Annotated in this window: 61 protein-coding genes and 1 tRNA gene (2 of these 62 cut by a window edge); 27 read left to right on the top strand and 35 right to left on the bottom strand. The window is 68.9% G+C overall.

The annotated features are described in order from the left end of the window. Both EPY72_RS05605 and EPY72_RS05600 read right to left on the bottom strand, forming a co-directional pair. Positions 1-23, bottom strand: the start of a protein-coding gene (locus EPY72_RS05605; RefSeq protein WP_134669649.1) for a ribosome biogenesis/translation initiation ATPase RLI. 1,792 nt of this gene lie to the left of the window's left edge; the window shows 23 of its 1,815 coding nt (coding positions 1-23); the start codon lies at positions 21-23; the stop codon falls past the left edge of the window. 1 nt (position 24) lies between these two features. Further along, positions 25-327 carry an EMC6-like membrane protein gene (locus EPY72_RS05600; RefSeq protein ID WP_134669647.1) on the bottom strand — a complete coding sequence of 101 codons (303 nt, stop codon included), beginning with the start codon at positions 325-327 and terminating at the stop codon, positions 25-27. Positions 328-850: 523 nt separating this feature from the next. Here EPY72_RS05600 and EPY72_RS05595 point away from each other — a divergent pair. After that, the gene (locus EPY72_RS05595) at positions 851-1,132 is read left to right on the top strand and encodes a MarR family transcriptional regulator (protein ID WP_134669700.1); all 282 of its coding nucleotides are present in this window, start codon (positions 851-853) and stop codon (positions 1,130-1,132) included. 68 nt (positions 1,133-1,200) lie between these two features. On the opposite strand, the gene EPY72_RS05590 is transcribed toward EPY72_RS05595, so the two are convergent. Continuing rightward, on the bottom strand, positions 1,201-1,977 hold the full coding sequence (locus EPY72_RS05590; protein ID WP_135805812.1) for a TrmB family transcriptional regulator: 777 nt from the start codon (positions 1,975-1,977) through the stop codon (positions 1,201-1,203). A 130-nt stretch (positions 1,978-2,107) separates the two neighbouring features. Between EPY72_RS05590 and EPY72_RS05585 the strand changes: the two genes are divergently transcribed. Beyond that, entirely contained in the window at positions 2,108-4,786 is a 2,679-nt protein-coding gene (locus EPY72_RS05585) for an efflux RND transporter permease subunit (protein WP_135805811.1), read from the top strand. Between the two features lie 54 nt (positions 4,787-4,840). Here the strand turns inward: EPY72_RS05585 and EPY72_RS05580 are convergent, their stop codons facing one another. Then, complete coding sequence (locus tag EPY72_RS05580) at positions 4,841-6,694, bottom strand: PINc/VapC family ATPase (RefSeq protein WP_135805810.1); 1,854 nt, start codon at positions 6,692-6,694, stop codon at positions 4,841-4,843. Positions 6,695-6,839: 145 nt separating this feature from the next. Between EPY72_RS05580 and EPY72_RS05575 the strand changes: the two genes are divergently transcribed. The 5 genes from EPY72_RS05575 to EPY72_RS05555 all read left to right on the top strand — a co-directional run bounded on the left by EPY72_RS05575 (position 6,840) and on the right by EPY72_RS05555 (position 11,320). Then, the gene (locus EPY72_RS05575) at positions 6,840-7,409 is read left to right on the top strand and encodes a hypothetical protein (protein ID WP_134669639.1); all 570 of its coding nucleotides are present in this window, start codon (positions 6,840-6,842) and stop codon (positions 7,407-7,409) included. Beyond that, complete coding sequence (locus EPY72_RS05570; RefSeq protein WP_134669637.1) at positions 7,406-8,035, top strand: DUF2238 domain-containing protein; 630 nt, start codon at positions 7,406-7,408, stop codon at positions 8,033-8,035. The genes EPY72_RS05575 and EPY72_RS05570 overlap by 4 nt, the downstream gene beginning before the upstream one ends. A 211-nt stretch (positions 8,036-8,246) precedes the next feature. After that, entirely contained in the window at positions 8,247-8,546 is a 300-nt protein-coding gene (locus EPY72_RS05565) for a hypothetical protein (protein WP_134669635.1), read from the top strand. A gap of 73 nt (positions 8,547-8,619) precedes the next feature. Beyond that, positions 8,620-9,699, top strand: coding sequence for a M20 family metallopeptidase (locus EPY72_RS05560; RefSeq protein ID WP_134669633.1), 1,080 nt, complete (start codon positions 8,620-8,622; stop codon positions 9,697-9,699). Positions 9,700-9,787: 88 nt separating this feature from the next. Then, on the top strand, positions 9,788-11,320 hold the full coding sequence (locus EPY72_RS05555) for a carboxypeptidase M32 (protein WP_134669631.1): 1,533 nt from the start codon (positions 9,788-9,790) through the stop codon (positions 11,318-11,320). Between the two features lie 24 nt (positions 11,321-11,344). Here the strand turns inward: EPY72_RS05555 and EPY72_RS05550 are convergent, their stop codons facing one another. Then, complete coding sequence (locus EPY72_RS05550; RefSeq protein WP_135805809.1) at positions 11,345-11,920, bottom strand: preprotein translocase subunit SecD family protein; 576 nt, start codon at positions 11,918-11,920, stop codon at positions 11,345-11,347. Positions 11,921-12,207: 287 nt separating this feature from the next. Between EPY72_RS05550 and EPY72_RS05545 the strand changes: the two genes are divergently transcribed. Continuing rightward, positions 12,208-12,387, top strand: a complete 180-nt coding sequence (locus EPY72_RS05545) for an HVO_0416 family zinc finger protein (protein ID WP_134669627.1) — start codon at positions 12,208-12,210, stop codon at positions 12,385-12,387. A gap of 7 nt (positions 12,388-12,394) precedes the next feature. Here EPY72_RS05545 and EPY72_RS05540 read toward each other — a convergent pair whose 3' ends face one another. Next, the gene (locus EPY72_RS05540) at positions 12,395-13,285 is read right to left on the bottom strand and encodes a DMT family transporter (RefSeq protein ID WP_134669625.1); all 891 of its coding nucleotides are present in this window, start codon (positions 13,283-13,285) and stop codon (positions 12,395-12,397) included. 127 nt (positions 13,286-13,412) lie between these two features. Between EPY72_RS05540 and EPY72_RS19250 the strand changes: the two genes are divergently transcribed. The 4 genes from EPY72_RS19250 (at position 13,413) to EPY72_RS05525 (ending at position 17,954) form a co-directional block, all read left to right on the top strand. After that, on the top strand, positions 13,413-13,574 hold the full coding sequence (locus tag EPY72_RS19250) for a DUF7563 family protein (RefSeq protein WP_167599405.1): 162 nt from the start codon (positions 13,413-13,415) through the stop codon (positions 13,572-13,574). Positions 13,575-13,696: 122 nt separating this feature from the next. Next, positions 13,697-15,532 carry a UvrD-helicase domain-containing protein gene (locus EPY72_RS05535; protein WP_135805808.1) on the top strand — a complete coding sequence of 612 codons (1,836 nt, stop codon included), beginning with the start codon at positions 13,697-13,699 and terminating at the stop codon, positions 15,530-15,532. Between the two features lie 311 nt (positions 15,533-15,843). After that, positions 15,844-17,298, top strand: coding sequence for an APC family permease (locus EPY72_RS05530; RefSeq protein ID WP_135805807.1), 1,455 nt, complete (start codon positions 15,844-15,846; stop codon positions 17,296-17,298). A 2-nt stretch (positions 17,299-17,300) separates the two neighbouring features. After that, positions 17,301-17,954: a potassium channel family protein gene (locus tag EPY72_RS05525; protein WP_134669619.1), complete on the top strand. Its 654-nt coding sequence runs from the start codon at positions 17,301-17,303 to the stop codon at positions 17,952-17,954. A 29-nt stretch (positions 17,955-17,983) separates the two neighbouring features. On the opposite strand, the gene EPY72_RS05520 is transcribed toward EPY72_RS05525, so the two are convergent. After that, a complete protein-coding gene (locus EPY72_RS05520; RefSeq protein ID WP_134669617.1) occupies positions 17,984-18,229 on the bottom strand; it encodes a DUF7533 family protein in 246 nt (81 codons plus the stop codon). A gap of 161 nt (positions 18,230-18,390) precedes the next feature. On the opposite strand from EPY72_RS05520, the gene EPY72_RS05515 reads away from it, so the two are divergent. Further along, positions 18,391-18,993 carry a riboflavin synthase gene (locus tag EPY72_RS05515; RefSeq protein ID WP_135805806.1) on the top strand — a complete coding sequence of 201 codons (603 nt, stop codon included), beginning with the start codon at positions 18,391-18,393 and terminating at the stop codon, positions 18,991-18,993. Between the two features lie 7 nt (positions 18,994-19,000). On the opposite strand, the gene EPY72_RS05510 is transcribed toward EPY72_RS05515, so the two are convergent. Then, complete coding sequence (locus EPY72_RS05510; protein WP_134669613.1) at positions 19,001-20,020, bottom strand: PrsW family intramembrane metalloprotease; 1,020 nt, start codon at positions 20,018-20,020, stop codon at positions 19,001-19,003. A 163-nt stretch (positions 20,021-20,183) separates the two neighbouring features. On the opposite strand from EPY72_RS05510, the gene EPY72_RS19245 reads away from it, so the two are divergent. From EPY72_RS19245 to EPY72_RS19240, 3 genes are all read left to right on the top strand, one after another. After that, positions 20,184-20,333 carry a hypothetical protein gene (locus EPY72_RS19245; RefSeq protein ID WP_167599404.1) on the top strand — a complete coding sequence of 50 codons (150 nt, stop codon included), beginning with the start codon at positions 20,184-20,186 and terminating at the stop codon, positions 20,331-20,333. 112 nt (positions 20,334-20,445) lie between these two features. After that, a complete protein-coding gene (locus EPY72_RS05505) occupies positions 20,446-21,855 on the top strand; it encodes a ribonuclease FAU-1 family protein (protein WP_135805805.1) in 1,410 nt (469 codons plus the stop codon). 173 nt (positions 21,856-22,028) lie between these two features. Next, on the top strand, positions 22,029-22,205 hold the full coding sequence (locus EPY72_RS19240; RefSeq protein ID WP_167599403.1) for a hypothetical protein: 177 nt from the start codon (positions 22,029-22,031) through the stop codon (positions 22,203-22,205). Between the two features lie 95 nt (positions 22,206-22,300). Here EPY72_RS19240 and EPY72_RS05500 read toward each other — a convergent pair whose 3' ends face one another. Further along, positions 22,301-22,663 (bottom strand): NifU family protein, encoded by a 363-nt coding sequence (locus EPY72_RS05500; protein ID WP_134669609.1) that lies wholly within the window; start codon positions 22,661-22,663, stop codon positions 22,301-22,303. A 106-nt stretch (positions 22,664-22,769) separates the two neighbouring features. Here EPY72_RS05500 and EPY72_RS05495 point away from each other — a divergent pair, with 106 nt between their 5' ends. Continuing rightward, positions 22,770-23,510, top strand: a complete 741-nt coding sequence (locus EPY72_RS05495) for a class I SAM-dependent methyltransferase (protein ID WP_135805804.1) — start codon at positions 22,770-22,772, stop codon at positions 23,508-23,510. A 21-nt stretch (positions 23,511-23,531) separates the two neighbouring features. Here the strand turns inward: EPY72_RS05495 and hisE are convergent, their stop codons facing one another. The 4 genes from hisE to EPY72_RS05475 form a co-directional block, all read right to left on the bottom strand. Continuing rightward, entirely contained in the window at positions 23,532-23,837 is a 306-nt protein-coding gene (gene hisE / locus EPY72_RS05490) for a phosphoribosyl-ATP diphosphatase (protein WP_134669605.1), read from the bottom strand. Then, on the bottom strand, positions 23,834-24,286 hold the full coding sequence (locus tag EPY72_RS05485; RefSeq protein ID WP_134669603.1) for a bifunctional nuclease family protein: 453 nt from the start codon (positions 24,284-24,286) through the stop codon (positions 23,834-23,836). The genes hisE and EPY72_RS05485 overlap by 4 nt, the downstream gene beginning before the upstream one ends. A 36-nt stretch (positions 24,287-24,322) precedes the next feature. Then, a complete protein-coding gene (gene pdxT / locus EPY72_RS05480; protein ID WP_135805803.1) occupies positions 24,323-24,937 on the bottom strand; it encodes a pyridoxal 5'-phosphate synthase glutaminase subunit PdxT in 615 nt (204 codons plus the stop codon). Between the two features lie 69 nt (positions 24,938-25,006). Then, complete coding sequence (locus EPY72_RS05475; RefSeq protein ID WP_134669599.1) at positions 25,007-25,171, bottom strand: preprotein translocase subunit Sec61beta; 165 nt, start codon at positions 25,169-25,171, stop codon at positions 25,007-25,009. Between the two features lie 110 nt (positions 25,172-25,281). Between EPY72_RS05475 and EPY72_RS05470 the strand changes: the two genes are divergently transcribed. After that, complete coding sequence (locus EPY72_RS05470; RefSeq protein WP_134669597.1) at positions 25,282-25,548, top strand: thioredoxin family protein; 267 nt, start codon at positions 25,282-25,284, stop codon at positions 25,546-25,548. Between the two features lie 66 nt (positions 25,549-25,614). Here the strand turns inward: EPY72_RS05470 and EPY72_RS05465 are convergent, their stop codons facing one another. Then, the gene (locus EPY72_RS05465; RefSeq protein WP_135805802.1) at positions 25,615-26,634 is read right to left on the bottom strand and encodes an AIR synthase family protein; all 1,020 of its coding nucleotides are present in this window, start codon (positions 26,632-26,634) and stop codon (positions 25,615-25,617) included. Positions 26,635-26,746: 112 nt separating this feature from the next. On the opposite strand from EPY72_RS05465, the gene EPY72_RS05460 reads away from it, so the two are divergent. The 3 genes from EPY72_RS05460 to nucS all read left to right on the top strand — a co-directional run bounded on the left by EPY72_RS05460 (position 26,747) and on the right by nucS (position 28,569). Continuing rightward, the gene (locus EPY72_RS05460; protein WP_134669593.1) at positions 26,747-27,121 is read left to right on the top strand and encodes a winged helix-turn-helix transcriptional regulator; all 375 of its coding nucleotides are present in this window, start codon (positions 26,747-26,749) and stop codon (positions 27,119-27,121) included. An 89-nt stretch (positions 27,122-27,210) separates the two neighbouring features. Further along, complete coding sequence (locus EPY72_RS05455; RefSeq protein WP_135805801.1) at positions 27,211-27,735, top strand: DUF6735 family protein; 525 nt, start codon at positions 27,211-27,213, stop codon at positions 27,733-27,735. 75 nt (positions 27,736-27,810) lie between these two features. Then, complete coding sequence (gene nucS / locus EPY72_RS05450; protein WP_135805800.1) at positions 27,811-28,569, top strand: endonuclease NucS; 759 nt, start codon at positions 27,811-27,813, stop codon at positions 28,567-28,569. A gap of 14 nt (positions 28,570-28,583) precedes the next feature. Here the strand turns inward: nucS and mutS are convergent, their stop codons facing one another. Beyond that, positions 28,584-31,175 (bottom strand): DNA mismatch repair protein MutS, encoded by a 2,592-nt coding sequence (mutS, locus tag EPY72_RS05445; RefSeq protein ID WP_135805799.1) that lies wholly within the window; start codon positions 31,173-31,175, stop codon positions 28,584-28,586. 146 nt (positions 31,176-31,321) lie between these two features. Here mutS and EPY72_RS05440 point away from each other — a divergent pair, with 146 nt between their 5' ends. Further along, positions 31,322-31,675, top strand: coding sequence for a thioredoxin family protein (locus tag EPY72_RS05440; protein ID WP_135805798.1), 354 nt, complete (start codon positions 31,322-31,324; stop codon positions 31,673-31,675). Positions 31,676-31,690: 15 nt separating this feature from the next. Here EPY72_RS05440 and EPY72_RS05435 read toward each other — a convergent pair whose 3' ends face one another. From EPY72_RS05435 to EPY72_RS05415, 5 genes are all read right to left on the bottom strand, one after another. Further along, on the bottom strand, positions 31,691-32,707 hold the full coding sequence (locus EPY72_RS05435) for an AbrB/MazE/SpoVT family DNA-binding domain-containing protein (protein WP_135805797.1): 1,017 nt from the start codon (positions 32,705-32,707) through the stop codon (positions 31,691-31,693). Between the two features lie 5 nt (positions 32,708-32,712). Then, the gene (gene pstB, locus EPY72_RS05430; RefSeq protein ID WP_134669582.1) at positions 32,713-33,624 is read right to left on the bottom strand and encodes a phosphate ABC transporter ATP-binding protein PstB; all 912 of its coding nucleotides are present in this window, start codon (positions 33,622-33,624) and stop codon (positions 32,713-32,715) included. Beyond that, entirely contained in the window at positions 33,621-35,246 is a 1,626-nt protein-coding gene (pstA, locus tag EPY72_RS05425) for a phosphate ABC transporter permease PstA (protein WP_135805796.1), read from the bottom strand. Before pstA ends, pstB begins: the two co-directional genes overlap by 4 nt. Next, the gene (gene pstC / locus EPY72_RS05420) at positions 35,246-36,379 is read right to left on the bottom strand and encodes a phosphate ABC transporter permease subunit PstC (RefSeq protein WP_135805795.1); all 1,134 of its coding nucleotides are present in this window, start codon (positions 36,377-36,379) and stop codon (positions 35,246-35,248) included. The genes pstA and pstC overlap by 1 nt, the downstream gene beginning before the upstream one ends. Before the next feature lie 68 nt (positions 36,380-36,447). After that, positions 36,448-37,641: a PstS family phosphate ABC transporter substrate-binding protein gene (locus EPY72_RS05415; protein ID WP_134669576.1), complete on the bottom strand. Its 1,194-nt coding sequence runs from the start codon at positions 37,639-37,641 to the stop codon at positions 36,448-36,450. 188 nt (positions 37,642-37,829) lie between these two features. Here EPY72_RS05415 and EPY72_RS05410 point away from each other — a divergent pair, with 188 nt between their 5' ends. Continuing rightward, positions 37,830-38,834 carry a halo transducer protein gene (locus EPY72_RS05410; protein WP_135805794.1) on the top strand — a complete coding sequence of 335 codons (1,005 nt, stop codon included), beginning with the start codon at positions 37,830-37,832 and terminating at the stop codon, positions 38,832-38,834. A gap of 53 nt (positions 38,835-38,887) precedes the next feature. On the opposite strand, the gene EPY72_RS05405 is transcribed toward EPY72_RS05410, so the two are convergent. The 3 genes from EPY72_RS05405 to EPY72_RS05395 all read right to left on the bottom strand — a co-directional run bounded on the left by EPY72_RS05405 (position 38,888) and on the right by EPY72_RS05395 (position 40,880). After that, the gene (locus EPY72_RS05405) at positions 38,888-39,475 is read right to left on the bottom strand and encodes a DUF6663 family protein (RefSeq protein ID WP_135805793.1); all 588 of its coding nucleotides are present in this window, start codon (positions 39,473-39,475) and stop codon (positions 38,888-38,890) included. Between the two features lie 72 nt (positions 39,476-39,547). Then, on the bottom strand, positions 39,548-39,886 hold the full coding sequence (locus tag EPY72_RS05400) for a CHY zinc finger protein (RefSeq protein WP_134669570.1): 339 nt from the start codon (positions 39,884-39,886) through the stop codon (positions 39,548-39,550). A 55-nt stretch (positions 39,887-39,941) separates the two neighbouring features. After that, positions 39,942-40,880 carry an aminopeptidase gene (locus EPY72_RS05395; RefSeq protein WP_134669568.1) on the bottom strand — a complete coding sequence of 313 codons (939 nt, stop codon included), beginning with the start codon at positions 40,878-40,880 and terminating at the stop codon, positions 39,942-39,944. Positions 40,881-41,000: 120 nt separating this feature from the next. Here EPY72_RS05395 and EPY72_RS05390 point away from each other — a divergent pair, with 120 nt between their 5' ends. Then, the gene (locus tag EPY72_RS05390; RefSeq protein ID WP_135805792.1) at positions 41,001-42,014 is read left to right on the top strand and encodes a type II glyceraldehyde-3-phosphate dehydrogenase; all 1,014 of its coding nucleotides are present in this window, start codon (positions 41,001-41,003) and stop codon (positions 42,012-42,014) included. Between the two features lie 63 nt (positions 42,015-42,077). Next, a complete protein-coding gene (locus EPY72_RS05385) occupies positions 42,078-42,470 on the top strand; it encodes an Hsp20/alpha crystallin family protein (protein WP_134669564.1) in 393 nt (130 codons plus the stop codon). A 12-nt stretch (positions 42,471-42,482) separates the two neighbouring features. On the opposite strand, the gene EPY72_RS05380 is transcribed toward EPY72_RS05385, so the two are convergent. Further along, positions 42,483-42,779 carry a DUF6432 family protein gene (locus EPY72_RS05380; protein WP_134669563.1) on the bottom strand — a complete coding sequence of 99 codons (297 nt, stop codon included), beginning with the start codon at positions 42,777-42,779 and terminating at the stop codon, positions 42,483-42,485. Between the two features lie 86 nt (positions 42,780-42,865). On the opposite strand from EPY72_RS05380, the gene EPY72_RS05375 reads away from it, so the two are divergent. Continuing rightward, the gene (locus EPY72_RS05375; protein ID WP_135805791.1) at positions 42,866-43,396 is read left to right on the top strand and encodes an RNA-binding protein; all 531 of its coding nucleotides are present in this window, start codon (positions 42,866-42,868) and stop codon (positions 43,394-43,396) included. Positions 43,397-43,421: 25 nt separating this feature from the next. Here EPY72_RS05375 and EPY72_RS05370 read toward each other — a convergent pair whose 3' ends face one another. Then, positions 43,422-44,135: a DUF1028 domain-containing protein gene (locus tag EPY72_RS05370; RefSeq protein ID WP_135805790.1), complete on the bottom strand. Its 714-nt coding sequence runs from the start codon at positions 44,133-44,135 to the stop codon at positions 43,422-43,424. Positions 44,136-44,282: 147 nt separating this feature from the next. On the opposite strand from EPY72_RS05370, the gene EPY72_RS05365 reads away from it, so the two are divergent. Beyond that, complete coding sequence (locus EPY72_RS05365) at positions 44,283-44,642, top strand: cell division protein SepF (protein ID WP_134669557.1); 360 nt, start codon at positions 44,283-44,285, stop codon at positions 44,640-44,642. A 78-nt stretch (positions 44,643-44,720) separates the two neighbouring features. Here EPY72_RS05365 and EPY72_RS05360 read toward each other — a convergent pair whose 3' ends face one another. The 10 genes from EPY72_RS05360 to EPY72_RS05315 form a co-directional block, all read right to left on the bottom strand. After that, positions 44,721-45,113 carry a DUF5611 family protein gene (locus EPY72_RS05360; RefSeq protein WP_134669555.1) on the bottom strand — a complete coding sequence of 131 codons (393 nt, stop codon included), beginning with the start codon at positions 45,111-45,113 and terminating at the stop codon, positions 44,721-44,723. 68 nt (positions 45,114-45,181) lie between these two features. Further along, the gene (locus EPY72_RS05355; RefSeq protein WP_135805789.1) at positions 45,182-46,033 is read right to left on the bottom strand and encodes a DUF7093 family protein; all 852 of its coding nucleotides are present in this window, start codon (positions 46,031-46,033) and stop codon (positions 45,182-45,184) included. A gap of 200 nt (positions 46,034-46,233) precedes the next feature. Further along, positions 46,234-47,790 carry a globin-coupled sensor protein gene (locus EPY72_RS05350; RefSeq protein WP_135805788.1) on the bottom strand — a complete coding sequence of 519 codons (1,557 nt, stop codon included), beginning with the start codon at positions 47,788-47,790 and terminating at the stop codon, positions 46,234-46,236. Between the two features lie 177 nt (positions 47,791-47,967). Continuing rightward, positions 47,968-48,039, bottom strand: a tRNA-Ala gene (locus EPY72_RS05345). 40 nt (positions 48,040-48,079) lie between these two features. Next, positions 48,080-48,697, bottom strand: coding sequence for a rhomboid family intramembrane serine protease (locus EPY72_RS05340; protein WP_134669549.1), 618 nt, complete (start codon positions 48,695-48,697; stop codon positions 48,080-48,082). Positions 48,698-48,919: 222 nt separating this feature from the next. Further along, a complete protein-coding gene (rpsJ, locus tag EPY72_RS05335) occupies positions 48,920-49,228 on the bottom strand; it encodes a 30S ribosomal protein S10 (protein ID WP_115864703.1) in 309 nt (102 codons plus the stop codon). A gap of 3 nt (positions 49,229-49,231) precedes the next feature. After that, positions 49,232-50,494, bottom strand: coding sequence for a translation elongation factor EF-1 subunit alpha (gene tuf, locus EPY72_RS05330; RefSeq protein ID WP_134669546.1), 1,263 nt, complete (start codon positions 50,492-50,494; stop codon positions 49,232-49,234). A gap of 180 nt (positions 50,495-50,674) precedes the next feature. Then, positions 50,675-51,616, bottom strand: a complete 942-nt coding sequence (locus EPY72_RS05325; RefSeq protein WP_135805786.1) for a homoserine dehydrogenase — start codon at positions 51,614-51,616, stop codon at positions 50,675-50,677. Beyond that, positions 51,613-52,155 carry an amino acid-binding protein gene (locus EPY72_RS05320; RefSeq protein WP_134669542.1) on the bottom strand — a complete coding sequence of 181 codons (543 nt, stop codon included), beginning with the start codon at positions 52,153-52,155 and terminating at the stop codon, positions 51,613-51,615. The genes EPY72_RS05325 and EPY72_RS05320 overlap by 4 nt, the downstream gene beginning before the upstream one ends. 105 nt (positions 52,156-52,260) lie before the next feature. Beyond that, a protein-coding gene (locus EPY72_RS05315; protein ID WP_134669540.1) for an elongation factor EF-2 crosses the window boundary here: on the bottom strand, positions 52,261-53,454 show its 3' portion. The gene runs 993 nt beyond the window's last position; only the last 1,194 of its 2,187 coding nucleotides appear in the window; its start codon lies beyond the right edge, outside the window — the gene reads right to left on this strand; its stop codon occupies positions 52,261-52,263.

Below are 53,454 nucleotides of genomic sequence, written 5' to 3'. Positions count from 1 at the left end.
ACGGCGATGCTGTCGTCGGCCATGCTAGAAGGTGACGTTGTTGGTCAGCAGGATGGTCCAGCTCACGAACCAGAGCGAGAACGTCATGAACACCACGTAGAGGTGGTCTTTGGTGGAGAAGTCCCCCACGTCGATGCCCAGCACTTTCAGGACCGGGTACTGGGCGACGACGAGCGCGCCCACGATGCCCAGCCCTAGCGTGTCTGTCGCCTCCATCCCGAGGACCGTCGCGGAGACGAACGCCGCGACGACGCCCGCGAGCGTGGCGACGGCCGTCACCGTCACCCCGCGGAGATGAGAGGCCCGCCGTTCGGATGCGGTAGCCATACGGGTGAATGGGGGACGCGTCTTGAAAAACCCAGCCTTTCCCCACGACCTTTTGCTTCGGGCGCGCCACGAGCGCCGCGCCCTTGCAAAAGCTCGATCAAAACCCTTCGGGCCTCCCGTTGGTCGGCCCTTGGGCCGCTCGCTCGGGCTTCGCCCTCGCTCGCGGGACGATAGCCGGTGCGCGACTGCACGGCAACCGCCTCAGCACCGTCCCGCACTGCCCCGCATCCGCTCTGCACTGCCCCGCAACCGTCCCGCACTGCCCCGCATCCGCCCTGCACTGCCCCGCAACCGTCCCGCACTGCCCCGCATCCGCCCTGCACTACCCCGCATCCGCCTCGGCACCGCCCCACCACAGTCTCCGACCGCTACGCCATGCTACCGGCGGACCGGGACTGCTATCGCGGGGCTTCTTCCGGTCGCTGGCGCCCTACGCCCCGAACCTTTTTACCGTGTCGAGGCGACGATCCGTGCGGGTCGTTCTCAATACTTTTATGGCATTCGCGTGTTTCGAAACGTAATGATGGTATCCCAGTCCGAGCGAGAGGACATCGACGAACTTCCGCCGAGTGCGAAGCTGGTTTTCAAGGTGCTCGAGTACAAGGGCGCGCTGACCCAGAAACAGATCGTCGAGGAGTCGATGCTGTCGGCTCGAACCGTCCGCTACGCCCTCGAACGGCTCGAAGAGCTCGAGGTCGTACAGGAGGACGTCTACTTCGCCGACGCACGACAGAACCTCTACGAGATCGACGTGAGCCAAGAGACCGCGCCGGAGGCGGCCGACGCCCAGACGTGCGCGGAGTGACCGATCGTCGCTGACTCGTTTTCGAGGCGACGCCGGCCCGTCCGCGCGTCTCGTCTCACCCGCGGTAACTACTCGGCGCCGGGGTACTCGCCCTCGAACCCGGACTGCATCCCGGCGTGGATGAACTCCGCGAGAATGCGTCCGATTCTGGTGTCTGCGGTCCAGAGCGCCGTCTCCTCGAACGGCTCGCCCCCGTCGTCGGTCCGGACCGACAGCAGGACGGTGGCGTCGTCGACGAGGAGCGTCCGCCCGGTGAACCCCCGCGTCCGATCCGGGGGCGCCACCACGACCCGGACCGGGGCGTCGGCGAACCGCCGTTCGACCGCCCGTTCCTGCGTGACCACCACGACCGGGACCCCGGCGGCGGCTCGCTCGCGGAGCGCGGCCTCGACGTCCTCCGAGAGCAGGTCGGCGTCGCCCGCGATCAACACGACCTGCTCGCTCGCGCGCTCGACCAGCGCCGCGACGCGCTCGTGGACCGCGTGGCGCCCGTGGAGCGTCGAGACGTCGCCCTCGTCGGTCCGGTCGGCGCGCTCGTTGCGCACCGATTCGAGGTTCTCGAACGCCCGTTCGTGCTCGCGTTCGATCCGGCTCCGGAGCTGTTCGCGCGCCGCGTCGAGGCTCACCGGGCGGTAGCGCTTTGGCGAGGACTCGACCACCTCCACCAGCCCCCGCTCGGCGAGGTCGTCGGCCGCGCCGTACACCTGCGATCGGGGGACCTCGGAGGTCTCGCTCACCTCCTGGGTGGTCCCGGTGCCGAGCCGCTGGAGCGCCACGAACACCCTCGCCTCGTAGTTCGACAGGCCGAGTTGCTTCAGCGCCGCCACCGCGTCGTGTGCGCTCATTCCAGTCGGGAGAGAGAGGCTCCCGGCAGTAAGTGGTTTCGAGTGGCGTCGCGGCCGGGCGCTCGGAGCGTCACGGCTATTGTATATTTCTACAACCTTTTATAATAGCGGGCCGATTGGACGGGTAGAGATGGACCTCGCCGAACGGTACGCCGGCGCGATCGCGCGCCACAGCAAACTGGTGATCGCGGTGTTGCTCGTCGCCACCGCCGTCGTCGGCTACGGCGCCGGCGGCATCGAGGGCGGTCTGACGATCGCGAGCTTCGGCGGCGACTCGACCGAGGCCCAGAAGCTCGAGTACGTCCGGGAGAACTTCTCGACCGGCGAGACGAACGCGACCGCGATGCAGGTGGTGGTCCGGGGCGACGACGTGCTCTCGAAGCAGTCGCTGATCGAGACGCTCCGGCTCCAACAGCGCCTCCGGGCGAACGAGACGGTGAACGCCACCCTCCGGACGGAGGCGCCGACCGCCGGGTTGTCGAACCTCGTCGCCGTCGAGGCGCTCCGAGGAGAGCGGGCCGACTCCGCCGGGAACCGCACCGAGTCGAACGCGACCGGCGCCGACGCCCGGGCGGCCGCCGGCCCGCCGACGCTCGACGAACAGCTCGCCCAACTGGAGTCGATGTCCGAGGCCGAGGTCGAGCGCGCGGTGCTCGCGGTCCTCGACCCCGACCGGCCCGCGTCGGGACCGACCGACCCCTTCTCGCTGGTCGCGACCGACTACGAGCCCGGGAGCACGACCGCCACCGCCCGCGTGCTGTTCGTGTTCCAGACCGCCGAGTCCGGCGGGGACTCGCTGTCAGACGACGTGGTGGCCGGCCAGCTCGCCACCCGCGACCTCGCCGAGGAGACCGTCGAATCGACCGACTCGTTCGTCTTCGGCGCCGGCATCGTCGACGAGGTGTCCGGGCAGGCCACCGGCGAGAGCTTCGCGCTCATCACGCCCGTCGCGTTCGCCATCGTGCTCGTCGTGCTGTTCGTCGCGTACCGCGACCCCTTCGACGTGGCGCTTGGCCTGTTCGGGACCCTCCTCGTCCTCGTCTGGATGGGCGGGTTCATGGGGTGGGCCGGGATCGGCGTCACCCAGATCCTCATCGCGGTGCCGTTCCTCCTCATCGGGCTCTCGATCGACTATGCGCTCCACGTCGTGATGCGGTATCGCGAGGCCCGCGAGGAGACCGACGGGCCGGGATCGGCCGCCGACGCGTCCGACCGGTCGCCCGCCGCGGCGATGCGGACGGGGCTCGCGGGCGTGGCGGTCGCGCTCGCGGCGACGACGTTCACCACCGCGGTCGGGTTCCTCTCGAACCTCGTGAGCCCGATCGGCTCGATCCGGGAGTTCGGGCTGGTGAGCGCGGTCGGGATCGTCTCGGCGTTCGTCGTGTTCGCGGCGCTCGTCCCGGCGCTCAAGCTCGAACTCGACGGCCTTCTCGAGCGGGTCGGCCTCGACCGCCGCCGGTCGGCGTTCGGGACCGGCGAGACGCGGATCAACCGCGTGCTCGGGCTCGGGACGACCGTCGCGCGCCGCGCCCCGATCGCGGTCGTCGCGATCGCGCTGGTGGTGAGCGCCGGGGGCGGCTACGCCGCGACCGACATCGACACCTCGCTGAATCAGGTCGACTTCCTGCCTCGGGACTCCCCCGAGTGGACGGACTCGCTCCCCGAGCCGTTCCGGCCGGGCGACTACGAACTCCGGGAGAACGTCGTCTTCCTCAACGACGCGTTCGTCCAGACCCGCGACGCCTCGCAGGCCGAGATCCTCGTCGAGGGGCCGGTCACCTCGCCCGACACCCTCGACCGGCTCGCGGCGGGCCGGGCGTCGGTCGCCGACAGCTCGACCGCCGTCACGCTCGGGAACGGTCGGCCGAGCGTCGACGGCCCGCTGGCGCTGCTCGAACGCACCGCGCCAGCCAACGAGACGGTCGCGGCCGTCGTCGCCGAGAACGACGACGACGGCGACGGGGTCCCCGATCGGAACCTCGCGGCGGTGTACGACGCGGTGTACGCGGCGGCTCCTCAGGAGGCCGCCGCCGTCATTCAGCGCGAGTGCGTTGGGTCCGAGACACAACGGGACGGTCGAGCGGCGGAGTCGCGAGCCGACTGCGAGTACCGCGCGCTCAGGCTCTCGGTCTCGATCCGGGGCGGCTCGGACACCGGCGTCGTGACCGACGAGATGCGGGCGGCGGCCGCCGCCGTCGAGGCCGACACCGACCTCCGGGTCACCGCGACCGGCCAGCCGATCGTGACCGAACTGGTCCAGCGGGGACTGCTCCGGACGCTGGTCGAGACGTTCCTCATCACGCTCGGGGTCATCGTCGCGTTCCTCACGACGATCTTCTACCGGCGGTACGGCACCCTCGCGCTCGGCGCGATCACGATGGTGCCGGTCGTGTTCGCGCTGAGCTGGATTCTCGGGGTGATGTACCTCCTCGACATCTCGTTCAACAGCGAGACCGCGATCATCGCGGGCATCGCCATCGGCATCGGGGTCGACTACGCGGTCCACATCAGCGAGCGCTTCCTCGACGAACTCGGGGGCGCGCCCTCGGCGGTCGCCGCGCTCGAAACCACGGTCGCGGGGACCGGCGGCGCGTTGCTCGCGAGCGCGGTCACGACCGCCGCGGGGTTCGGCGTGCTGTTGCTCGCGCTGGTCCCCTCCCTCCAGCGGTTCGGGCTGGTGACCGGCACCTCGATCGCGTTCGCGTTCGTCTCCAGCGTGGTCGTCCTCCCGAGCCTGCTGGTGCTGTGGTCGCGGTACTCGGGCGTCGCGACGGCGCTCCGGGAGGAGACGCCGGCCGCGGGCGACTGACGGCGCTCCGAATCGGCGATTCGAGAAGACGTGACGACGTGGTCGCGACCGTCTCTACGCGCCCGACACCGTGATGGCGCGCTCCCGATCGATGGCTCGCTCTAGCTCCTCGGCGATGGCGCTCCCCCGCGAGACCTGAATGTCGCCGCCGCGGCCGACCGTCGCGGTGAACAGGTACTCGCCGTCGGCCTGCACCTCGACGGTCTCGCCGGCGTGGCCCTCGGTCGGGATGACGATGTGGCGGGAGGTGATCTCCGGCGTGACGACGTTGCCCTGCGGTCCGCCCGCGCCGCCGGCCCCGGCGGTCCCCGACGAGGACACCGACTGGGGCTTCTCGTCGTGGGTCCGGACGTCGATGTCGATGCCGAGTCGGTTCTCGATGTCCTCGATCCGGCCGCCGCCCTTCCCGATGACGTAGGAGATGTCGTCGTCGCTGACGTACACCGTCGCGCGGTTCTGGCCCTGCACCTCGACGTCGACCCGGCCGCGGGCGACCGACTGGATCTCGCGCTCGATCTCCTGGCGCGCGAGCTTCGAGACGCCGCTCTCCTCGCGCTCGCCCTCGTTGAGCGGGACGGTGACGACCTGCCGATTGAACGTGTAGATCTCGTACTCGGGCCGGCCGGTCTCGAAGTCCTCGATCACGATCACCGGGCGGGCCAGATCCTCCTCCATCAGCCCCTCGGGCACCTTCACCTGCGTCGAGACGTCGTACACCTTCTCGACCTCCCCGGCCTCGATGTAGACGACGGTGTCGACGATCTGGGGGATCATCCCGAGTTCGACCCGACCGATGAGCCGCTGGAGCGCGTCGATGGCGCGGGTGGCGTGGACCACCCCGACCATCCCGACGCCCGCGAGCCGCATGTCCGAGAACACCTCGAAGTCGTCGGTCTTCCGGACCTCGTCGTAGATGGTGTAGTCGGGCCGGACCATCAGAAGCGAGTCGGCGGTCTTCTCCATCTCGCCGGCGAGCTCGGTGTACTGGGTGATCTCGGGACCGACCTGGAGGTCGCGGGGTTTCTCCATCGTCTTGACCGCGAAGCCGTGGTCCGCGAGGAACTCCCCGACCGCCTGGGCGAACGTCGACTTGCCTGCCCCGGGCGCCCCAGAGACGAGGACGCCGCGCTGGTGGTCGAGCAGTCGGTCTTTGAGCTCGGCGGCGAACTCGTAGTCCTCCATGTCGGTCTTGACGATCGGCCGGACCGCGGTGATCTCCCACGCGTCCGAGAACGGCGGCTCCGAGATCGCGATCCGGTAGTCCCGAAACTGGACGATCGTCATCCCGCGCTCGTCGAGTTCGATGAACCCCTCGGGGCTCTGCTTTGCGCTCTCGATTATCTCCTGGGCGTGGTCCTTGAGCGTCGACTCGTCGAGGACGTCCTCGCCGATCGCGGTGTACTCCATCTCGCCGACGTCGCCGCGCTTGGCCATCGGCTCGACGCCGACCTTGAGGTGGACGCTCATCGTCGAGTCGTCGAAGAACTCCTCGATCGAGAGGTCCCCGATCTCGCGGGTCTTGGGCGCGATGTACTCGACGTCGAGCCCCTTCGCCCGCGCGACCTCGCTCTGGACGCTGTCGCTCGTGACGAAGGTGGCCTCGCGTTCGGCCGCGAGTTCGCGGATGAGCGCGTCGATCTCGCCCTCGCTTGCGGCGTCGGCCTCGCCCGGGTCGGGGCGGTCGCCGACGTACTCCAGGTCGATCTCGCCCTCGTCGGCGAGGTCCGCGAGCCGCTGGAGCTCGCCGAGCCCGTCCCACCCGCTGTCTTGGCCCCGGTTGGCCTGCGCCTCGAGCTCGGCGACGACCGCCTCCGGGATGAGGACCGTCGCGCCGTCGAACTCGCCGTCCGAGACGCGCTCGGAGACGCGCCCGTCGATGACGACGCTCGTGTCCGGTAGTACGTTCATGTCTCCTCGTTGGACGGGCGCGCTGATAAGGATGTTCAACGCGCGGGGATTTGGCGATCCCCGGCCACCGGGTGGGTCGCGCTCGGGCGCTCGTGTGGCCCGGTCGTGCCTCATCGCTTACGTGAGTGGAGGCCGAACGCGTCGTATGAGCACTCGCAGTTCGTTGCTGTCGGATGGCCGCACCAACGCTGCTGTCGCGTGGGCGCTGGTCGGCGTGCTGGCGCTCACCGCCGGCGAGAACCTGCTTGACGCCGATATCCTGTGGGCGGGGTTCGCGGTCGCGGCGGTCGCGCTGGTCGCGGCCCCCGCCGCACTCTCGCGGGACTGGGCGGTGATGGCGCCGTGGGAGGTCGTCGCCCTGGTGGCGTTGCCGGTCGCGGTCAGGTCGCTCGCGACCGGCCGGCTGTTGCAGGTGGCGACGTATCTCTCGGTGGCGGCGCTGGCGCTCCTGCTCGCGGTCGAGTTAGACGCCTTCTCCGGCGTCGAGATGACGCCGAGCTTCGCGGTCGGCTTCGTGGTGATGACCACGATGGCGGCCGCCGGGACGTGGGCGGTGGCCCAGTGGTACGCCGACCGGCTGTTAGGGACGGCGTTTCTGGGGGCCCCAGACGCGCTGATGTGGGACCTCGTGTTCGCCTCGGCGACCGGGGTCGTCGCCGGCGTGATCTTCGAGGTGTACTTTCACCGGCGGTCGCCCGGGGGTGGGTCGGCGTGAGCCTGACCGAGGCGTTCGGCCTCGGCGAGCGCCGCCAACAGCACCTCGTCCACCTCCTGCAGATCGGGCTCGCCGGTATCGTCGCCTACAGCCTGTTTCGGGCCAAGTTCGGGCTCGTGATCAACGCCGGAGTTCCGCTCGCGATCACGTTCCTGCCCGCGGTGCTGGCCCGGGACACTCACGTCTCGATGGACGCCGGGCTCGCGCTCTGGATCACTCTCGCTGTGTTCGTCCACGCGCTCGGGTCGCTCGGGGTCTACCAGTGGTTCCCGTGGTACGACCAGTTCGCGCACGCCCTCTCGTCGTCGGTGGTCGCGGGCGTGGGCTACGCCGTCATCACGGCGTTCGACCGCCACTCGGAGTCGGTGGAGTTCCCCCCGGAGTTCGTCTCCGTGTTCCTGTTCGTGTTCGTGATGGCGTTCGGCGTTCTCTGGGAGATCCTGGAGTTCACCACCGGGCTCGTCTCGGGGATGGTCGGCGGCGAGGCGGTGCTGGCCCAGTACGGGATGAGCGACATCATCTACGACCTCGTGTTCAATCAGGTCGGCGCGATCATCGTCGCGGCGTGGGGCCACTCCCGGCTGTCGGGGGTGAGCCGGGACCTCTCCCGGGAACTCGACGAGTAGCTACTCCGACCAGGCGTCCAGTCCGGTGAGCACGACCACCCCAGCGCGACGAGCAACTGACCGGCAAGCGCCTCCAGCCCGGCGATGGCGCGCGACCGCCCCGACCGGCCGGCCGTCGCCGTACCCCAGCGTGGCGAAGTCACGGTCGGTCTGTTGGTTCGAGCCGGTCGGGCCGCTACGCCTTTTTGGCCGGGCGCCGTCGAGGTCGGGCGTGATCGACCGACAGGCGATCCACGACGAGATCTACCGGATCCGCGAGGAGACCGACGCCAGCCGCGAGGTGCGCCAGAGCCTCCAGTCCATCGAGCGGTCGCTCTCGGGGATGGAATCCGACGAGGAGGCGCCCGGCGCGTCCCCCGATCGGCTCGAAGAGATACGGGCCCAGATCGACCGGCTCGCCGCCGACGCGGAGGGCGAGACCGCGTCCGAACTGGAGCGACTCCGGGCGCAGGTCCGGGACGTCGAGCGCGAAGAGCGCGCCGACGACTCCGAGGCGGGCGACGAGCGGTGACCGCGACCCGACCGCGAGCCACCGGACTGCCACTTCCCTCGAAGTCAAGTCGGCGGGCGCCCACGCTCCGGCCATGAGCGAACTCACAGACCTGACCCGCGAACTGGTCACAATCCCGAGCCACGACGACGAGACCGAGGCGGGCGACGCCATCGAGGCGTGGCTCCGCGAGGAGACCGACGCCGACGTGACCCGCGACGCCGTCGGCAACGTGATCGCCCGCAAGGGCGCGGGCGAGTCGTCGCTCGCGCTGGTCGGTCACCACGACGTGGTGGCGCCGGCCGACTCTCAGACGACCGCCGACGGCGAGTACGTCGTCGAGGAGCGCGACGGTCGGCTCTACGGCCGGGGGACCGCCGACATGAAGGGCGCGGTCGCGGCCGCGATGCTCGCGTTTAGGGATGGGACTCCGTCGGGCGAACTCGTCTTCGCCAGCTTCGTCGGCGAGGAGACCGGCGGCGAGGGCGCGCGCGGGGCCATCGACGCCGGCTTCGCGCCCGACTACGCCATCGTGGGCGAGGGCTCGACCGGCTACTCGGCGCCGGGAGTCACCGACGTGGCGGTCGCCCACAAGGGCCGGCGCGCGAGCGTCGTCACCGCCGCGGGCGCGGCCGCCCACGCCAGCGAGCCCGAGGCGGGCGAGAACGCGATCTACCGCGCCACCGACGCCGTCGACGAGATCCGAGAGCTGTCGTTCCCCGCGACCGAGGTGTTCGGCGAGCGGGTCAGCGGGAGCCTCGCGGTCACGGAGATCGACGGCGGGAGCGGGTGGAACGTGATCCCCGAAGCCTGCGAGGTCACCGTCGACGAGCGGACCGTCCCGGGCGAGCGCGCGGACCTCGGACGGGTCGAGGCGATCGAGGGCGTCGAGTGGACCGTCGAGCAGGACCTCCCGCCGATGGAGTGCGACGACGAGGCGTTCGCCGAGACGGTGCTCGCGGCCGCCCGGAGCGCGCAGGACGACGATCCCGAGCTGGTGACCAAACCCCACGCGACCGACGCGGGGTGGCTCGACGAGGCGGGCACAACCTGCGTGGTCTGTGGCGCGTCCGAGCCTGGCGAGGCCCACACGAAAGACGAGAGCGCGAGCGTCGCCGTTCTGGAGCGGTGCTACGAGATCTACCGGGACGCGGCCGAGCGGTTCGGGGCGTAACGGGACGCGCGGTCCGGGGCGCGGTCGGTCGGAGCCTTTCGGATCGGAACCCCCGATTTGATATTTACTGACACGCTAGTCGGCGTCGATGGCAAGCGAAGCCGCCACAGACGAGGCGTCCGAGACGTACACCGAGTTCATCGAGAAGGTACAGCGACTCAGCAACGTCGGGCAGGCCGCCGGCGTGCTCGCGTGGGATCAGGAGGTCATGATGCCCGAGGGCGGCACGCCCGCCCGGTCCAAACAGCGTTCGACCCTCTCGTCGCTGAGCCACGAACTGCTCACGTCCGAGGAGATGGCCGACCTGCTCGACGAGCTCGAAGCCGAGTCGCTCGCCCCCGAGCGCGAGGCCGTCGTCCGGGAGATCCGGCGCAAGCACGACCGGGCGGCGAAGGTGCCCCAGGAGCTCGTCGAGGAGATCTCGGAGGTCTCCTCGGAAGCGATGCCGGTCTGGCAGGAGGCCCGCGAGGACGACGACTTCGAGGCGTTCGCGCCCACCCTCGAGAAGCTGGTCGAGCTCAAGCGCGAGTACGCCGAGCACATCGACCCCGACCGAGACCCCTACGAGGTGCTGTTCGAGGAGTACGAGCCGTACCTCGGCGTCGAGACCGCCGAGGAGGTCCTCCAGCGACTTCGCGACGAGCTCGTCCCGCTCGTCGAGGCGGTCCGGGAGAGCGACGCCGACCTCGCCACCGACACCTTCGAGGGCGAGTTCGACACCGACGTCCAGGAGGAGCTGACCCGAGACGTGCTCGACACGCTGGGGTACGACTGGGACCACGGCCGGCTCGACACCGCGCCCCACCCGTTCTCGACGGGCAATCAGTTCGACGCCCGGGTCACCACGCGGTTCAACGAGGAAGACCCGCTGGGCGCGCTGATGAGCACGATCCACGAGTTCGGCCACGCCACCTACACGCTCGGGCTCCCCCGCGAGGCGTACGGGACGCCGCTGGGCGAGTCCCGGGACATGACCGTCCACGAGTCCCAGTCGCGGCTCTGGGAGAACCACGTCGGGCGCTCGGCGGCGTTCTGGGAGCGGTTCCTCCCCAAAGTTCAGGATCGGTTCCCCGACCGACTCGGCGACGCGTCGGTCGAGGACGTCTACGAGGCCGCAAACGAGGTGTACGAGGACAACCTCATCCGGGTCGAGGCCGACGAGCTCACCTACCACATGCACATCGTGGTCCGGTTCGAGATCGAACGCGACCTGGTCCGGGGCGACCTCGACGTCGAGGACGTGCCCGAGGTCTGGAACGACAAGTACGAGGAGTATCTGGGCGTTCGCCCCGACTCCGACGCCGAGGGCTGTCTGCAGGACATCCACTGGAGCCACGGCGACTTCGGCTACTTCCCGACCTACTCGCTCGGGAGCGTGCTCGCGGCCCAACTCTACGACAGCGCCGCCGACGACATCGACGGCCTCGACGAGAAGATCGCGGCCGGCGAGTTCGAACCGCTCCACGACTGGCTGACCGAGAACGTCCACCGACACGGCTCGCGGTACACCACCGACGACCTCGTCCGACAGGCGACCGGCGAGGGCTACACCGCCGACTACTTCCTCGACTACGTCAAATCGAAGTACGGCGCCCTCTACGAACTCGACGACTACCAGTAGCCGCCGGCAAGCGCCCTCGCGGGTTCACCCGTTTTCGACCGCGTCTCTCAGTCGCTCGGCGGCCTCGCGGTCCGACACCCGAACGAGCAGGCGTCCGTCCCACTCGCCGTCCGCCATGGCGGCGGCGAGGTCGCGGCCCAACGTCGCGGTCTGGACGCGCTCGCCGTCGAGGTAGGTGCGGATCTCGTGGGCGCCGGGGTCGTCGAACGCGCCGGCACGTTCGAGTCCGTCGGTGAACGCCGCGGCCCCGTCGTCGGTCAGCGTCATCCGGACCTGATAGCCGCCCTGTCGCGATTGCTCGACGTCGCCGACGCTCGCGACGTCCGCGCCCGTGAGGAGTTCGCGTTCCCCGTCGCTCTCCGAGACAGCGATCCGAAACCGATCACCCGGGCCGTCGACCGTCGATTCGCTCGCGGAGTCGGTTTCGGTTCCACCGTCGGCGGTCTCGGTTTCGGAGTCGGTCGGCTCGGTCCCGGCGTCGACCGCCTCGCGGACGGACGCGTAGTCTAGACAGCCAGCACCGCCGACCAGCGCGAGCGACCCCGTCGCGAGCACTCGTCTCCGAGCGGGCGAGTCGGGTGTGTTCGTTCGCGAGGGCATACAAGGCGTTTTCCCGCGGCCCCGCTTAATATTTTGTCAAAAATACTATTGGCTCGGCGCGAAGCCCCGCGGGTATGCCAGACGGACGTTTCTCGCGGCGGCGTCCGCCGGCGTCTCGCTCGCCGCCTGTACTGCGACGCCCTGATCTCGCCGGAAAACGCCGATTAAGCCGGCCCTACGATCGGTGACAGGTGCGATCTGTGGAGAAATCAGCTGTTGCGTATATATAGTTGGAACGTTGTCACACCGATACGGTTATATGCGTGGTGTGCGTTAGCACACCCTGTATGGCGACCGCACCGACCGGCGACGACGACCTCTTCGATCAGTTCCTCTCCGAGCGCGGACACGAAACCGAGAGCGTCGGCTGGGACCAGGACTATAACAAAAAGCAGTGTCCGGAGTGTGGCGGACTCCACGAGTCGGCGGCCAGCGAGTGTTCGGTCTGCGGGTGGCGACCGCAGTAGGCGGTCGCTACAGCGCGGTTATCAGTCCAGCGCCCACGACGATCAGCACCGCGCCCGCCACCACGCCGCGGGTGACCCGCTCTAGGTCTCGTAGCAGGAACGCCGCGAACACGGTGGTGAACAGGGGCGCGGTCCCGGCCAGCGGGTCGACGATCGCGACCGGCCCGCGGTCGAACGCCTCGAACAGCGAGAGCAACGCGACCGCGGTGACGGTCCCGCTGATCGCGAAGTAGCCGTAGGTCCGGCGCGGCGCGCCGAAGACGTCCCGGCGGCCCTTCGCGAGACCGTAGGCCGCGAGTCCGATCAGCGCCGCGGTCTCGTTGATCGTGACCGCCTGCAGGGTGGTCGCCGGCGTCGTCGTCAGCCCGAACCGCCGGACGACGTTCCCGAACGCGAACAGCCCGGCGGCCGCCACCGGGTAGAGGAGTTCGCGGCGCTCCCAGCCGCCGATGTCCCCGCCCTCCGCGAGCGCGAGCGAGACCAGCCCCGCGACCAGCACGAGGATGCCGAGCGCGGTCGGGAGCGTCACGGGCTCGCCGAGCCACGCGAACGCGAGCACGGTCGCGAACAGCGGCCGGGCGCTGATGCCCGCGCTGTTGACGCTCGCTCCGACCTTGTCGACGCCCGTGAACGTCGCGAGCCGTCCGAGCGCGGTCCCGACCAGCCCGGCCGCGGCGAACACGCCCACCGTCGCCGCCGAGAGGCCGGCCGCGGGCCGGCCGCCGGTAAGCGCGAGCAACGCGACCCAGTAGATGGCGGTATCGACCGCGACGACCACCAGCGACGCCTGGAGCGAGGAGCCTCCGGCCGCCATGCCGCGCTTGGAGACGATCGGACTGAACCCCCACAACACCGCCGGTACCAGCGCGAGCGCGATCACGTCCGGAGCGGGAGTCATCGTCGGCCTCTGGGGTCTCCGCCGGCTTATAATGGCGGGTCGCGACAAAACTGAACAGCGAACGTATCCGAATCGAACGAGTGTCGACAGAAATATATTGTAAGATTTCCGTACCTCCACAGGAGAAATGCCCGAGTGTCAGAACTGCGGCTCGTTCGTCACTGACGCCTACGCGCGGGTGTTCACGCCACGCGGCGTCGACGAGCCACGAGTGTGTCCGGAGTGCGAGGACAAGATCCGAGACGGCAGCGAGGTCCGCGAGGCGAGGTCGCCGCGCAACCCCTCTTGAACGCCGGTTTCGGCCGCTCTCCCTGTAGACTGGCCCGTCCGGCGAGCCGGGCGCTCGCGGGCCGACGTCCGCGGCGCCGATTCACCTCCCTTTATGAGTGCGGGGCCCATGGGATTCCTGTAATGAGCCACGACACGGAGGACCACGTCACCCGTCTCTTCGGCGGCCCGGGGAGCGGGAAGACGACCGAACTCCTCGACCGGGTCGAGGACATCCTCGACCGCGAGGACGTCGGCGTCAACGATATTCTGCTGGTCTCGTACACTCGCGCGGCCGCCAACGAGGTCCGCGAGCGACTCGCCGAGCGCCGGGACATCAACCCCCGGTCGCTCCAGGGGACCGTCTGTACGATGCACGCGAAGGCCTACGAACTGCTCGACCTCTCGCGCAACGACGTCGTCGACGAGTCCGACAAGAAAGAGTACTGCGAGGACTACGGCATCGAGTTCGAAGACGAGTACAGCGGCGCGGGCCGGCGGACCGCCCGCTCGACCACACTCGGTAACAAGATCATCGCCACCAGCCAGTGGCTCCAGCGCACCAGTCGGGACGTCTCGGACTGGTACGACGTCCCCTTCCAGTGGAACGACGAGGAGGTCCGGCTCCCGCCGGACATCGACCCCAACGCCCAGGAGGGCAACAAGTACACGCCGACGTGGCCGAGCGACGACGACCGCCTCGACGTGCCCGAGGCCATCCGCGGGTGGCGCAACTACAAGGGCGAACACGACCTCGTCGGGTTCGCGGACATGCTCGAACGGGTCCAACAGCGCTCGCTGCTCCCGAACGTCGACTATCTGGTGATCGACGAGTTCCAGGACATCACCAGCCTCCAGTACGACGTCTACGAGGAGTGGAAGCCCCACATGGAGCAGGTGTTGATCGCGGGCGACGACGACCAGGTCGTCTACGCCTGGCAGGGCGCCGACCCCGGCCTGCTGCTCGACGAGGGGGGCAACGACGTCATCCTCGACACCTCCTACCGACTGCCCTCCGAGATTCTGGAGGTCGTCCAGCAGGAGGTCAGCCACATCGACCACCGCCAGGAGAAGAACCTCTCGCCCCGCAAGCAGGGCGGCACCGTCGAGCAGATCGACAGCCCCTCGATGCTCGATCTGGTGCGCAACGTCCGGTACACCGTCGAGGAACACGACGGGACCCTGATGTTGCTGTTCCGGGCGCGCTACCAGATGTTCCGGTTCATCGACGAGTTCATCGACGAGGGCATCCCGTTCCGGTGTCTGACCGACCAGCGGATGTGGACCGACCGGCTCACCCAGTACGTCCGGGCGGTCGAGAACGTCGAGGCCGACGAGCCGATCACGGGTCTGCAGGCCCGCCGGCTCGCCGACATGCTTCAGGACTCGGCGTTCGGGAGCAACGAGCGCGACGAACTGTTCGACGCGATCGACGAGCGCAAGGAGGCCGCCGACACCGACGACCTCGAGGAGATCGAACTCGATCCCGACTTCGTGACCGAGTACGCGCCGTTCATGCCCGCCCCGGCCGCGGCCGCCGACATGGTACGGAAAGTCACCAGCTTCCAGAAGAACTCGATGCGGGGCTACTTCGGCGGCGACTACGAGGACGTGCCCGAAGACCGGGTCCGCGTGGGCACCATCCACTCCGCGAAGGGTCGGGAGGCCGACCACGTCTTCGTCGCCACCGATCTGACCGAGAAGGTCGTCGAGCAGATGGCCGCCACCGTCGACGAGGCGGAGGTGCCCGACGACATCGAGTTCACCTCGACGACCGACCCCGTGCCGACGCTGACCGACAACGAGCGGCGGGTGTTCTACGTCGGGATGTCTCGGGCCCGCGAGCGCCTCGTCGTGATGGAGAACCTCGTCAGCGGCGCGCCGACCCTTCCGATCGACGTACTGCTGTACAACGAGCGCAACGAGAAGACCGTCGAGGAGGTGCTGAACGAGATGGAAGACCCGCCCGCCCAAGACTGAGTCTTCGACCGAGACGGTCGGTGAGACGGGGCGCTCGCGCGCGAGCGCTCGCCTCCCGCGTCCGACGCGCCGAGAGCGGCAGTCGAGTGCTTTTATTAGAGTTCGCCTCAGGCTTCGGTACGAAGCGTGACTGTATCGTGTTTACGGCGATGGGTTCGTACCGCCGGTGGCGTTTCCAGTTCGGGACGATCGCCCGCGGATTCAGCCCCTCGATCGGGTACGGAGAACACACACGTCTCGGATACGGGGCTCGGCGAGAGGACCACCCGCGACGAGAACGCCCCGACACGTCGCCGATCGAGGGGTGACCGATGAGCGGTCACGATAACCGCTCGCCCGAGGCGGAACTCGGGCTCCTCGACGCGACGATGATCGGGATGGGCGCCATGATCGGCGCCGGTATCTTCGTGTTGACCGGCCTGGCCGCCGAGATAGCCGGGCCGGCGGCGCTGCTCGTGTTCGTGCTCAACGGGGTCGTGACCGCGTTCACCGGACTCTCGTACGCGGAGCTCGCGTCGGCGATCCCGAAGAGCGGCGGCGGGTACGCGTTCGTCCGCGAGATCTTCGACGACCTCCCCTCGTTTCTGATGGGGTGGATGCTCTGGTTCGCCTACATGATCGCCGGCGCGCTGTACGCGCTGGGGTTCGCGCCGAACTTCCTCGAACTGCTCCACGTCTACGAGCTCGTGCCCCCGCCAGAACAGATCGGGTCGATCGCAGTTCCCGTCGTCGACGCCGGCGTTTCGGCGGGCTTCGGTCTCGCGTTCGGGGCGGTCCTGTTACTCGTGGCGCTGAACGCCGCGTCGACCGCCGCCAGCGGCAGTGTCGAGACCATCTTCACCGCCACGAAGGTCAGCATCCTCGTCGTCTTCGTGGCCTTCGGTGCGACCTCGCCGATGTTCTCGGGCGCGGAGTTCCAGCCGCTTTTCTCCGCCGGGTCGGGACCGAGCGCCGTCCTGCCCGCGATGGGGCTCACGTTCATCGCCTTCGAGGGGTACGACCTCATCACGACGGTGACCGAGGAGGTCGAGAACCCCCGCCAGAACATCCCGAAGGCCATCTTCGCCAGCTTGGCCGTGACGATCCTCGTCTACGTGACGGTGGTCACGGTCGCCATCGGGACGCTGGGCGCTCAGGGGCTCGCCGAAGCCGGCGAGGCCGGCATCGCCGAGGCCGCCACGGAGTTCATGCCGACCGGTCTGCCGATCATCCAGAACGGCGGTGCACTGATCGTCTTCGGCGCGGTCTTCTCGACGCTGACCGCGCTGAACGCCGTGGTGATCGCCTCCTCGCGGGTGGCGTTCTCGATGGGCCGGGAGGGACAGCTCCTCCCGAGGTTCGGCCAGCTCCACCACCGCTACGGGACGCCCTTCGTGGCGATTCTCGCGAGCGGGGTCGTGATGCTCGGATCGGTGGCTCTGCCGACTCAGAGCGCGGGAAACATGTCGAGCCTCTTTTTCCTGCTCTCGTTTATCGTCGTCAACGGCGCCGTGATCAAACTCCGCCGAGAACGACCGTCGATGAACCGCCCCTACGAGGTTCCGTACTACCCGATCCCGCCACTCATGGGCATCGGACTCAATCTGCTGTTGACCGTCGTGCTCGTGGTGTTCCTCGTGCGGACGGACCCGATGGCGCTCGTTCTCAGCGTCGGGTGGATGCTGCTCGGCGGCGTCGCGTACGTGGCGCTCGACCGGGTTCGTGCGATGCAGGGCGCCGATACCGAACCGACTTCGACCACGATGACCTCCCAAGAACGTGATTGATAATGACAGGAAATCTCGACGTCATCATCGCGGGCGGCGGACGCGTTGGCTTCCAGACAGCGGCCCTTCTGGCTAACCGCGGCGATAACGTGACGATAATCGAACGCGACGGAGACACCGTCGAGGACCTCGCGGATGCGTGGGTCGCGACGGTCATCGCGGGGGACGCGACCGATCCCACTATCCTCGAACAGGCAGACGTCGCGGGCGCCGACGTCGTCGCCGGACTCACCGGCCTGACCGGGCTCAACCTCGCGGTCTGTATGGCGGCGACGGAGATGAACCCGGACGTCCGAACCGTCGCGCGGGTCGAACGCGAGGCGGGTGACGCCTACACGCGGTTCGTCGACGCCGTGGTCTTTCCCGAACGGGCCGGCGCGAAAGTGGCCGCCGACGAGATCACCGGGAGCGACATTCGGACGCTCGTCGACGTGACCGCGTCGCTCGACATCATGCAGATTCGCGTCGAGGAAGACGCCCCGGCCGCCCGAAAGGACCTCAGCGAAGTTCGGTTCCCGGCCGGGACGCTGGTCATCTCCGACGAGGACGGCGAGCGAGTCGCTCGCTCGGACACGACGCTCACGCCGGGCAAGAGCTACGTCGTCGCGGTCGAACCCGAGGTCGTCGACGAGGTGTTGAACCTCATGCGGGGGTAGGTTTCGGAGCGCTTCGCACCGACAGGGGGTCACTCCTCGTCGTCGGGCGTCTTCGCGACTTTTCCGAGCGTCTTCTGAGCGACCGACCCCGGCACGTCGCCGGGGGTCGTCAGATACTCCTCCAGCGCGACCATCAGGGCCGCGACGCCGACGAACGCCGCGCCGACGGCCGTCTGGCCCGCCAACAGCTTCTCGACGCCGAGCAGCCCCACCGGGAGGGCCAACACGAGCGTCCCCGCGAGCTGTATCGTGGCGATGATACCCGGTTTGCTCATCACCACCTCCTTGCTCGCGGGCCGATAAAAACCCGCGGCTCGCGGGCGCCCCTGGCGGGACGTCGGCCGCCAGCGCCACCCTCGGCTTCGCGCCTGCGACCGGGCCGTCACGCCGCCGGACTCCGGAACCCTTTTCATCCGCTCGCCGCCACGAATCTGGTATGTTTACCGGAATCGTTGAGGGGTCGGGCGAGGTGCGTGAGGTCACCGTGACAGAGGAGGGCCGTCGGCTCCGGATCGCGGGCGAGACCGTCGCGGCCGACCTACAGCGAGGGCAAAGCGTGAGCGTCAGCGGGGTCTGTCTCACCGTCGAGGACCACGAGCCCGGGTGGTTCGAGGTGTTTCTGGCGAGCGAGACGGTCGAGAAGACGTATCTGGGCGCGGTCGAGGCCGGCGACCCGGTGAACCTCGAACGCGCGATGCCCGCCGACGGGCGGTTCGACGGCCACGTCGTACAGGGACACGTCGACGGGACCGCGACCGTCGGGGCGGTCAGACAGGTCGGCGAAGACTGGGAGTACGAGTTCGACCTCCCCGCCGATCTGGGCAAGTACGTCGTCGACAAGGGGTCGGTCGCGGTCGACGGGATCAGCCTCACGGTGGCCGACCGCGACGAGGAGTCGTTCTCGGTCGCGATCATCCCCGAGACCCGCGCGGTGACGAACCTCTCGGAGAAAGAGCCGGGCGACCCGGTCCACCTCGAAGTCGACGTGATCGCGAAGTACGCCGAGCGACTCCTCGCGGACTCGGGGCTCGGCGACTGATCGGGCCTCACTCCGACTCGCGCTCGACCGACTCGGCGTCGGCGTCCTCGAAGCTGACCCGCCGGCCCATGTCCGTCTGCTTGTACGCGCTCCGGTAGCGCGCGATCTTCCGGTAGAGGAGGTAGCCGAACACGCCGTCGTAGACCGCGATGAACCCGAGAAACGCGAGCCCGGTCGAGATTTCGAGGCCCGCGAGATCGACGATCGCGGGGAGGTAGGTCACCGCGGTGTTGTACGTCGCGTGGATGAACGTCGCGATGAGCAGCCCCTTCACCACGATGGGGCCGGCGTTCTCGCGGTTGAACTTCGCCAGCCCGAGGTAGTAGCCCGCGAACGCCGAGTAGATGACGTGGCCCGGCCCGGCTAGCAGTCGGCTCGCGGCGGTCTGGGTCGCGCCCGCGATGGCCTGCGAGCCGATGGTCGAGGTCTGTCCGATGCCCTGTGTGATGTAGATGGCGTTCTCGATGGTCGCGAAGCCCAGCCCCGCCATCGCGCCGTACACAGCACCGTCGATGACCGCGTCGAAGCGGTCGTCCCGGAACGCGTAGAGCCGGATCGCGAGCCACTTCACCGTCTCCTCGACCGGCCCGACGACGAGGTAGAAAAAAAGCGCCATCCCGACGACCGGCACGACCGTCACGACGCTCGCGATGGTGTTGACGATGGCCGCGAACCCCGCGAACAGCACGCCGAGCAGGAACGTCCCGACTAGCAGCGCGAGCGGTTCGGATGTCGTCACGTCCGCGTACCAGATGTAGGCCGCCAGCGCGAACGCCGGCACCACCGACAGCAAGACCAGCGTCCCGATGATCGGGTCCCTGACCGCCGCGAGCCCGGTCAGGTAGAACTGGACCCCGAGGATCACGAGCGCGACGACGACGAGACCGACCCGCGTCGACGCGTGGAGCCCCCGGTAGACGCCCGTCGAGAGCCAGTCGAGTCGACTGCGATTCTCCCACGTAGCGACGTCGTAGAGGTCCGCGGAGTCGGTCGCGCCCTCTTCTACCGGATCGCGTTCTGAGCCCATTGGGCGGTGTTTCGTAACCCAACAGTAATTATCTGGCCCCCGCGGACGCCTAGTATTCCTTGATCGTGACTATATACCATATATTATGGTAGGGCGAGCCTTATCACTCGGGACCGGCCATCGATCGGTAACGATGTCGTACCGAAGTCACAGTCGAGGTATCATGTACACAGCCCCGCCGGGCGAGGAGACGAACGACCGAGAGACCGCGACCGACGAGCCAGAGACCCCCGACGAACCGACCCCCGAAATCGACCACGAGGCGACCGCCACCGAGGCGAACTGGACCGGGAACGTCGCCGCCGACGACTGACGGGGTCGGACCGACTCGCCGCCGACGCGACTCTTTGTACGCCCGCGACCGCCAGCGTGACCTCCCTCGCCGAATCGTCAGACCGATAGTGGCCCCGCCCGAGCGTTCGGCCATGAGCAGGGTCCGCATTCGGGGCATCTACGCCACCGCGCTCACCGAGCGCCTCCGGGACGGGTTCGACGTGGTCCAGGCGTCACCGCCGATCCGCGACCGATTCGACGCCGCGTTCCCGGCCGAGCCGGCCGACGCCGACGTGGAGACGACCGACGACCGCCAAGGTGTCGGCGTCGTCGGCGACCCGGAGACGGTCGCGGCGATCGCCGACTCGATCTCGGACGGCCGCGACGCCTTTCGGTGGGACGACCCCGCCCCGCGGGGCGCGGTGTTCGACGGCGAGGTGACCGACGCGCTCGGCGGCGGCGCGGTCGTCGACCTCGGGGAGCGGGAGGGCTATCTCCCGTACGGCAACGTCGACCGGCGGGTCGACGAGGGCGACCGGGTGCGCGTGCAGGTCCACGAGCCCGTTCCGCCGTGGGCCGACCACCGACCGGGGCTCGGGACGACGATCCGGACGTTCGGGGGCGTCGCTTCGCTCTCGCGGGGCGTCGACAGCGTGGTCGCGGCCGGCGACGAGGCGACCCGGACCGAACTCGCCCGGACTACCGAGATGCTCCCGACCGACCCGCCCGACGAGTGGGGCGTCCGGTGGGAGCACGCCGCGGCCGACGCCGACCTCGACGCGATGGACGCGGCGCTCGCGGCGGCGCTCGAACGCGCCGAGGCGCTCGACGACGCGCTCGCGGGGGCGTCCGACCCCGAGTCGGGCGCCGTGGGCAGGCTCGGGGCGCCCGCGGCGACCGAGTGGACGTGGTTCGGCCGCGAGTCGCGGTTCGACTTCGACGCCGACCGGCGGGCGGTCGCGACCACCATGCCCGGCCACCACCGCGTCAAGGCCGCCCGGGAGTCGGCCAGCGCGGCGGTCGACTTCGTCGAGGACATCGGCGGCGTGGGCGGGGAGTTCCCGACCGGCGCGACCCTCCGGCAGTTCGGGCCGGCCGAGGGCGATCGGGTGAAGATCCGCCACGGCAAGCCCGACGGCCGGTGCTTCTCGCTCGGGACCGGCGAGGTCACCGACTGCACCCCCGACGAGGGGAAGGTGACGGTCCGCCGGGAGCTATCTGGCGCCAGCGGGGTCTACGACGCGCTCGGCACGCCCCGCGACCCCGGCGACGTGGCGATCACGAAGTTCCGCGAGGGTCGGTGGTGGTACCCGACCGCCTACCGGAGCGCGGACGGCGACTCGAAGGGCACCTACGTCAACGTCTGTACGCCCGTCGAGCTGTTCCCCGGGGCCGCCCGGTACGTCGACCTCCACGTCGACGTGGTGCGCCAGACCGACGGCGAGGTCCGGCGGGTCGACGACGACGAACTCGACGACGCGGTCGCCGACGGCGACGTCTCCGAGACGCTCGCGGAGAAGGCCCGGAGCGTGGCCGCGAGCGTCGAGTCGGCGCTGAAATAGCGAACGGCGTCTTCCGATCGTGCTCGGTTGGGTCCCCTAGCTCCCCAACGTGACCGAACCACCCCGAGCGAGCGGATCACGCGACGACCGGAGCGACGTGCCGGTTCGAACTGGCCGGTCGCTGGACGACGCCGACCGAAGCCTGTAAACGCCGATCGCGTCTCTCGACGGTAATGAAAGACGACAGACTGAAAGACGTTCTGCTGATGACGATCGCCATCCAGCTCTCGGTTATCGGCACGGCGCCTGCGGACGATTCGCTGGTGCCGCTGTTCTTCGTCGGCGTGTTGCTCACGCTCGTCGTGGTCCTCAGAGAGTCGGCTCGCCGCGCCGGAGAGTACTTCTCCTGATACGCGAGCCACTCGGATTCGACAGAGCCACCACGAGAGCAGAGCCGGGTGCAGTGTTTTCGATCGAGGTTCCCGAACGAGCCCAACCGCTCGTCTCAGATGAAGTCGCTACTCGGCGAGCCCTCGCCCCGACCGCCGCGCCCGCCCTCGTTGCGGTCGATCCCCATCACGCTCTCGGGCTGGTCGATGTCCCAGTCGCCGGTGCCGTCGTCGGCGACCCGGACGGTCACGTCCTCGACCTCCTCGAAGTCGGCCGCGAGATCGAGTTTGATGTTCTGGGCGGTCCGCGGGCTGATCGCACACCCCGAGCACGCGCCGCCGAGTTCGACGACGACCTCGCCCGACTCGGGATCGGCTTTCTGGACCGCGCTCTCGCCCCCGTGCATGCTGATGATGGGCATCTGGCCGGTGAGCCACCGCTCGACTCGGGTCTGCAGCGAGTCGTCGTCTTCGGTCATGGCTACTCGTAGGGGTCGCAGGGATGGTAGGGTTTTGGGTTCGTCACTCGGCCGGCGTCAAAACTGGTATCACTCGGGGCGTCGTGCTCGACACGAGTGAGATCGCGTGACGGACGAACGAGACGCCGCGGCGGAGTCGAGCGACCACGGGCCGTTTCACACCGAGCGCGCCGTCGACCTCTACGCCGATCGGATGGCCGACGCGGCGCTGTTTTCCCAGGAGCGGACGGCGGTCGAGCGGTACTTCACCGAGCCGGGCGGGTCGGTGCTCGACGTCGGGTGTGGCGCCGGCCGAGTCGCCTCGCTTCTCGCCGATCGGGGGTTCGACGCGACCGGCGTCGACGTCAGCAGGCCGCTGGTGGCCGACGCGAGCGACCGCCGGCCGGACCTCGACTTCCAGCTCGCGGACGTCCGGACCCTTCCCTTCGAGTCGGCGACGTTCGACTACGCCGTGTTCTCGTTCTACGGGCTCGACTACGTCCTCCCTCGGGCCGAGCGCCTCGCGGCGCTTCGCGAGCTCTACCGGGTGCTGAAGCCCGCCGGCGTACTGGTGTTTTCCTCGCACAACAGCTGGCATCCGTTCGTCCCGCTCTCCGGGCGCGATCTGTTGCAGGCGCTGAAAGACGTGTGGGACCTCTATCTCCGTCCGAAGAACCGCGACCGGCTTCTCTCGCGGTACAAGGTCGAGAGCGTCCCGCTCGGCGAGGTCGAGATCTACCTGTCGAACCCGATCCACCAGTGGCTCCAGCTCCGCAAGTGCGGGTTCACGCCCCTCGACGTGGTGGGCCGTCACGACGACGTGCGGCGGTTCTTCGAGCGAGACCCCCACTACGTCGCGAAGAAGTAGCCGGCCAACTGAGCGGCCGTCTCACCGCCGCTCGCGCAGTTCCGCCCGCAGGTCGGCGACGTCCATGTCCTTCATCGACAGCAACACCAGCAGGTGGTAGACGATGTCGGCGCTCTCGTGGGCGATCTCCTCGCGGTCGTCGTCTTTCGCGGCCAGCAGGAGCTCGCTCGACTCCTCGCCGAGCTTCTCCAGCACCGCGTTCTCGCCTTTCTCGTGGCGGAACAGCGAGGCCGTGTAGGAGTCCTCCGGGAGCGTCTCCTTGCGGTCTTCGATGACCGCGAACAGTTCGTCTATGATCTCGCCGGTGGTGTCGGCGTCCCGGCTCACAGCCCCACCTCCGAGACCTCGTGGAGTTCGCGAAGTTCGTCGAACTCCTCGGGGTCGCGCCGGCCCGACTCGAACACCTCGGGGGCGACCTCGACGGGGGCGTTGGTGCGGGCCGCCAGCGCGAGCGAGTCGCTCGGCCGGGCGTCGATGACCGTCTCGCCCCGCGGGGTGTCGACGTGGAGGTCCGCGATGTAGGTGCCCTCCTCCAGCGACGTGACCGCGATGCGGGTGACCCGCCCGCCGAGTTCCTCGACCACGTCGAGCAACAGGTCGTGGGTCAGCGGACGGCCGATGTCCTCGGCCTCCATCCCGCGGGCGATGCTGACGGCCTCGTCGAAGCCGATGAAGATGGGGAGCACGTCGTCCTCGCCGTCGGGGGCGAGCACGACGACCGGAACCGGGCCGTCGCCGGTCATGGCGACCCGGACCGCGTCGATGTCGGCGTCCATGTGTCCGCCGACGGGGGCCAGCAAGAAAAGTCTGCCCTACTCGCCGGCGGGCGCCGACGCTCGGTCGGTCCCCTCGAAGAACGCCAGTCCGTGGAGCCGCGAATCGGGGGTGAGTTCGGGGTGGAAGGAGGTGGCGACCACCGGGCCGTCCCGGACCGCGACCGGGTGTCCGTCCCACTCGGCCAGCACCTCGGCACCCTCGCCGACCTCGCCGATGCGGGGCGCGCGGATGAACACCGCCGGGAAGGGGTCGTCGAGCCCCTTCACGTCGAGGGGCGCCTCGAAGCTGTCTTTCTGGCGGCCGAACGCGTTGCGCTCGACGGTCACGTCCGCGATCCCGAGGTTGTCGACCCGGTCGTCGCCCGCGTCGGTCGCGGCCACGATGAGCCCCGCGCAGGTCGCCAGCACGGGCTTGCCCGCCTCGGCGTGGTCGACGATCTCGGTCGCGATCCCCTCCGAGTGCAACAGTCGGGAGATGGCGGTCGATTCGCCGCCGGGGAGCAACAGTAGATCGCAGTCGGGCACCGTTCCGGCGGTCCTGATCTCGGTCACCGCTACCTCGCGGCCGTGGGCCCGGCCCGCCCGGCGGATCGCGTCTGCGTGTTCGGTCACGTCGCCCTGCACGGCGATGACGCCGGCGTGGAGAGTCATAGCGGGAGCTACGAAGTCGGGAAGCAAAAAGCGTCCGTCTCGGATCGACCTCCGAGCGGCGTCGGCGCCTTACAGGCCCATGACGTTGATGACCTTGATGAAGACGCCGAAGAGGACGCCGAACGCGACGATGGTCTTGGGGTCGATGCGGATGGCGTTTCGGTCCTCGGCGTCGAAGTACCGGACGAGTCCCGCGCTCGACATCAGCCCGCCCGAGTTCTGGCCACTGCTCATGTGCGGTCGTCCGGCCGCCGGTCGCCTAAACCTTTCGTTGCGCTTCCGGCAAGTCGGGGGTGGTGGGAAACCCTTATGCGCGCGGCGCAGGTAGGTCGGGTCGACTACAGATGACTGTCACCCTGAAGGACTTTTACGCGGACTGGTGTGGCCCGTGCAAGACCCAAGACCCGATCCTCGAAGAGATGGAGGCCGACTGGGGCGACGTCGAGTTCGAGAAGATCGACGTCGACGAACACCAGGACGTCGCCAACGAGTATCAGGTCCGGTCGATCCCGACCATCGTGGTCGAAAACGACGACGGGGTCGTCGAGCGGTTCGTCGGCGTCACCCAGCGCGACGAACTCGAAGAGGCGCTTCAGGAAGCCGGCGCCTGATCGGGCCGATCCGGTTTCCGACTCGGTTTTCCGGACGCGAGTGCTCGGTAGCGCCGCCTCTCGGGCTCACTCCAGTCCGACCGTCTCGGCGTACTCCTCGAACACCGCCCACGAGGGGTCCGACTCCGGGGGTTCGACGCGCTCGCCGTCGACGTACGCGCCCTCGCCGTCGCGCACCGCCCCGATCTCGGCGGCCGGGATCCCCTCCTCGTCGAGCGCCGCCAGCACCGCGTCGACGCCCGACGGGTCGACCGATACCACCAGCGTGCCCTCGCTGGTCGCGGCCCACGGGTCGATCTCGAAGAACTCGCAGGCGGCCTCGACTCCGGGGAGCGACGGGACCGCCGACGACTCGACGTCGAGTCGGACCCCGCCCGCTCGGGCCACCTCGACCAGCGCGCCTCGGAGGCCGCCCTCGGTGGCGTCGTGCATCGCGGTGACTGGCCCGGCCGCCGCGGCGGTCAGCGCGTCCCGCACCGGGCTCATGTCGTAGAAGCGCTCTTTGGCGTCCGCGATCGTCGACGCCGGGAGGTCGACGGCGTCCTCGAACAGCGTCACCAGAAAGCCCGCGACCTCGACGCCCGGGCCCTTGGTGACCAGCAGGCGGTCGCCCGGGGTCGCGCCGTCGGGGCGCACGAGGTCGTCGTGGTCGCCGACCGCGAGCGCGGTCGCGCCCCCGACCCACGGGTACTGACACCCGCCGTAGCGGGCGGTGTGGCCCGTCACGATGCTGACGCCCAGTTCGGTGGCCTCGCGGTCGAACGTCTCCCACACCGTCTCGAACTCCGCGTCGGTCATCTCGGGCGGCAGGGTGAACGTGACCGCCAGATGCGAGGGCGCGATTCCCGACACCGCCGCGTCCGAGAGCGCGACGTGGACCGCGAACCACGCCGCCTTCTCGAAGCCGAGCGCGGGGGTCAGCGAGAGCGGATCGCTGGCCACCACGACCGCCCGCCCGCCGACGTCGAGCACGCCGAAGTCGACGCCGTGTCGCGGCCCGAGGCGCACGTCCGGCCGGTCGGCTCCGAGCCGCGGGTAGATCTGTTCGTCGAAGAACGCTCGGTCGACCTTGCCGAGGTCGGTCATTACCGATCGTTGGGGGCTCGCGACCAAATCCGTGGCGGTTCCCCGACCAGTTACTATCGGTAACTAGATTGAACGAGGTAAGTATTTGTGGCGCGACCGCGTTGGCCCCGCCATGAGCGACGCCGACCAACCGCTCTCGGTGTGGTGTGCGGGGGAGGACTGGTGTGCGGTCACCGCGACAGCGACCATCCTCGGCAAGAAGTGGCACCCCGTGGTGATCCACCGCCTGCTCGACGGCGGCCCGATGGGGTTCAACGAACTCAAAGACGACGTCGACGGCGTCTCCAGCAAGGTGCTCTCGGACAGCCTCGACGACCTCGAATCGAAGGGGCTGGTCGACCGGGAGATCGTGAGCGAAAAGCCCGTCCGGGTGTCGTACTCGCTGACCGACCGCGGGGAGTCGCTTCGGCCGGTCATCTCCGCGATGGCCGAGTGGGGCGCCGAGCACCTCGCGGCCGCAGAGACCAAAGACGGCGCCGTCTCGTAGATCGGCGCCCGGACCGCGGCGCCGCGCTCGCCGACGCCGCGCGCCCGGTCCGTACCCTTTTGTCCGAAGCCGCGGCCACCTCCCCTCGAATGGGACACCGCGCGCTCCTCGCGTATCGCCGCGACGACGACTCGGCCGGCGATCCGACCTACGACCTCCACCGCTCGCAGTGGGGCGGCGCCGACTTCGCGCTCGCCCGCCACGTCTCGGCCGAGACGCCGTTCGCCGCCGACACCGCGTTCGCGGTCGACCCCGACCCGATTGGGACCGGCCTCGGGTTCGAGACGGTCGTCGCCGACCGCCTCGATTTCCTCGGCTACGAGGCGTTCTACCGCGTCGACGCCGGCTTCGAGGTCGCGCCGTTCCACGTCCTCTGGTTCGGCCTCGAATCCGACGCCGACGGCGTCGAGCGAAGCGAGACGGTCGGCCACGGCGCGCTGGTCGCGGCCCGGCCGCCCCACGACGACTTCCTACCCGGCTGGTTCCGGGGGACGAAGGCCGCGGTCGGGGACGCCTTCGACTGCGGCGCCGTCGCGCGCGAGGACGCGCTCGCGTACCTCTCGGCCCGGGTCCGCTCGCGGGCCGGCGACCGGGAGGTGATCCTGCCCGAGTGAGCCCGCGCCCGAGACCGCCGTCGCTTCGCCGGCGGACGCGGGGCGCTTTAGTGGCTCGGTCGCCTATCCGGGAGCGTGACTCTCGCAGACGGCGACGCCCCGGACGCAGACCCCGCCGACGCCGACGCGCTCGTCCGCCCCGACCCCGAGACCGCCCGCCGGCGGATCGCGGCCGGGATCGACGACGGCGCGATGATCACCGTCTTCGGCCGGTGTACGGTCGACTACGAGGGCCGGGCCGCGAGTAGCCTCGGCCCCGGCGACCGGCTGGTGGTGCTCAAGCCGGACGGCACCGCGCTGGTCCACACCGACGAAGGCCAGAAGCCGATCAACTGGCAGCCGCCGGGATGTACCCACGAAGCCGCCGTCGCGGACGGCGACCTCCGGATCGCGAGCCGCCGGTCGTCGCCCGACGAGGAACTGGTCGTCGCGTTCGAGTCGGTCGAGCAGGTCGCGACCTTCGACGTCGCCGACCCCGCCGACCGGTCGCTCACCGGGACCGAGGAGGACCTCCGCCAGCGGATCCTCGACGACCCGGAGCTGGTCGAGGACGGGTTCACGCCGCTGGCCACCGAGCGCGAGACCCCCGCCGGGGCGGTCGACATCTACGGCGAGGACCGGGCCGGCGCGACCGTCGTAGTCGAACTCAAGCGCAAGCGGGTCGGCCCGGACGCCGCGGGCCAGCTCTCGCGGTACGTCGAGGCGCTGGGTCGCGAACTCCACGCCGACGCCGAGGTCCGCGGCATCCTCGTCGCGCCCTCGGTGACCGACCGGGCGCGCGGCCTGCTGGCCGAGGAGGGACTGGAGTTCGTCTCGCTCGGCCCGCCCGAGTGACCCTGCCGGCCGGGTCACTCGACCTCGTCTTTGAGTTCGGCGAGCGCGTTCATCGCCTCCAGCGGCGTCATCGTCGCCACGTCGAGCTCCCGGAGGCGGGCCGCGAGCGCGTCCTTCGGGCCGTCGGCGACGACCTCGGGGGCCGGTTCCGGGCTGGAGGCGTCGGGGTCGCCGGCGCGGTCGGTCCCCCCGCGGTCGGCGTCGAGCAGTTCCGTCGAGCGCGCCACCACTTCGTCGGGGACACCGGCCTCCCGGGCGACCTGCACGCCGTAGGAGGCGGTGGCCGCGCCCCGCCGGACCTCGTGGTCGAACGCGACCTCGCCGGCGGTCTGGTTGGCGGCGAAGTGGAGGTTGAAGGCGTTCGGGAGTTCGGCGGCGGTCTCGGTCAGCTCGTGGTGGTGGGTCGCAAACAGCGTCAGCGCGCCGATCTCGTCGTGGACGTGTTCGGTGACCGCGCGGGCGATCGCGAGCCCGTCGGTGGTGCTAGTGCCCCGTCCGACCTCGTCGAGCAAGACCAGCGAGTCCGCGGTCGCGCTCCGGAGGATCGAGGCCAGTTCGGTCATCTCGACCATGAACGTCGACCGGCCGCCCGCGATGTCGTCGCTCGCGCCCACCCGGGTGAACACCCGATCGACCGGCTCGATCCGGGCGCTCGCCGCCGGCACGAAGCTCCCGGTCTGGGCTAACACCGTGACGAGCGCGACCTGTCGCATGTACGTCGACTTCCCCGACATGTTCGGGCCGGTCACGACCGCGAACGACCGCTCGGAGTCGAGGCGCGTGTCGTTGGGGACGAACGACTGCTGGGTGCGCTCGACCACTGGGTGGCGCCCGCCCTCGATCTCGATCCCGTCGCCGCCGATCTCGGGTCGGACGTAGTCGCGGGTGGCCGCCACCTCGCCGAGGGCGGCGAGCACGTCGAGTTCGGCCAGCGCCGCCGCGACCGCCTGCACGCGCTCGGACTCGGCGGCGACCGCCGACCGGACCTCCCGGAACAGCTCGTGTTCGAGGTCGTCGGCCCGGCTCTCGGCCCGGAGGATCTCGTCCTCGCGCTCCTTGAGCTCGGGCGTGTAGAACCGCTCGGAGTTTTTGAGCGTCTGGCGTCGGGTGTAGTCGTCGGGCACCGAATCGAGGTTGGCGTTGGTCACCTCGATGTAGTAGCCGTGGACCGAGTTGTGGCCCACCTTCAGCGAGTCGATGCCGGTCCGCTCGCGCTCCTGGGCCTCGAGGTCGTCGATCCACGCTTTCCCCTCGCGCTCGGTCTCGCGCAGTCGGGCCAGCTCCGCGTCGTACTCGGGGTTTATGACCTCGCCTTCGGTTATCTCGCGGGCGGGATCGGGCCTGATGGCGTCGTCGATCAGCGCCCGGACGTCTTCGAGTTCGTCGAGGTCGGCTCGGAGCGCGGCGAGCGTCTCCGAGTCGAACCCCGACAGCGTCTCCCTGAGTTCGGGCACCGTGTCGAGGGTGTCTTTCAGCGACCGCAGGTCCCGGGCGTCGGCTCGCCCCCGCGAGATCCGGGCGATGAGCCGCTCGATGTCGTAGACGTCCCGGAGCGTCTCGCGGGCCGCCTCGCGCTCGCGGACGTTGCGGGTCCACTCCTCGACCGCGTCGAGGCGCGCCTCGATCCGGTCGGGGTCGACCAGCGGCCGCCGGAGCCAGTCTTTGAGCTCCCGGCTTCCCATCGCACACGAGGTCTCGTCGAGGACGCCGAGCAGGGTCACCTCCGCGTCGCCGTGGACCGTCCGGCGCTCGAACAGCTCCAGACTGGAGAGAGCGACCCGATCGAGCAGCATGTACTCGCGGGGCTCGTAGCGGGTGAGGTGGTTGATGTAATCGAGCCGGTCGTCCTGCCCGCTCCTGGCGTACTCGGCGTACGCCAACAGCGCGCCGCAGGCCCGGACCTCGGCGTCGGCGGCCAGCCGGGCGTCGGGCGAGCCGAAGTACGTCACGACCGTCTCGGCGGCCGCCCCGGGCTCGAACGCCCCGGCGTCGTACGGCGACACCATGCAGTCGGCGTCGAAGGGGTCGGCCTCGACCCCGGGCTCGACGACCGCCTCGGCCGGCGCGAACCGGCTCACCTCGTCGGCGATCGTCGTCTCCCGGCGCGCGCTGGTCGCGTAGAAGTCGCCGGTCGAGACGTCGAGCAGCGCGAGCCCGAACCGATCGGGGTCCTCGGTCAGGCAGGCGACGAAGTTGTTGTCGTCGGTCGCAAGCAGTTCGTCTTCGGTCAGCGTGCCGGGCGTGACGATCCGGGTCACCGCCCGGTCGACCACGCCGGTGGTCTCGTCGGGGTCCTGAACCTGATCGGCGACCGCGACCCGGTAGCCGGCGTCCAGCAGCGTCTCGATGTACGACTCGGCGTTGTCGATGGGGATGCCCGCCATCGGGTAGGTGCCGGTCGAGTCCTCGCGCTGGGTCAGGGTGATCTCGAGCAGTCGGGCGGTCGCCTCCGCCGCCTCGCAGAACGTCTCGTAGAAGTCCCCCACCTGAAACAGCACGAGCGAGTCGTCGTACCGCTCGCAGAGCGCCCGGTACTGGCTCAGCATCGGCGTCAGCTCCTCGCCGCGGTCGGCCATCTTCTCGGGTACCCCCAGCGCCGCGTCCATGGGCGAGTTTCAGGGGGCGGAGGCCGAAATACCCCTCGGAACCGATCGGCGACGAGCGCGCCGTCCCCGGGTGGACGTGTCGCCGTCGAGGTTCGTCGATCCGCCCCGACGGAAGCCCTAACGGTCCCCGGCCCCTACGGACGGGCGTGCAAGAGACAACCGACCCCGAGCCCGACACGCCCGTCCGGCTCGACGACGGCGACGACCTCGCGGCGTTCGTGACCGACCACGACCTCGCGCTGGTGGACTTCTACACGAAGGGGTGTCCCCTCTGTCAGGCCATCGAACCGGTCGTGGGCAACGTCGCCCGCGCGACCGACGCCGCGGTCGGACTGCTCAACCCCCGCGAGGACCTCGATCTGATCGAGACCTACGACGTGCGAAGCGTCCCGACGCTCCTGCTGTTCGCCGACGGCGAGCCGGTCGACCGACTCGTCGACGGCTTCCAGGAGACCGAGGCGGTCGTCGACTTCGTCGAGCGCCGGGGCCGCGTCGACTGACGGCGGTCGTCGCGATCACTCGCCGTTTCGGATCGCCGACCGGACGGCGATCTCGGCGATCTCGCCGCCGCTCTCGGCGGTCGCGGCGAGTCCGTCGAGCACCCCGTTCAGGCGGTGGGCCTCGGCGGGCGACCGCTCGAACAGCGCGCGGTCGACCGCCTCGACGGCCGCGACCGTCTCCTCGCGGCGATCGAGCACCCGGTGGGCGACGTCGGTCCCACAGTCGTCGAGCACGGCGTCGCTTGCGTCCTCGACGACGCGTCTGGCGTCCGCGGCGAGCGACTCGACCTCGGGCACGGTCGCGTCGGGGACGGGCTCGTCGAGCCGGTCGGCGACCGCTCCGATTTCGACGGCGGCGTCGGCGACCCGCCGGAGCTGGCGGGCGGTCCGGTAGTACTCGAACAGCGTCGTTCGGCCGACGCCGAGCCGGTCGAGCTCGGCGAAATCGGTCAGCGACCGATTGAAGTGGCGCGTGATCATCTCGAACAGCCGGTCGACCTCCGCCGCCCTCGCGTCGAGCCCGTCGACGGAGGCGTCGGCGATTACCGCCTCGGTCGCGGTCCGGTGGACCGCGAGCGCCGCGAACTGGAGCTGGACCAGCGACTGCCTGACCGACACGTCCGCGGAGTCGAGCAGATTTCGGATCGCGATTCGGTCGGCGCCGGCCTCGATGACCTCGGCGCCGACCAGCGTCCGCGCGAGCGAGTCGGCCGTCCGGCGCTGTGCCGGCGTGAACGAGTCGGTCGGGACGAGCTCGATCTCCTCGAATCCGGCGGCGTAGGCGGCCTCGACCGCCCGTTCGATCGACTCGTCGCTCTCGCCGTCGACCTCGAGGCGCGTCGCGGCCAGCTCCCCGCCGTCCCTCTCGGAGCTCCGGACGACCAGCGAGCCGTCGCCGTGGGCGTAGAGGTGGATCTGTGCGCCGGCCTCCAGCCCCTGCTCGCGCGCCCACTCTTTGGGGACCGAGACGGTGTAGGTCGAGCCGCCGACCTTCTGGAGCTTTCGGGTCCGGACCCCCGCGTCGGTGTCCACGCGGATCACCCGAACTTCCCGGTGATGTAGTCTTCGACCCGCTGGCTCTCGGGGTTCTCGAACACCTGATCGGTCTCGCCGTACTCGACGAGGTTCCCGCCGGTGAGGAAGACGGCGGTCTGGTCGGAGATGCGGGCGGCCTGCTGCATGTTGTGGGTGACGATCACGACCGTGTACTCCTGGGCGAGCTCGTCGATCAGGTCCTCGATCTTCGCGGTGGCGATGGGGTCGAGCGCGCTCGCGGGCTCGTCCATCAGGATGACCTCCGGATCGACCGCGAGACACCGCGCGATACAGAGGCGCTGTTGCTGGCCGCCCGAGAGCCCCATCGCGTTGTCGTCGAGCCGGTCGTCGACCTCGTCCCAGAGGGCGGCCTGTTTTAGCGAGCGCTCGACCAGTTCGGCCTCCCGCTCCTCGTTCGATCGTCCGAGCAGTCCGGCCAGCACGCCGGTGTCGATGTCGCCGTGCTTGCGCGGCCCGTAGGAGACGTTGTCCCGGATCGACTTCGGGAACGGGTTCGGATTCTGGAACACCATCCCGACCCGCTTGCGGAGTTCGACGAGGTTCGTCCCGTCCTGATAGATCTCCTCGCCGTCGACCTCGACCGACCCGTCGACGCGCGCGCTCTTGATCCGGTCGTTCATCCGGTTGAGACACCGGAGGAACGTCGACTTCCCACAGCCCGACGGGCCGATGAGCGCGGTCACGCTCTCCTCGGGGATGTCTATCGACACGTCTCGAAGCGCGTGGTCGTCGCCGTAGTACACGTCGAGGTTCTCGACCGACAGCTTCGGCTCGCCGTCGAACGCGTACTCGCGCCACTCGCTGCGGACCTCCTCTTCGGTCTCGCCGGTCGTCGTCGAGACCGGTCGGTCGGGGTTGCTCTCCGTCTGGATCGTCGATTTTGTCTCGCTCATTGGTGTAGCTTCCTCCGGAAGTAGTATCTGGTAACGATGCCGACCGCGTAGAACGACAGCACGACCGCGAGCAACACCAGCGTGGTCCCCCACGCGAACGCCTCGGGGTCGTTGAGTTGGCTTCCGCCGACGCCCGCGGTGACGAGCGCGTACACCTGGTAGGGGAGCGCGCTGGTGGCCTCCAGTAGCGCCGGGTTGGCGACGAACGGCGGCGAGGCCGTGAACTGGAAGCCGCCGATGACGTCGACCGTCTGACTGCCGGGGACGAACGTCCCGCCCGCCATCGTGAGCAGGATGGGCGCGGTCTCGCCCGCGATGCGTCCGACCCCGAGGATGACGCCCGTGACGACGCCCGGAAGCGCGGCCGGGAGCACGACGCTCCGGATGGTCTGCCACTTCGAGACCCCGAGCGCGGCGCTCGCGTCGCGGTACTCGTCGGGCACCGAGAGCATCGCCTCGCGGCTCGTGATGACGACCAGCGGGAGCAACATGAACCCCAGCGTGAGCATGCCCGACAGCAGGGATTTCTCCCCGCCGAACCGCGGCAGGAGGAACGCGTAGCCGAACAGCCCGAACACGATGCTGGGCGTACTCCAGAGGCCGTTGGTCGCAATCTCGACGACCTGCGTGAACCGGCCCTGTTCTGCGTACTCGCTCAGGAACACCGCCGCCCCGACGCCCAGCGGGACCGCGAACAGCACCGAGCCGACGACCAGCCACACCGTGCCGACGATGGCCGGCAGAACGCCGTCGACGTCGTTCATCAGCGCCGCGCCGTTCGTGAGGAACGGCCACGACACCGGCCAGACGACGGTGTGACTGAACCCGAACGCCGAGACGGTCGTCGACGGGCCGGCGCCTGCCGCGACCGTGACGCCCTCGAACACGCCGGGCGCGCCCTTGAACACGACGAACGCGACCAGTCCGACGAGGACCGCGACGATCGCGAGGGCATTCAGATAGACGAGGAGGTAGGCGCCGAGGTGGCGGCCGCGGGCGCCGAAGCCGCCGTAGGCCTTCGCGGCGGCCCACCCGCCGAGGAGCGAACAGAACATGACCACCGCCGGCACGACGATCGGCGGGAAGAACGTCGCGTTGAGGTCGAACGGCGTCCACGACCAGCCCGGACCGATGACGCCGGTGAGCAACGCTCCGCCCGCGAGGAGCGCCAGCGCGCCCGCCGGCAGGGTCGAGCCGACGTCTTCGCGCGGAATCGCGGTCACCGCGAACGCGATCCCGCCGAGCAGGCCGCCGCCGAGCAGTCCGCCCGCGAGCCCGACCCCCAGCGTCTGGGAGGCGACGAGTCCGCCGACGACGAACCAGATTGCCGAGAAGGCAGTCGCCGCGACCGCGCCGGCGCTCGCTCGCGGCTCCGTCGGAACGAGGCCGCGGTACGACGCCGCGCCGAACCCGACGACGACGACGCCGACGACCGCGAGCAGTCCGCCCAGCACGTTGCTCATCGGGAGCCCCGCCACGGAGTCGGTCACCGTGACAACCTCGAACAGCGCGGCCATCGCGAGCGCGAACAGCAGTGCACACAGGCCGATCGCGACCCCGGCGATCGCTTCGAGCGTCGAGGTCTCCTCGCGGATCAGGGCGCTCTCGGTGACGCGGCTCATCACTCCTCACCCCCGAGCTCGCGGCGCATGCGCTTCTCGACGAGCTGGGAACCGACGCTGAGGAAAAGCACCGTCACGAACAGCACGACCCCGGCCGCAAACAGCGCGTTGAACTGGAGCCCGTGAGCGGTGCCGTACCGCGCCGCGATCAGCGACGTGAGCGTCTCGTAACCGTAGAAGGCGTTGTACAGCGGTTCGGGGAGCGCGGGGCTGTTGCGAAGCATGACGGTGGCGGCCATCGTCTCGCCGATGGCCCGACCCACGCCGAGCAACACCGCGGCCGAGACCCCAGAGAACGCCGCCGGGAACGTGATCGTCGTCATGGTCTGCCAGTCGGTCGTCCCGAGCGCGAGCGACCCGCTCTTCATCGACTCGGGCACGCTGTTGAGCGCGTCCTCGGCGACCGAGACCACCGTCGGGAGCGCCATCAGTCCGACGACCATCCCGACGAAGAGGTAGGTCCCCTGCCCGTTGAGCGCGAACTGGTCGCTCGCCCACGGGCTGATTATCGTGAACCCGATGAAGCCGTACACGATCGAGGGGATGCCCGCGAGGATCTCGATGCCGGGCTTGACGAGTTCGCGCACCGTCGGCGGCGCGATCTCGCTCACGAACAGGGCGGCCGCGACGCCCAGCGGTCCCGCCACGGCCGTCGCGATCACGGTCACCATGACCGTACCGTGGATCATCGGAACCAGCGAGTAGCCGATCGGTTCGCTCACCGGGCTCCACAGCGTCTCGGTGAACAGTCGCAGGCCCGGAACGCTCACGCCCAAGACCTCGACCGAGGCGTACTCGAAGACGGGCCACGCTTCGAGGAAGATGTACACCGTGATGAGCCCGAGGATGAGGATCGTCGACGCGGTCATCGCGAGGGTCACCGCGTGTGCGGTCAGTGCTTGGTGCCGAAGCCAGCCGTAGCCGACCGCTACTACGAACGCGGCGAACGGGACGACCGTCAGCGGCGACATCGTGAGAAAGCCCACGAGCGTCGCCAGCAGCGCCAGCGAGCCGATGCTGACCGCGGCGAGCGCAGACCGGTCGGTCTCGTCGACGAAATCTCGGGCTCGGGTCAGCCGCCGCCGCGCCGTCGCGCGCCAGTCAGCAGGGTCGGCGTCAGTTACAGATGACATTTCGAATGAGAGGTGTCAGGAGTGGTTTCGAGACGGGTCGAGCCGGCGACTGCCGACCCCGGTCGCGATCAGGGCTGGTCGGGCAACTTCGCCTTCTCGGCCTCGATGTCCTTCTCGGGCAGCGGGATGTACTCGACGCCCTCGACGAACACCTGCTGGCCGAAGTCGGTCAGGAACATGTTGATGAACGCCGCCTCGCGCATGTCGGTCCCGTCCGGCGTCTCGTCGGTCTTCTTGGTGTACATGTGAAGGTCGCGGTTGAGCGGGTACGAGCTGTCGAAGATCGTGTTCTCCGCGCTCTTGTCAGGCTTGTACACCGTTCCCTCGAAATTGATCGCGACGGGCTTGATGCCCTCCGACTGGAACGCAAGCGCCATGTAGCCGATGGCGTTGTCGTTTTGCTGGAGGACGGTCTTGACCTGCTGGTTCTGGCCCTTTCGGGTGTCGACGTCCATCGGCGCGTCGGCGTCGCCGAGCATGTTGAGCCGGAACGACGTGTCGGTGCCCGATCCCTCGGCCCGACCGACCACGTAGATCTCTTGGTCCGGGCCGCCGACCTCGTTCCAGTTCGAGATCTCGCCCTGGTAGATGCCCCGGACCTCTTCGCCGGTGAGTTGGGTGACGCCGCTGTCGTAGATGTTCTGGCTCACGAACACGGGCTGGCCGTCGCGACCGACGACGTGGTCGACGTACTCTTCTTTGGCCTTGGCGTCGCTGATGCCGAGTTCCGCGGTGATCGGACCCGAGGAGTTGCCGATGTCGACGAGCCCGTCCCGGACCGACTTACAGCCGGTCCCCGAGTGGCTCAGCGCGACGCTGGTCGCGAACGGCGGGGTCGCCTGCTGGCCGGTCGGCTCGAAGCCGTACCGGCTCGCGAAGTAGTCGGCGAGCCGCATGTCGGTCTCGATCTGGTCCCATCCGGGGACCGAGGTCTCGTCGTTCGACCCCCAGTACTCGCCGTCGCTCGCGGGCGCGTTGGAGTTCCAGTAGGAACTGCCCTTGTTCGAGATCGGGTACACCGTCGAGGACCCCTCGGCGGTGAGCATCGACGTGTCCATCCCGCCCGATTCGGTCTCGGTCTCTGGCTCGGTCTCCTCGTCGTCGGTCGCTTCGGTCTCGGTCGACCCGCTCTCCGCGGTCGTCGAAGTGTCGTCGCTCTGGCTCCCGGAACAGCCGGCCAGCCCCGCGGCGCCGATGGCTCCGGACGTCGCGAGGAATTTCCGCCGTGATACGCCGCCGAATCGTTGCTGGTCCTCCGTCATCGAGTGGACCGTCGCCGGAGTACACTAAACTCGTTTATAATAGCGGAATACCGTGGTACGCACCACTACGACCTCCTCATACGGTAACGGAGCCGTACGTACCCGCTCTGTCCCGATATATTGTCCTATAGAGCAGTAAATAGGTAACTGACGTAAGATATAACGGGGCGTCGGTGAAACTGCCGCCCATGCACACCGACGACGGTCGAGGGACGGGCGAGTCGATCGAAGGCCGATCGGTCGACGACGCGGTCACGGCGATCGTCCGGCGTGAGGACGGCCGCGACCCCGAGGCGGTGCGGGCGGCGCTCGAACGCGTGGCCACCGACGGCGTCGTGACCCGCGAGGGGGTCGAGGCGGCGCTCGCTCACGCGTCGAAAGTCGTCTCGACGCCCGAAACGCGGGTCGAGATGGCGGCGATCGCGCTCGGAGACGCCCGGGACGCGGCCGAGCCGGTCACCGACCTCGACAGCGTCGGGACCCGGCTCGACGCGTTCGAGGCGCGACTCGCGTCCGTCGAGGACCGGACGGCCGAACTCGGCGATCGGCTCGACACGCTGGTCGGCCCCGACGGCGCGGACGCCGGTCTCTACGAGACGGCGGCCGAGATCCGACGACTCACCGGCGACGCCACCCGCGCCCAGCGGGCCGCCGACCAGCTCAAGCTCGACCTCGAATCGTTCCAGCGGTGGCTCTCGACCCCGTCGGTTCGGGTCCGCGAGCTCGAAACGGACGTCGAGACGATCGAGGCCACGCTGGACGACCTGTCGGCCGCGGTCGACGACGTGGGGTCGGCGTCCGCGGAGGCGGGCGCCGATTCCACCCCGGACGGGGCCGTCTGGGCCGACGCGACGCTCCGGACGCGGGTGGCGGAGCTTCTGCTCGCGGACGTGCGGGCCGAACTCGCTGATCTCCGGGCGTGGGCCGACCTCGAGGCCGGCGACGACGCGCCCGGCCCGGCGCCCGAGACCGACCTCGACGACCTCGGCGACCGACTCGACCGCACCGACGGCCGCCTGACCGATCTCCGCGGTCGGCTCGACGGCCTCGCCCGCGAGTCGTGGAGCGACCGCTTTGGCGACCGACTCGACGCCTTCGAGGACGCGACCGAGGGCCTCGAACCCCCGCTCGACTGGGCCGGCGTCGAGGCGGCGTTCGACGAACACCGCCCGGCGGTCGAGCGAACGGCGTAGCCCCCTCGCCGTCAGCGGCGGCTTGAGGTTCGCCGACCCGCCGATCTCGCCGCCTACGCCAGCGGTTCGGACGGCGCCGGCCGATCGTAGGTGTCTCGGAGCGTCTCGGCGAACTGCCCGTCCTTCCGGAGCGCGATCGTGACGATCACGAACTCCCCGCCGGCGGGTCTGAGCACGAACACCTCGCGGGGCGCCGACCCCTCGCTTTCGTTGACCTTCTCGATCAGCGGTTCGAGCGGCCGGGTGCCGTCGCGGAACGACTCGAAGGTGGTGCCGTCCTCGGCGAACACGTAGAGGACGCCGTTGACCTCGCTGTCGGTGTTGCGGGTCACGCGGCTGTTCATCGAGTCGCCGGCCGCCCGCGCCTCGTCCCACGCGTCGGCCGCGACGTCGAACACCGGCTCGATCCCGTCGGCGAACGCGTAGCGGGTCGGCCGGCGGACCGACAGCGTCGCCACCGTCGGCTCCGGGTCCGACCAGTCGAGGCTCGCGTCGACGAGGTAGCCGGGTCGGAGGTCCTCGACGGGCGCGTCGTGGCCCTCGCCGGCGGTCACGATCGGTTCGTACGTCTCCAGATCCAGCAATCGCACCGTCCCGGCCTCGGGGACGGCGAGCACGCGGTAACGCCCGTCGTCGGTCATACGTCTCGTAGGGGCCGAGGCCGGGAAAAGCTCCCCGTCTCCGCCGCCGGGCGGTTCGACGGCGCGGCCCCGCTACGCCTCGAACGCGAAGTAGCGGTCGTAGTGAGCCGCGCACCCGGGGTTGAACGCGGCCCCGCAGTCGGGACACGAGTGGTCGCCGTCGACGAACTCGCGGGGCGGGAGGGTCGCGCCGCAGGACCCACACAGCACCGCGGGCGCCGACTCGGCGACCGACAGCCGTTCGGGGTCGTGGTCCACGAGCGCCTCGTGACACCGGAAACACGGGTAGTAGGCGTCACAGCAGGCGAACCGAAGCGCCACCACGTCGCGGTCGGTGTCGTAGTGGGCACACCGGGTCTCGGGGTCGACGTCGACTCCCCGGACGGTGTGGCCGTCGACTTCCCGTTCCATCACTCGGGCTGGGGCGGGTCTACGACCTCCCCGTCTCGCGGTTCCACCGCTCGATTCATGGGAGATCTACGACCTCCCCGTCGGCGTACACGGTCGGCTCCCTGAGGATGCCGTCGAAGTGGATCGGGGCGTCGGTGTCGCCGCCGATGCCGGCGTCGTCGCCGATCGCGACGTGGACGGTGCCGCCGGCCTTCTCGTCGAGCAGGACCGACCCGACCAGTTCGGTGACCGCGACGTTGGTGCCGATACCGAGTTCGGCGAGGTTGTACGCCGCGTCGCCGACGTCCTCGGCGGCGTCCTCGACCTGCCCGCGGATCTCGTCGTCCGAGATGTCGGTGACGTAGCCGTCCTCGACCTCGAATTCGAGGTGTTGGCCCTCGTCGAGCAGGCCGTGGGGCATCATCGTCCCGTCGACGACGTAGGTGCCCTCAGCGTCCTCGGGGCTCACGAACACCTCGCCCGCCGGGAGATTCGAGAACTCGCCGTCGGCGTGGACGATGCCGGTGTCGTCGTGCCACTCGCGGTCGCCGGGCTCGAAGGTGATGTCGGTTCCCTGCGGCGAGGTGACCCGGATCTCGTCGGCGTCCGCGACCTGTTCGAGCACGGCCTCGCAGTGGGCGGCGATGGCCTCGTAGTCGGCGTCCAGCCCCGTCGTGAACACGTCCTCGGTGATGCCCGGCAGGGTCGCCCCGCGCGCGCCGGCGTCGTTCGCGTCGCCGCGGGCGCGGGTGTGGCTCAGGCTCTTGGTGGTCGGCGCGAGGAACACGTCGGCCCCCGCCATCGCGGCCGCGACGGGTTCGGGCGGTTCGGCGCCGTGAGAGTCGCCCGGTGGGTACCGGACGACGGTCGCGTCCGAACTGATCTGGCTGGCGACCTCGTAGAGCGCCTCGCCGATCGGGCGGCGCTCGTCGTCGGTCACGATACAACAGGATTCGGTCTCCTCGAGCGCGAGACACTGCGTGAGCGCGGTTTCGGCCGCGTCGCGGAGGCTCATGGTCGCCCTGTGGGCGGGGCCGCGGTTAGGCTTTCCCCTCCACACTTACTCGGAGGAGAGTTACTTTCCCTCGACGAACCCCGAAACCATTATGCGCGAGACCGTCGGACGTTCGGGTACATGTTACGGGTCGGAATCAACGGTTACGGCACCATCGGCAAGCGCGTGGCGGACGCGGTGCGCGCACAGCCCGACATGGAGGTCGTCGGGGTCGCCAAGACGCGACCCAACTTCGAGGCCGAGCGCGCGGTCGCGAAGGACTACCCCCTCTACGCCGCGATCGAGGACCGCGTCGAGCTGTTCGACGACGCGGGGATCGAGCTCGCGGGGATGGTCGAAGAGTTGGTCGAGGAAAGCGACGTGATCGTCGACGCCTGCCCCTCGGGCGTCGGCGAGCAGAACAGCGAACTCTACGCCGAGCACGACACCCCCGCGCTGTATCAGGGCGGCGAGTCCGCCGAATTCGTCGACACCAGCTTCAACGCCCGGTCGAACTTCGCGGACGCCGTCGACGCCGACCACGTCCGGGTGGTCTCGTGTAACACAACCGGCCTCTCGCGGCTGATCGCGCCGCTCGGCGAGGAGTACGGCGTCGAGAAAGTCCGGGCGACGCTGGTCCGGCGGGGCGGCGATCCCGCCCAGTCCTCGCGGGGTCCCATCAACGACATCCTGCCCGACCCCGTCACGCTCCCCTCCCACCACGGGCCGGACGTCCAGACCATCTTCCCCGACCTCGCCATCGACACGCTCGGGCTGAAGGTGCCCGCGACGCTGATGCACATGCACAGCGTCAACGTCACGCTCGAAGCCGAACCCGACGCCGCGGCGGTCCGCGACCTGCTCGCCGACGAGTCGCGACTGTTCGTCATCCCCGAGCGCTTCGACATCGACGGAGCCGGCGCGCTCAAAGAGTACGCGCAGGACGCCGGCCGGCCGCGCGGGGACATCTGGGAGAACTGCGTCTGGGGCGAGTCGGTGACGACCGAGGGATCGGACCTCTATCTGTTTCAGGCGATCCACCAGGAGAGCGACGTGGTGCCCGAGAACGTCGACGCGATCCGGGCGGTCGCGAACGCCGCCGACGCCGCCGAGAGCGTCGCGACGACCGACGACGCGCTCGGTATGGGGATCTGAGCGCCCGGCGCGATTTCCCCCGGGTGCCAAAGGCTTTTGCCCGATTACTCCCTACCTCTTGGCATGCGACGAGACGACCGCGACGATCCCTTCGACGATCTCTTTCGTGAAATAGAGCGCGTGATGAACGAGATGATGGGCGGGGAGTTCGACATGGAAGTCGAGCGCAACGGGCCCACCGGGTTCGGCACCGAGACCCACGTCGACATCCACGAGACCGACGACGCCGTCCGAGTCATCGCCGACCTGCCCGGCGTCGAGAAGTCGGACATCGACCTCCAGTGCGACGGCGAGACCCTGACGATCGGCGCCGCGAGCGACCACCGCGAGTACGACGAGCGGGTCCGGCTCCCGGCACAGGTCGACGAGCACTCCGCGAGCGCGACCTACAACAACGGCGTGCTCGAAGTCAGCTTCGAGAAGTCCGACGAGTCCGCGGACATCGACGTCCAGTAGGTCTCTCCGTTCTCACAGCGGCAGGCGCTCGATGACGCGGTCGACGAACGACGGCTCGTCGGCCTCCTCTTCGGGATCCGGGATCACGCGGTCGTCGGGGGTGATGAGCGTGCGCTGGTCGGCCGCGTTGGCGTCGATGAGTCCGTCCTCTTTGAGGTTGGCGAGCGCGGTTTCGAGTTCGTCGATCCCGACGTCGACGTGCGACCGGAGCTCGAACACCGTCATCCCGTCGTCGTTCCGGTCGACGAGCGCGTCGAGCACCGCAACCTCGACGTCCGCGCGGTCCCGGTACTCACGCTTTGCCTTCATACGGTGGAGTATGCGCGGCGGGTTCTTACGCTTATCCCCGCCGCGAAGGCGGGGGTATTAAGCCCCGAAGCGACGCACGTCCGGGTATGCAGGTCAAGTCTCGTCACCACCTCCGGAGCGACGAGGTGCGGGAAGTCGAAGACGAACTGGCGGCGAACCTCGGCGTCGACCTCGACGCCGACAGCTACGAACTCGTGGAGCTAGAGGATTCGGCGTTCGACCTCGTGCTTGTCGACGGCGAGCCCGCCGTCCTGTACGTCGAGAGCGCGGAGCAAGGCTCCGCCGAAGAGTCGAGCGGACAGAGTCCGCGAGACGACGAACCCTTCCTGACCGTCCGCGGCGCGAACGACTACCCGCCCGAGACCCACGTCGTCACGGTCGACGCGGGCGCGGTGTCGTTCGTCAGCGACGGCGCCGACGTGATGCGGCCCGGCATCGTGGAGGCCGACCCGGACATCGAACCCGGCGACCTCGTCGCGATCGCCGAGGAGTCTCACGGCAAGGTGCTGGCGGTGGGTCGGGCGAAGACCGACGGCGAGGAGATGGTCGGCGACTCCGGGAAGGTCGTCGAGTCGATCCACCACGTCGGCGACGACCTCTACGAGTTCACCGTCTGAGTGCGATCGCTCGATCCGCGCCCCGTTACTCGTCGACGTCGTCGAGTTCGTCGTCCTCGAAGGCCTCCTCGTAGCGTTCGACCGCCGCCTCGAAGCCCTCCTTTGCGAGTTCGTAGGTCTCACGGAGGTCCGCGACCGGCGTCTCGGTCGCGTCGACCCGCAGATCGTGGTAGTACGGCTCCATCTCGCGGTCTTCGGTCGTCTCGACGATCAGCGCCGCGCTCTGGACCCGAAGCTCCTCGCGCTTGTCGCCGCCTTCGGCGTGGCCCGCGGCGAGCGCGTCGACGAGTCGCTCGGCGAGCGGGGCGTCGCCGCCCCGGGAGTCGCGGTAGGCGTCGGCGGTTTCCTCGACCACCGACTCGCCGGTCAGGAGGTTTCCCGCGACCGTGAACCCCTCACCCTCGAGGTGGCCGTACCAGTCTTTGGACTCGTCGCCGGAGAACGCGAAGGTGCCCTCGGCGTCGACCCCGTGGAGCTGGCGCTGGGCCGCGCCGTCGTCGGCGTTCAAAAGCGACTGGAGCGCGTCTTCGACCCCGAGCCCGTCGTCGAGGTACTCGACGCCCTTCCGTCCGAGTTCGATGTTGACAAGGCTCTGGGTGGCGACCGCCCCGTTCTCGCTGGCGAACGGACAGAGGGTGCCGACCGCCGGGAGTCGGGTCGTCACCGCGACACCGAACCGGGTCTGGTCGTCGCCGGACTCGTCTTCGTACTCCTCTCGGACGCAGATGCTGAACGTCACACGCGAGACGAGGGACGGCCTCGGCAAAAAGGTCGGCCTCCCGGCGAGTTCGTCGCGCCGGTCGGGCGACCCCGATGCGCGGGACGTGACGGGGCTGGGGCTCCGTCTGACGTAAGAACTATACCCCTCCGCTCGGCCCATGTCCCTATGGGCTTCATGAGCAAAATCCTCGGGGACCGCGATTCGACGACCGCCGAGGACTACGTCGAACTCAACCTCGACGACTTCGATACGGCGTCGAGCGACGCGGCGATGCAGGTCCACATCGCGGAGATACAGGGCCAGCAGGACGTCATCGAGATCAAAGACGCCATCTACGACGGCGACCTCGTGGTCGCGGACATCACCCGACTCCGGACCGAGGACACGACCGTCGAGCGCATCACAAACGAACTCAAGCAGGTCGCCCGCGAAGTCGACGGCGACATCGTCCAGAAGGGCGACGACCAGATACTGGTCACGCCGACGGGCGTCAAGATCAGCCGCGAGAAACTCGGTCGCAAGTAGCCTCGACTTTCTGTTCGGTCTTCGGATCCCCACCGGAATCTCGGTCTGACGGGACGGCGTCGACTGCCGCTGCGAGGCCTACACGTTGTCGGGGGCGTCGGCGTCGTCCTCGACGGCGCGTTTCATCGACTCGCGCCGGGACTTGGCGTCGCGGCCGGTGGCTTCGAGCAGGAAGTCGTTCTTGGCGTCGACCGCGTCGGCGGCGGCGTCGGCGTTCCCCTCGGCGATGACGTCCTCGGCGGGCCGCTCCTCGAAGTGGACCGCGAGCTTGTCCTTCTTGCCGCTGTACTCGGCGGCGCCCGCGAGGATACGGTCGAACACGGGGTTGTCGGGGTCGTCGACGACGTAGAGTTCGTGGCCCTGCCAGTCCTCGGTGTCCGAGATTTCGCCGAAGTACTCCTCGATCTTCGCTTTCATGTCGGGAATGCGGTCCTCCAGATGCTCGCCGCGACGCATCTTGTACTCTTTCATGGTGTGCTCCGTTTGGATTGGGGGGTGTAAACCCTTTTCGCGTCGTTCTCACCCTTGAATCGCCCGGTTCACTCCCGCGCGATGTACCCCTTGCGACACTCCGGGCAGATGTCGCCGGCCCGCAACGACGACCCCGCGACGCCCGCCCGGTAGCCACACTCGGGGCAGACGAACTCCGCGTCGACGTCCGGGTCGTCGGCGGGCCCCGAGACCGACGGCGCCTCCGAGCCGGCGGTGAACCCCGCCGAGAGCTCGCTCCTGCCGCGGCGCTCGGTCTCGGCGGTTTCGAGGGTGTCGCCCTCGGCGTTGACGAACTCGACCTCCTCGGCCTCGCTCTCGTCGACCTCCGGTGCGGACTCGGGCGCGAGCCCGCCGCCGAACTCGACCTCGGCGTCCTCGTCGTCGGGTCGGGCGTCGTACCCCTCGTCCTCCTGGCCGACCTCGGGCCACTCGCCCCGGCCCCGGTTCTCGCCGGCCTCGGCGGGGTGTGTCGAGTCGGCGTCGGGCCACTCGCCGGACTCGCGGTCCGCGTCCCCGGACTCCTCGTCGGCCTCGTCGTCGAGGATCACGGCGTCGTCGTCTTCGGCCGACTGAGGGGCCTCGAACTCGTTTTCGACCGCGGCCGAGGCGCCGACGCTCTCGCTGACGCCCTCGGCACCGGCGTCGTCGCTTCCGGCCGTCCCGGTCGGCGCCGACGCCGACGGCTCCTCGGACTCCGACTCGGCCCGTTCGCGGTCGCGGGCGGCCGGGTCGATGGCGGTGACTTCCTTGTTCTCGGTGACGACGCTGCGCTCGCCACACCGCTGACACTCCTCGAACTCCCGGACGGTGACGACGACTTCGCTTCCCTGCTCCTCGCGCTCACGCTCGATTTCGGTATCCCCGTAGGCGTGACCGAGGAGCGAACACCTGAGACTCATCGTGCTGTTCCTTAGGTTCATCCGTGGTAAAGGCTGTGTTTCGGCGCATGACGCGCGGCTGACGCGGAGCTCGGTCACGGCCGCGTGGGAATTGTTTATCGACTCTGTCTGAAATACTATATTAGCCACTTCCGAAAATAATGGCTTTCGTTCGGATCTGATAGGAGAAAATTTATACGAGTCTCACCCCACCGCCTCGATCAGTCGTCTCCGAGTTTCTTGACGGTCTGGTGGATGTCCTCGACCCTCGCGGACTGCTGGTCGTTCGCGGCGGCGACTTCCTCGATCTCGGTCGCGACCTGCTCGGTCTGTGCTACCATCTCGTCGATCATCCCCGCGACTTCCTCGGTGCTCGCGGCCTGATCGTCGGTCGCGTCCGCGACCTCCTGTATCCCCGTCGACGTGTCTTTCACCGCGTCGACGATCTCGAGTAGCGTGTCTACGGTGGCTTCGACCTGCTGTAACCCCTCGTCGACCTGTCGGGTCGTCGTCTCGAGGCTCTCGACCGTCCGGGACGCGTCGGCCTTGATCTCGGCGACCTGTTCTTCGATCTCGCCGGCGTGGTCTTGGGACTTCTCCGCGAGGGTTTTGACCTCGTCGGCGACGACCGCGAACCCGTCGCCGTCCTCGCCCGCCCGGGCGGCCTCGATCGAGGCGTTGAGCGCGAGGAGGTTCGTCTGCTCGGCGATGTCGTTTATGACGTTCACCATCTCGTCGATCTCGTCTATCCGATCTTGCAACCGCTCGACGTCGTCGGCGGTGGTCTCGGAGGCCGTGTTCACCTGCTCCATGACGTCGATGGCCTCGTCTGCGGCCGTCTGGCCTTCCGCCGCCAACGCCTCGGCCCGCTCGCTCGCCTCGGCGACGTCGTCCGCCGTGGCCGCGATCTCCTCGACCGTCGCCGCCATGGTCGACACTTCCGCCGAGACGTTCTCCATCGACTCGACCTGCCCGTCGGCGACGTCGTTCATGCGGGCCGTGCTCTCGGCGACCTCCTCGGACATCTCCTGCAAGTCGGTGAGCGGCGCGTGCACGTCGGTCTCGACCTCACGCATCAACTGCTCTTGGTCGTCGAGGGCGTCCTCTAGCTGTTGGCTGTACGAGTGGATGTACGTGTCCGCCACGACCTGCATGTCCAGATTGATGATCCGCAGGACCGCGAGGATCTCCTCTAACCCTCGGTCGAGCTCCTCGGTGATCGCCCGTTCTACGGCTTGGCTGTCGGCGGTCGCGCCCGCGGCGAGTCCACCGTCGGTCGCCGCGCCGTCCTCGTCGACGAGCCGATCCGCGAGGCGCTCTCCGAACCGCTCGAACAGAAGCGGGAAGATGAGGTCGTAGTACACGCCGTACTGGCCGATGTAGTGTTTCATCGGCATCTCGAGCAGATCGTGGATCTTCCCGATCCGGGCCCGATCCGCGAAGTACTCGGTCCCGTAGTCCCCGCTCGCGAGCGTCACGAAGTAGGCCGACTGGGTTCGTTTGAGCTGTTCGATGCCCTTCGACGAGCGGTCCATTACCCCCACCGTGTCGTCGTATCGAGTCAGATTCTCGTAGAAGTCCTCGGCGATCCGGTCGGCGTGCTCCCGAAACAGCGGCTCCAGCCGCGACAGATGCGCTTGGTCGGTCTCGTCGAACCCGATGAACTCCTTTCGCCATTCGATCTCCTCGGCGTCGAGGCCGCATTCCCGCAGAAGTGACGCGACGTCGAGTTCCGAGTTGAGTCCGCCGTCGCCGAACTCCGTCGAATAATCTCTCACAGCGAGTGTAGAGTCGTGAGGGCCTTTTCAGTATTGTGATACACCCACCGGTCGGTCGAACGCGTGTGGCCGACGGCGCGCTCGAACCGGGGTGATGCCCGCGAGCGAGCGGACTCGGGGCTACTACGACCGACCGAGACGCTTCGAGAGCGAATCTCGAGAAACTTAGAAACGGGATGGACTCGCGGGGATTTGAACCCCGGGCCTCTTCCTTGCGAAGGAAGCGATCTACCGCTGATCTACGAGCCCGCGAACGCAATAACGGGTAGCGCCCGCACTTATTAGAAGCTTATGTTTCGCCCCCGGTGCGCAACAGGTGTGCACGCCCGGCGAGGACGCCCACCACGAAGCCGGTGAAGTGCGCGACCAGCGCGACCCCCGGCGCCGCCGTGAGGAGCGTCACCCCGCCCGCGAGCACGAGCAAGAGTCCGACCCGCCCGCGAGCGCCGATCGGGAGCCGCCGGAGCACCGTGTCGGTCACCGCGTTGCCGGCCAGTAGGTAGCCCGCCAGCCCGAACACCGCGCCGCTCGCCCCGAGCACCGCCGGCGCCCGTCCGGTCGTCACCGCACTGGAGACCGCGATCTGGGCGAGTCCCGCGATCATCCCCGCCGACGCGAAGAAGGCGTGGAATCGCCACTTGGTCGTCACGCGCTCGACCGCGAACCCGACCAGCGCCAGCACCACCGCGTTCGACAGCAGGTGGCCGACGCCGTCGTGGGCGTAAACGCTCACCAGCAGGGTCCACGGCCGAGCCGAAACCGGCGGCGCGAGCGCGAACAGCCCGTAGGACAGCCCCTCCGAGAGGAGCGCCACGAGCGACTGGGCGGCGAAGACGACCGCGAACGCCCCGAGGGTCTCGACGGTCGGACTCCGTCCCGATCCCGCCGAGAGGTCCCGACCGCTCACGGGGCCGGTCCTCCGTCGAGTCCCGACCGGGCCCGGGCGCTCGGGGCGTGCCACGCCCGACGTGGGGGTTCGTTGGGGTGCTGTGTCACGAACCGGGATACGGCTCCGGACGACAAAAAGACAGGGGAGCGATGTGGCTGTTCGGTGAGAAAAACGGAGAATCCGTCGCGGAGTCGAAACCCCGCTCGGCTCCGAAGGGTCGGGTGGGCTCGCGCCCGCGGTTCAGTCCTCGAGGACGATCTCGATGCTCACGTCGTTCGGGACCTGAATCCGCATGAGCTGGCGGAGCGCGCGTTCGTCGGCGTCGATGTCGATGAGACGCTTGTGGACGCGCATCTCCCAGTGCTCCCACGTCGCGGTCCCCTCGCCGTCGGGGGACTTTCGGGTGGGGACTTCCAGCGTCTTCGTCGGCAGCGGGATGGGACCCGACAGCGAGACGCCCGTCTTGTTCGCGATCTCGCGGACGTCGTCGCAGATGTCGTCGAGGTCCTCGGGACTGGTTCCGGCCAGTCGAACGCGTGCTTGCTGCATGCGTTACTCGTTGACGCTGAGGACCTTGCCGGCCGCGATGGTCTGGCCCATGTCGCGGATCGCGAAGCTACCGAGCTCGGGGATCTCGCTCGACGGCTCGATCGAGAGAGGCTTCTGGGGTCGGACGGTGACGACCGCGGCGTCGCCCGACTGGATGAAGTCGGGGTTCTCCTCGGCGACCTCGCCCGACGAGGGGTCCATCTTCTTGTCGATGGATTCGATGGTACACGCGACCTGCGCGGTGTGGGCGTGGAAGACCGGCGTGTAGCCGTCGGTGATGACCGACGGGTGCTGCATCACGACGATCTGTGCCTGGAACGTCTCGGCGACCGACGGCGGATCGTCGGCGGGGCCACAGACGTCACCGCGGCGGATGTCGTCCTTGCCGATGCCCCGAACGTTGAACCCGACGTTGTCGCCGGGTTCGGCCTTCGGGACCTCCTCGTGGTGCATCTCGACGGTCTTGACCTCGCCGCCCACGTCGCTGGGCTGGAACGAGACGTTGTCGCCGGTGCTGAGGATGCCGGTCTCGACGCGGCCGACCGGGACGGTCCCGATACCGGAGATCGTGTAAACGTCCTGGATCGGGAGCCGGAGCGGCGCGTCCGTCGGCGGCTCCGGCGGTTCGAGGTTGTTGAGCGCCTCGAGCAGGATCTCGCCGTCGTACCACGGCGTGTTGTCCGACTCCTCGGCGATGTTGTCGCCCTCGAACGCCGAGATCGGGATGAAGCCGGCGTCGTCGGTGTTGAACTGCACCTGCTTGAGCAGGTCCTCGACCTCGGAGACGACCTCCTTGTACTTGGCCTCCTCGTAGTCGACGAGGTCCATCTTGTTGATGCCGACGATGAGCTCGTCGATGCCGAGCGTCCGAGCCAGGAAGACGTGCTCCTGGGTCTGGGGCGCGACGCCGTCGTCGGCCGCGACGACGAGCACCGCGTTGTCGGCCTGCGAGGCCCCCGTGATCATGTTCTTGACGAAGTCACGGTGGCCGGGACAGTCCACGATGGTGAAGTCGTAGGCGTCCGTGCTGAACTCCTGGTGGGCGATGTCGATGGTGACACCGCGCTCGCGCTCTTCGGCGAGGTTGTCCATGACGTAGGCGAACTCGAAGCCGCCCTTGCCCTTCTCCTCGGCCTCTTCTTTGTGCTGTTCGATGACGTGCTCGGGTACGCTCCCCGTCTCGTAGAGGAGTCGTCCCACGAGCGTACTCTTGCCGTGGTCGACGTGGCCGATAATGGCCAGGTTCTGGTGTTGTTCGTCGCTCATTTGTATCTCACGCGCAGACGCGCTCTATCGGAATCATTTGGCAGAAGCGGTTAAAACCATTTCGATACGCTATGCTACCCACCCCGGCGCCGTCTGTCGGTTGTTGGTAGACCGTCGCACGATTTAGGTCGGCGAGGGCTGAAACGAGCGACCGGCCCGCCCCGCGGGTCGAGCGGGCGCCTATTCGAGTCGGTTCACGTCCGCGAGCACCGCCGTCGCGGTCTCGGGCCCGCCGGCGCCCCGGCCGCTGAGGTTCAGCCGCCCGGCGTGTTCGGTCTCCAACTGGACGATGTTCCGCGTGCCGGTCACCGCGAGCGTCCCGTTCTCGGGGACGAGCCGCGGGCCGACCCGGACTCCCTCGGGGGTCGCCTCGCCGATGAGCCGGATAGTGCGGCCGTCCTCGGCCGCCAGTTCGAGCGCGCTCCCCGGGAGTTCGTCGATGCCCTCGACCTCGGCGTCGGCGAGCGAGTAGTTCCCCGTTCCGAGCACGTTCGCGAGGATCACGCACTTGAGCGCGGCGTCGGTGCCGTCCACGTCGAACGAGGGGTCGGCCTCCGCGACCCCGAGGTCCTGTGCTTCTGCGAGGACGTGCTCGTAGCCGAGTCCCTCGGCGGCCATCCGCGAGAGCACGAAGTTCGCGGTGCCGTTGAGAACGCCCCGCGCCGCGGTGATCGTCGCGGGGTCGTAGCTCTCGATGGTCGAGAGCACCGGGATCGCTCCGCCGACGGTCGCCTCGAACCGGACCGAGCCCGCGCTCTCGCGTTCGAGTTCCCGGAGTTCGTCGTACCGCTCGGCGACGGGGCCCTTGTTCGCCAGCACGACGTTGCGGTCGCGTTCGAGCGCGGTCCGGACGTGGCCGAACCCGGGCTGGGCGTCCCCGAGCGTGGTTGGGGTCGCCTCGACGAGCGCGTCGTACTCGGTCCCGAGGGCGTCCTCGGGCGCGGCCGCGCCGACTCTCCCCGTCTGGGCTTTCTCGGCGAGCGCTCGCTCGACGTCGATCCCGCCGGGATCGACCGCGGCGCTGGTCGAGTCCGCGAGCGCCGCGACCTCGTGGCCGTACTCGCCCGCCAGTTCGGCGACCGACCGGCCGACCGCGCCCGCGCCGAGGATCGCGAGTTTCACGCCGACCCCTCCAGTTCCGTCAGCGGTTCGACGACCTGCAAGTCCTTGCGCTCGGCGACCTCGCGGACCGCCTCGGTCACCTCTCCGGTCTTGCCGGGCTCGGTCGCGAGCCGGAGCCGAGCGCTCGAGACGTCGCTGGTGCCGTTGGGCGCCGACAGCGACACGTCGACGACCGAGGCGGCCGCGTCCGACTCGATGGTCGACAGCGTCTCCGAGAAGTCGGTCTCCACGACGTGACCGACGAGCAGGACGGTCACCTCCTCGCCGTAGCGCTCGGTGCCCGCACGGATCACGTTGACCCCCGACTCCCGGAGGTCCGCGACGATCGCATCGAGCTGGTGGGGCAGACACTCGAGGTCGACCTCCACCGGGATGTGTCCCCGCGGCGTGAGCGAGCCGCGCTCGTGGAATATCGAGAGGAGATTGCCGCCGTTGTCCGCGATCGGTTCGAGCGCGTTCAACAGCTCGCCGGGTTCGTCGACCAGTTCGAGCCGGACCGTGTGCGCTCGGAGTTCGCCGCCGCTAGCGTCGTCGCTCATCGTTGTTCGTTGTCTCGCGTCCGGGAGGTGATAAGGCTTCAGTCGTTCCCAAATAGTGCGGGCGTCCGCCCGGCGCTCCGAACCGACGAAAACGGTTCCGGAGCGTTAGAAGTAGTCGACCGCCGCGGGGAGTTCGAGCTTCATGCCCTTGCGCTCGCGGATCTCCATGATCGTCTCGCGCTGGAGGTTGTCGGCCATGACTTCGAAGCCGGCGTTCTCGGTGTTCCACGACGCGCGACCCTCGGTCGCGCTCCGGATGTCCGAGGAGAACCCGATCATCTCGTCGACGGGCGCGACGCCCTCGACGACCATCAGGTCGCCCTCCTGGTACATGTCGTCGACGCGGCCCCGCCGGCCCTGAATCTCGCCGGAGGCCGAGCCCATGTACTCGTTTGGCACGTCGATCCGGACGTCCTGCATCGGTTCGAGGAGTCGGACCTCGCCCTCGACGAGCGCGTTGTGGACCGCGTTGCGGACCGCGGGGATGACCTGTGCGGGACCGCGGTGGATGGTGTCCTCGTGGAGCTTCGCGTCTTCGAGCCGCAACAGGGTGCCCTGAACGGGCTCGCCCGCGAGCGGACCGTCGTTGAGCGCCTCTTCGAGGCCCTCGATGACGAGCTCCATCGTCTCGTTGAGGTGCTGGATCCCCTTCGTGTCGTCGATGAGGATGTTCGTCCCGTGGATGTGCTCGACGTTCTGGGACATGTCCTTCTCCATGCCCGCCTCCTGAAGCGCCTCACGGCGCTCCTGTTCGGGCATGTCCATCGACACGTCGCCGAGCTTGATCGTCTCGATGATCTCCTCGGTGAGCGGCTGGGCCTGGATGTAGAACCGGTTGTGGCGGTTCGGCGAGATGCCCTCGATGACGTCGGTCATCTCCTGGATGGCCTCGCGGAACACGACGATCGGTTCGCCCGTGTTGACCGGGATGCCCTGATTGCGCTCGATGCGCTGGGTGATGACCTCGAGGTGGAGTTCGCCCTGCCCGGAGATGAGGTGCTCGCCGGTGTCCTCGTTGATCGTGACCTGGATCGTCGGGTCCTCCTTGGAGACCTGCCGGAGCGTCTCGATGAGCTTCGGGAGGTCGTCCATGTTCTTGGCCTCGACGGACTTGGTGATGACCGGCTCCGAGATGTGCTCGATCGACTCGAACGGCGTCATCTCGACGCTGGACACCGTCGAGCCCGCGATGGCGTCTTTCAGACCCGTGACGGCGGCGATGTTCCCGGCGGGAACGCGGTCGACTTCCTCGCGCTCGCCGCCCATGTAGATGCCGACGCTCTGGATCCGGTTCTTCCC

The sequence above is a fragment of the Halorussus marinus genome (genome assembly GCF_004765795.1).
In the GTDB taxonomy this organism is placed as follows: domain Archaea; phylum Halobacteriota; class Halobacteria; order Halobacteriales; family Haladaptataceae; genus Halorussus; species Halorussus marinus.
Note: the sequence above shows the minus strand (reverse complement) of the source record. Positions and strands in the feature narration are given on the sequence as shown.

What these genes read in the sequence shown, in the direction of transcription:
- EPY72_RS05600 (WP_134669647.1), bottom strand. Translation starts at nt 327, where the DNA reads ATGGCTACCGCATCCGAACGGCGGGCCTCTCATCTCCGCGGGGTGACG.
- EPY72_RS05595 (WP_134669700.1), top strand. Translation starts at nt 851, where the DNA reads ATGGTATCCCAGTCCGAGCGAGAGGACATCGACGAACTTCCGCCGAGT.
- EPY72_RS05590 (WP_135805812.1), bottom strand. Translation starts at nt 1,977, where the DNA reads ATGAGCGCACACGACGCGGTGGCGGCGCTGAAGCAACTCGGCCTGTCG.
- EPY72_RS05585 (WP_135805811.1), top strand. Translation starts at nt 2,108, where the DNA reads ATGGACCTCGCCGAACGGTACGCCGGCGCGATCGCGCGCCACAGCAAA.
- EPY72_RS05580 (WP_135805810.1), bottom strand. Translation starts at nt 6,694, where the DNA reads ATGAACGTACTACCGGACACGAGCGTCGTCATCGACGGGCGCGTCTCC.
- EPY72_RS05575 (WP_134669639.1), top strand. Translation starts at nt 6,840, where the DNA reads ATGAGCACTCGCAGTTCGTTGCTGTCGGATGGCCGCACCAACGCTGCT.
- EPY72_RS05560 (WP_134669633.1), top strand. Translation starts at nt 8,620, where the DNA reads ATGAGCGAACTCACAGACCTGACCCGCGAACTGGTCACAATCCCGAGC.
- EPY72_RS05555 (WP_134669631.1), top strand. Translation starts at nt 9,788, where the DNA reads ATGGCAAGCGAAGCCGCCACAGACGAGGCGTCCGAGACGTACACCGAG.
- EPY72_RS05550 (WP_135805809.1), bottom strand. Translation starts at nt 11,920, where the DNA reads ATGCCCTCGCGAACGAACACACCCGACTCGCCCGCTCGGAGACGAGTG.
- EPY72_RS05545 (WP_134669627.1), top strand. Translation starts at nt 12,208, where the DNA reads ATGGCGACCGCACCGACCGGCGACGACGACCTCTTCGATCAGTTCCTC.
- EPY72_RS05540 (WP_134669625.1), bottom strand. Translation starts at nt 13,285, where the DNA reads ATGACTCCCGCTCCGGACGTGATCGCGCTCGCGCTGGTACCGGCGGTG.
- EPY72_RS19250 (WP_167599405.1), top strand. Translation starts at nt 13,413, where the DNA reads ATGCCCGAGTGTCAGAACTGCGGCTCGTTCGTCACTGACGCCTACGCG.
- EPY72_RS05535 (WP_135805808.1), top strand. Translation starts at nt 13,697, where the DNA reads ATGAGCCACGACACGGAGGACCACGTCACCCGTCTCTTCGGCGGCCCG.
- EPY72_RS05530 (WP_135805807.1), top strand. Translation starts at nt 15,844, where the DNA reads ATGAGCGGTCACGATAACCGCTCGCCCGAGGCGGAACTCGGGCTCCTC.
- EPY72_RS05525 (WP_134669619.1), top strand. Translation starts at nt 17,301, where the DNA reads ATGACAGGAAATCTCGACGTCATCATCGCGGGCGGCGGACGCGTTGGC.
- EPY72_RS05520 (WP_134669617.1), bottom strand. Translation starts at nt 18,229, where the DNA reads ATGAGCAAACCGGGTATCATCGCCACGATACAGCTCGCGGGGACGCTC.
- EPY72_RS05515 (WP_135805806.1), top strand. Translation starts at nt 18,391, where the DNA reads ATGTTTACCGGAATCGTTGAGGGGTCGGGCGAGGTGCGTGAGGTCACC.
- EPY72_RS05510 (WP_134669613.1), bottom strand. Translation starts at nt 20,020, where the DNA reads ATGGGCTCAGAACGCGATCCGGTAGAAGAGGGCGCGACCGACTCCGCG.
- EPY72_RS19245 (WP_167599404.1), top strand. Translation starts at nt 20,184, where the DNA reads ATGTACACAGCCCCGCCGGGCGAGGAGACGAACGACCGAGAGACCGCG.
- EPY72_RS05505 (WP_135805805.1), top strand. Translation starts at nt 20,446, where the DNA reads ATGAGCAGGGTCCGCATTCGGGGCATCTACGCCACCGCGCTCACCGAG.
- EPY72_RS19240 (WP_167599403.1), top strand. Translation starts at nt 22,029, where the DNA reads ATGAAAGACGACAGACTGAAAGACGTTCTGCTGATGACGATCGCCATC.
- EPY72_RS05500 (WP_134669609.1), bottom strand. Translation starts at nt 22,663, where the DNA reads ATGACCGAAGACGACGACTCGCTGCAGACCCGAGTCGAGCGGTGGCTC.
- EPY72_RS05485 (WP_134669603.1), bottom strand. Translation starts at nt 24,286, where the DNA reads ATGGACGCCGACATCGACGCGGTCCGGGTCGCCATGACCGGCGACGGC.
- pdxT (WP_135805803.1), bottom strand. Translation starts at nt 24,937, where the DNA reads ATGACTCTCCACGCCGGCGTCATCGCCGTGCAGGGCGACGTGACCGAA.
- EPY72_RS05475 (WP_134669599.1), bottom strand. Translation starts at nt 25,171, where the DNA reads ATGAGCAGTGGCCAGAACTCGGGCGGGCTGATGTCGAGCGCGGGACTC.
- EPY72_RS05470 (WP_134669597.1), top strand. Translation starts at nt 25,282, where the DNA reads ATGACTGTCACCCTGAAGGACTTTTACGCGGACTGGTGTGGCCCGTGC.
- EPY72_RS05465 (WP_135805802.1), bottom strand. Translation starts at nt 26,634, where the DNA reads ATGACCGACCTCGGCAAGGTCGACCGAGCGTTCTTCGACGAACAGATC.
- EPY72_RS05460 (WP_134669593.1), top strand. Translation starts at nt 26,747, where the DNA reads ATGAGCGACGCCGACCAACCGCTCTCGGTGTGGTGTGCGGGGGAGGAC.
- EPY72_RS05455 (WP_135805801.1), top strand. Translation starts at nt 27,211, where the DNA reads ATGGGACACCGCGCGCTCCTCGCGTATCGCCGCGACGACGACTCGGCC.
- mutS (WP_135805799.1), bottom strand. Translation starts at nt 31,175, where the DNA reads ATGGACGCGGCGCTGGGGGTACCCGAGAAGATGGCCGACCGCGGCGAG.
- pstB (WP_134669582.1), bottom strand. Translation starts at nt 33,624, where the DNA reads ATGAGCGAGACAAAATCGACGATCCAGACGGAGAGCAACCCCGACCGA.
- pstA (WP_135805796.1), bottom strand. Translation starts at nt 35,246, where the DNA reads ATGAGCCGCGTCACCGAGAGCGCCCTGATCCGCGAGGAGACCTCGACG.
- pstC (WP_135805795.1), bottom strand. Translation starts at nt 36,379, where the DNA reads ATGTCATCTGTAACTGACGCCGACCCTGCTGACTGGCGCGCGACGGCG.
- EPY72_RS05415 (WP_134669576.1), bottom strand. Translation starts at nt 37,641, where the DNA reads ATGACGGAGGACCAGCAACGATTCGGCGGCGTATCACGGCGGAAATTC.
- EPY72_RS05410 (WP_135805794.1), top strand. Translation starts at nt 37,830, where the DNA reads ATGCACACCGACGACGGTCGAGGGACGGGCGAGTCGATCGAAGGCCGA.
- EPY72_RS05405 (WP_135805793.1), bottom strand. Translation starts at nt 39,475, where the DNA reads ATGACCGACGACGGGCGTTACCGCGTGCTCGCCGTCCCCGAGGCCGGG.
- EPY72_RS05400 (WP_134669570.1), bottom strand. Translation starts at nt 39,886, where the DNA reads ATGGAACGGGAAGTCGACGGCCACACCGTCCGGGGAGTCGACGTCGAC.
- EPY72_RS05395 (WP_134669568.1), bottom strand. Translation starts at nt 40,880, where the DNA reads ATGAGCCTCCGCGACGCGGCCGAAACCGCGCTCACGCAGTGTCTCGCG.
- EPY72_RS05390 (WP_135805792.1), top strand. Translation starts at nt 41,001, where the DNA reads ATGTTACGGGTCGGAATCAACGGTTACGGCACCATCGGCAAGCGCGTG.
- EPY72_RS05385 (WP_134669564.1), top strand. Translation starts at nt 42,078, where the DNA reads ATGCGACGAGACGACCGCGACGATCCCTTCGACGATCTCTTTCGTGAA.
- EPY72_RS05380 (WP_134669563.1), bottom strand. Translation starts at nt 42,779, where the DNA reads ATGAAGGCAAAGCGTGAGTACCGGGACCGCGCGGACGTCGAGGTTGCG.
- EPY72_RS05375 (WP_135805791.1), top strand. Translation starts at nt 42,866, where the DNA reads ATGCAGGTCAAGTCTCGTCACCACCTCCGGAGCGACGAGGTGCGGGAA.
- EPY72_RS05365 (WP_134669557.1), top strand. Translation starts at nt 44,283, where the DNA reads ATGGGCTTCATGAGCAAAATCCTCGGGGACCGCGATTCGACGACCGCC.
- EPY72_RS05360 (WP_134669555.1), bottom strand. Translation starts at nt 45,113, where the DNA reads ATGAAAGAGTACAAGATGCGTCGCGGCGAGCATCTGGAGGACCGCATT.
- EPY72_RS05355 (WP_135805789.1), bottom strand. Translation starts at nt 46,033, where the DNA reads ATGAGTCTCAGGTGTTCGCTCCTCGGTCACGCCTACGGGGATACCGAA.
- rpsJ (WP_115864703.1), bottom strand. Translation starts at nt 49,228, where the DNA reads ATGCAGCAAGCACGCGTTCGACTGGCCGGAACCAGTCCCGAGGACCTC.
- tuf (WP_134669546.1), bottom strand. Translation starts at nt 50,494, where the DNA reads ATGAGCGACGAACAACACCAGAACCTGGCCATTATCGGCCACGTCGAC.
- EPY72_RS05320 (WP_134669542.1), bottom strand. Translation starts at nt 52,155, where the DNA reads ATGAGCGACGACGCTAGCGGCGGCGAACTCCGAGCGCACACGGTCCGG.